The 42,745-nt window shown below is 69.7% G+C and carries 42 protein-coding genes, 2 tRNA genes and 2 pseudogenes (1 of these 46 running past the window's edge); 16 read left to right on the forward strand and 30 right to left on the reverse strand.

Going from position 1 to position 42,745, the window contains the following annotated elements; translation table 11 throughout:
- A protein-coding gene (locus tag A5673_RS03960; protein WP_068227301.1) for an SDR family NAD(P)-dependent oxidoreductase crosses the window boundary here: on the reverse strand, window positions 1-140 show its start. 763 nt of this gene lie to the left of the window's left edge; only the first 140 of its 903 coding nucleotides appear in the window; the start codon lies at window positions 138-140; the stop codon falls past the left edge of the window.
- Window positions 141-201: 61 nt separating this feature from the next.
- Here A5673_RS03960 and A5673_RS03965 point away from each other — a divergent pair, with 61 nt between their 5' ends.
- From A5673_RS03965 to A5673_RS03980, 4 genes are read left to right on the forward strand one after another with little or no spacing between them, the layout of a single operon-like run.
- The gene (locus A5673_RS03965; RefSeq protein ID WP_068227382.1) at window positions 202-645 is read left to right on the forward strand and encodes a nuclear transport factor 2 family protein; all 444 of its coding nucleotides are present in this window, start codon (window positions 202-204) and stop codon (window positions 643-645) included.
- A gap of 39 nt (window positions 646-684) precedes the next feature.
- Window positions 685-1,848, forward strand: coding sequence for a sulfotransferase (locus A5673_RS03970; RefSeq protein WP_068227384.1), 1,164 nt, complete (start codon window positions 685-687; stop codon window positions 1,846-1,848).
- Window positions 1,841-3,085 carry a hypothetical protein gene (locus A5673_RS03975; protein WP_068227303.1) on the forward strand — a complete coding sequence of 415 codons (1,245 nt, stop codon included), beginning with the start codon at window positions 1,841-1,843 and terminating at the stop codon, window positions 3,083-3,085. Before A5673_RS03970 ends, A5673_RS03975 begins: the two co-directional genes overlap by 8 nt.
- A gap of 1 nt (window position 3,086) precedes the next feature.
- The gene (locus A5673_RS03980; protein WP_068227306.1) at window positions 3,087-3,914 is read left to right on the forward strand and encodes an oxidoreductase; all 828 of its coding nucleotides are present in this window, start codon (window positions 3,087-3,089) and stop codon (window positions 3,912-3,914) included.
- On the opposite strand, the gene A5673_RS03985 is transcribed toward A5673_RS03980, so the two are convergent.
- The 4 genes from A5673_RS03985 to A5673_RS04000 are packed head-to-tail and all read right to left on the reverse strand — an operon-like array spanning window position 3,911 to window position 6,761.
- A complete protein-coding gene (locus A5673_RS03985; protein ID WP_068227387.1) occupies window positions 3,911-4,813 on the reverse strand; it encodes an NADP-dependent oxidoreductase in 903 nt (300 codons plus the stop codon). The genes A5673_RS03980 and A5673_RS03985 overlap by 4 nt on opposite strands.
- A 5-nt stretch (window positions 4,814-4,818) precedes the next feature.
- Window positions 4,819-5,502, reverse strand: coding sequence for a uracil-DNA glycosylase (locus tag A5673_RS03990; protein WP_068227308.1), 684 nt, complete (start codon window positions 5,500-5,502; stop codon window positions 4,819-4,821).
- A complete protein-coding gene (locus tag A5673_RS03995) occupies window positions 5,499-5,789 on the reverse strand; it encodes a DUF1330 domain-containing protein (RefSeq protein ID WP_068227310.1) in 291 nt (96 codons plus the stop codon). The genes A5673_RS03990 and A5673_RS03995 overlap by 4 nt, the downstream gene beginning before the upstream one ends.
- Window positions 5,790-5,798: 9 nt before the next feature.
- A complete protein-coding gene (locus tag A5673_RS04000; RefSeq protein ID WP_068227312.1) occupies window positions 5,799-6,761 on the reverse strand; it encodes a thiamine-phosphate kinase in 963 nt (320 codons plus the stop codon).
- Window positions 6,762-6,854: 93 nt separating this feature from the next.
- Here A5673_RS04000 and A5673_RS04005 point away from each other — a divergent pair, with 93 nt between their 5' ends.
- Window positions 6,855-7,415 (forward strand): DUF3515 domain-containing protein, encoded by a 561-nt coding sequence (locus tag A5673_RS04005; protein WP_068227314.1) that lies wholly within the window; start codon window positions 6,855-6,857, stop codon window positions 7,413-7,415.
- On the opposite strand, the gene A5673_RS04010 is transcribed toward A5673_RS04005, so the two are convergent.
- Both A5673_RS04010 and A5673_RS04015 read right to left on the reverse strand, forming a co-directional pair.
- Entirely contained in the window at window positions 7,412-8,521 is a 1,110-nt protein-coding gene (locus A5673_RS04010) for a D-alanine--D-alanine ligase family protein (protein ID WP_068227317.1), read from the reverse strand. The genes A5673_RS04005 and A5673_RS04010 overlap by 4 nt on opposite strands.
- Before the next feature lie 65 nt (window positions 8,522-8,586).
- Window positions 8,587-9,597, reverse strand: a complete 1,011-nt coding sequence (locus tag A5673_RS04015; RefSeq protein WP_068227319.1) for an NAD(P)H-dependent glycerol-3-phosphate dehydrogenase — start codon at window positions 9,595-9,597, stop codon at window positions 8,587-8,589.
- A gap of 90 nt (window positions 9,598-9,687) precedes the next feature.
- On the opposite strand from A5673_RS04015, the gene cofC reads away from it, so the two are divergent.
- The 3 genes from cofC to A5673_RS04030 all read left to right on the forward strand — a co-directional run bounded on the left by cofC (window position 9,688) and on the right by A5673_RS04030 (window position 13,630).
- Entirely contained in the window at window positions 9,688-10,350 is a 663-nt protein-coding gene (cofC, locus tag A5673_RS04020; protein ID WP_068227321.1) for a 2-phospho-L-lactate guanylyltransferase, read from the forward strand.
- A 70-nt stretch (window positions 10,351-10,420) separates the two neighbouring features.
- Window positions 10,421-12,616 (forward strand): RNA degradosome polyphosphate kinase, encoded by a 2,196-nt coding sequence (locus A5673_RS04025; RefSeq protein WP_156747826.1) that lies wholly within the window; start codon window positions 10,421-10,423, stop codon window positions 12,614-12,616.
- 72 nt (window positions 12,617-12,688) lie between these two features.
- On the forward strand, window positions 12,689-13,630 hold the full coding sequence (locus A5673_RS04030; protein ID WP_068227324.1) for an NUDIX hydrolase: 942 nt from the start codon (window positions 12,689-12,691) through the stop codon (window positions 13,628-13,630).
- Window positions 13,631-13,693: 63 nt separating this feature from the next.
- Here A5673_RS04030 and A5673_RS04035 read toward each other — a convergent pair whose 3' ends face one another.
- The 3 genes from A5673_RS04035 to leuC all read right to left on the reverse strand — a co-directional run bounded on the left by A5673_RS04035 (window position 13,694) and on the right by leuC (window position 16,580).
- A complete protein-coding gene (locus A5673_RS04035; RefSeq protein WP_068227326.1) occupies window positions 13,694-14,314 on the reverse strand; it encodes an HU family DNA-binding protein in 621 nt (206 codons plus the stop codon).
- 215 nt (window positions 14,315-14,529) lie between these two features.
- Window positions 14,530-15,126, reverse strand: coding sequence for a 3-isopropylmalate dehydratase small subunit (gene leuD, locus A5673_RS04040; protein ID WP_068227328.1), 597 nt, complete (start codon window positions 15,124-15,126; stop codon window positions 14,530-14,532).
- Window positions 15,127-15,146: 20 nt separating this feature from the next.
- Complete coding sequence (leuC, locus tag A5673_RS04045; RefSeq protein ID WP_068227331.1) at window positions 15,147-16,580, reverse strand: 3-isopropylmalate dehydratase large subunit; 1,434 nt, start codon at window positions 16,578-16,580, stop codon at window positions 15,147-15,149.
- A gap of 63 nt (window positions 16,581-16,643) precedes the next feature.
- Between leuC and A5673_RS04050 the strand changes: the two genes are divergently transcribed.
- The gene (locus tag A5673_RS04050) at window positions 16,644-17,345 is read left to right on the forward strand and encodes an IclR family transcriptional regulator (protein ID WP_068227333.1); all 702 of its coding nucleotides are present in this window, start codon (window positions 16,644-16,646) and stop codon (window positions 17,343-17,345) included.
- A gap of 192 nt (window positions 17,346-17,537) precedes the next feature.
- Window positions 17,538-18,059: a pyridoxamine 5'-phosphate oxidase family protein gene (locus A5673_RS04055; RefSeq protein WP_068227335.1), complete on the forward strand. Its 522-nt coding sequence runs from the start codon at window positions 17,538-17,540 to the stop codon at window positions 18,057-18,059.
- On the opposite strand, the gene A5673_RS04060 is transcribed toward A5673_RS04055, so the two are convergent.
- From A5673_RS04060 to A5673_RS04075, 4 genes are all read right to left on the reverse strand, one after another.
- Window positions 18,057-18,129: transfer RNA gene (locus A5673_RS04060), tRNA-Glu, on the reverse strand. The two genes, A5673_RS04055 and A5673_RS04060, sit on opposite strands and share 3 nt — an antisense overlap.
- Window positions 18,130-18,201: 72 nt before the next feature.
- Window positions 18,202-18,273 (reverse strand) — tRNA-Gln (locus A5673_RS04065).
- A gap of 104 nt (window positions 18,274-18,377) precedes the next feature.
- Entirely contained in the window at window positions 18,378-19,835 is a 1,458-nt protein-coding gene (gene gltX, locus A5673_RS04070; RefSeq protein WP_156747839.1) for a glutamate--tRNA ligase, read from the reverse strand.
- A complete protein-coding gene (locus A5673_RS04075) occupies window positions 19,829-20,629 on the reverse strand; it encodes a fumarylacetoacetate hydrolase family protein (protein ID WP_068227339.1) in 801 nt (266 codons plus the stop codon). The genes gltX and A5673_RS04075 overlap by 7 nt, the downstream gene beginning before the upstream one ends.
- A 194-nt stretch (window positions 20,630-20,823) precedes the next feature.
- Between A5673_RS04075 and A5673_RS28105 the strand changes: the two are divergent.
- Window positions 20,824-21,837, forward strand: a pseudogene (locus A5673_RS28105) (MFS transporter); the annotation flags it as partial.
- A 133-nt stretch (window positions 21,838-21,970) separates the two neighbouring features.
- Here A5673_RS28105 and A5673_RS04080 read toward each other — a convergent pair.
- Together A5673_RS04080 and serA are read right to left on the reverse strand one after the other, a co-directional pair.
- Complete coding sequence (locus A5673_RS04080) at window positions 21,971-22,981, reverse strand: 3-isopropylmalate dehydrogenase (RefSeq protein WP_068227341.1); 1,011 nt, start codon at window positions 22,979-22,981, stop codon at window positions 21,971-21,973.
- Complete coding sequence (gene serA, locus A5673_RS04085; protein WP_068227343.1) at window positions 22,978-24,564, reverse strand: phosphoglycerate dehydrogenase; 1,587 nt, start codon at window positions 24,562-24,564, stop codon at window positions 22,978-22,980. The genes A5673_RS04080 and serA overlap by 4 nt, the downstream gene beginning before the upstream one ends.
- Window positions 24,565-24,605: 41 nt before the next feature.
- On the opposite strand from serA, the pseudogene A5673_RS04090 reads away from it, so the two are divergent.
- Together A5673_RS04090 and wrbA are read left to right on the forward strand one after the other, a co-directional pair.
- A pseudogene (locus A5673_RS04090) lies at window positions 24,606-24,776 on the forward strand (FAD-dependent oxidoreductase); the annotation flags it as partial.
- A 38-nt stretch (window positions 24,777-24,814) separates the two neighbouring features.
- Window positions 24,815-25,417, forward strand: coding sequence for an NAD(P)H:quinone oxidoreductase (gene wrbA, locus A5673_RS04095; RefSeq protein WP_068227347.1), 603 nt, complete (start codon window positions 24,815-24,817; stop codon window positions 25,415-25,417).
- 71 nt (window positions 25,418-25,488) lie between these two features.
- On the opposite strand, the gene ilvC is transcribed toward wrbA, so the two are convergent.
- The 3 genes from ilvC to A5673_RS04110 are packed head-to-tail and all read right to left on the reverse strand — an operon-like array spanning window position 25,489 to window position 28,889.
- Window positions 25,489-26,490, reverse strand: a complete 1,002-nt coding sequence (ilvC, locus tag A5673_RS04100) for a ketol-acid reductoisomerase (protein WP_082958530.1) — start codon at window positions 26,488-26,490, stop codon at window positions 25,489-25,491.
- Between the two features lie 33 nt (window positions 26,491-26,523).
- On the reverse strand, window positions 26,524-27,030 hold the full coding sequence (gene ilvN / locus A5673_RS04105; protein ID WP_066970124.1) for an acetolactate synthase small subunit: 507 nt from the start codon (window positions 27,028-27,030) through the stop codon (window positions 26,524-26,526).
- Entirely contained in the window at window positions 27,030-28,889 is a 1,860-nt protein-coding gene (locus A5673_RS04110; protein WP_068227351.1) for an acetolactate synthase large subunit, read from the reverse strand. The genes ilvN and A5673_RS04110 overlap by 1 nt, the downstream gene beginning before the upstream one ends.
- Before the next feature lie 320 nt (window positions 28,890-29,209).
- Between A5673_RS04110 and A5673_RS04115 the strand changes: the two genes are divergently transcribed.
- Complete coding sequence (locus A5673_RS04115; RefSeq protein ID WP_068227390.1) at window positions 29,210-29,548, forward strand: PH domain-containing protein; 339 nt, start codon at window positions 29,210-29,212, stop codon at window positions 29,546-29,548.
- Between the two features lies 1 nt (window position 29,549).
- Here the strand turns inward: A5673_RS04115 and A5673_RS04120 are convergent, their stop codons facing one another.
- On the reverse strand, window positions 29,550-30,407 hold the full coding sequence (locus tag A5673_RS04120) for a DoxX family protein (protein ID WP_068227353.1): 858 nt from the start codon (window positions 30,405-30,407) through the stop codon (window positions 29,550-29,552).
- A 221-nt stretch (window positions 30,408-30,628) separates the two neighbouring features.
- Here A5673_RS04120 and A5673_RS04125 point away from each other — a divergent pair, with 221 nt between their 5' ends.
- Window positions 30,629-31,750 carry a sorbosone dehydrogenase family protein gene (locus A5673_RS04125; protein WP_068227355.1) on the forward strand — a complete coding sequence of 374 codons (1,122 nt, stop codon included), beginning with the start codon at window positions 30,629-30,631 and terminating at the stop codon, window positions 31,748-31,750.
- Here A5673_RS04125 and A5673_RS04130 read toward each other — a convergent pair.
- The 6 genes from A5673_RS04130 to gatC all read right to left on the reverse strand — a co-directional run bounded on the left by A5673_RS04130 (window position 31,747) and on the right by gatC (window position 38,078).
- A complete protein-coding gene (locus A5673_RS04130; protein ID WP_068227392.1) occupies window positions 31,747-32,310 on the reverse strand; it encodes a flavin reductase family protein in 564 nt (187 codons plus the stop codon). The genes A5673_RS04125 and A5673_RS04130 overlap by 4 nt on opposite strands.
- A gap of 61 nt (window positions 32,311-32,371) precedes the next feature.
- Window positions 32,372-33,883, reverse strand: coding sequence for an Asp-tRNA(Asn)/Glu-tRNA(Gln) amidotransferase subunit GatB (gene gatB, locus A5673_RS04135; protein WP_068227357.1), 1,512 nt, complete (start codon window positions 33,881-33,883; stop codon window positions 32,372-32,374).
- Window positions 33,884-33,918: 35 nt separating this feature from the next.
- Window positions 33,919-35,070, reverse strand: a complete 1,152-nt coding sequence (locus tag A5673_RS04140) for a MinD/ParA family protein (RefSeq protein ID WP_156747830.1) — start codon at window positions 35,068-35,070, stop codon at window positions 33,919-33,921.
- A 144-nt stretch (window positions 35,071-35,214) separates the two neighbouring features.
- Window positions 35,215-36,246, reverse strand: coding sequence for an ATP-dependent 6-phosphofructokinase (locus A5673_RS04145; RefSeq protein WP_068227360.1), 1,032 nt, complete (start codon window positions 36,244-36,246; stop codon window positions 35,215-35,217).
- Window positions 36,247-36,294: 48 nt separating this feature from the next.
- On the reverse strand, window positions 36,295-37,782 hold the full coding sequence (gatA, locus tag A5673_RS04150; RefSeq protein WP_068227363.1) for an Asp-tRNA(Asn)/Glu-tRNA(Gln) amidotransferase subunit GatA: 1,488 nt from the start codon (window positions 37,780-37,782) through the stop codon (window positions 36,295-36,297).
- A complete protein-coding gene (gatC, locus tag A5673_RS04155; RefSeq protein ID WP_068227364.1) occupies window positions 37,779-38,078 on the reverse strand; it encodes an Asp-tRNA(Asn)/Glu-tRNA(Gln) amidotransferase subunit GatC in 300 nt (99 codons plus the stop codon). Before gatC ends, gatA begins: the two co-directional genes overlap by 4 nt.
- Window positions 38,079-38,224: 146 nt before the next feature.
- On the opposite strand from gatC, the gene A5673_RS04160 reads away from it, so the two are divergent.
- A complete protein-coding gene (locus tag A5673_RS04160; protein WP_156747831.1) occupies window positions 38,225-38,881 on the forward strand; it encodes an amino acid-binding protein in 657 nt (218 codons plus the stop codon).
- A gap of 4 nt (window positions 38,882-38,885) precedes the next feature.
- On the opposite strand, the gene ligA is transcribed toward A5673_RS04160, so the two are convergent.
- The 4 genes from ligA to A5673_RS04180 all read right to left on the reverse strand — a co-directional run.
- Window positions 38,886-40,970 carry an NAD-dependent DNA ligase LigA gene (ligA, locus tag A5673_RS04165; RefSeq protein WP_068227368.1) on the reverse strand — a complete coding sequence of 695 codons (2,085 nt, stop codon included), beginning with the start codon at window positions 40,968-40,970 and terminating at the stop codon, window positions 38,886-38,888.
- Window positions 40,971-41,005: 35 nt separating this feature from the next.
- Window positions 41,006-41,320, reverse strand: a complete 315-nt coding sequence (locus tag A5673_RS04170; protein ID WP_068227370.1) for a helix-turn-helix transcriptional regulator — start codon at window positions 41,318-41,320, stop codon at window positions 41,006-41,008.
- Window positions 41,317-41,802: an SRPBCC family protein gene (locus tag A5673_RS04175; RefSeq protein ID WP_068227372.1), complete on the reverse strand. Its 486-nt coding sequence runs from the start codon at window positions 41,800-41,802 to the stop codon at window positions 41,317-41,319. Before A5673_RS04175 ends, A5673_RS04170 begins: the two co-directional genes overlap by 4 nt.
- A 69-nt stretch (window positions 41,803-41,871) precedes the next feature.
- On the reverse strand, window positions 41,872-42,745 hold an 874-nt coding region (locus A5673_RS04180; protein ID WP_068227374.1), incomplete at its 5' end, for a methionine synthase.

Genomic DNA, 42,745 nt, shown 5'->3' on the forward strand with positions numbered 1-42,745 from the left:
CGCACGGCCAGAACCACATGGGCGCCGGCGCGGGCGAGGGCGCGCGAGGTGCCCAACCCGACGCCGTTGGTGGCGCCGGTCACGATGATTCGTTTGCCGCTCAACTCGCCCAGCCGACTCGGCGTCCACGGTGACGTCACGGCGACCAAGAATAGTGGGAGGTTCTATGTAAATGGGGGCAGGTCTGCCAACATGGTCGGCGTGGGCGACAGCGCGACGGAAATCAACAACCTGATTTACACCTACGCTGAGCTCCTGGACCGCGGTGATCTGGACAGCGTGGCCCGGCTCTTCGAGTACGGCCGCATCTGCGGGGTGGAGAACGGCCCACCGGAGACGGTGTTCGCGGGGTCCGCCAGAGTGCGCGAGATGTACGACATGGCAACGCGCCTCTACGAGGACGGCACCCCCAAGACCAAGCACAACACCACCAACGTGCAGCTGCACATCGACGACGCCGCGGGAACCGCACGCAGCACGTCGTACTACTGCGTCACCCAGGCCACCCCCGATCTGCCGCTCCAGGTGATCGTGACCGGGCACTACAAGGACACCTTCCAACGGATCGACGGCGTCTGGCACTTCGAGAGCCGGACCATGTTCGTCGACCAGGTCGGCGACGTCAGCCAGCACCTGAAGTTCTGACCGGTGGGGCACCTCGACCCATTCGACCCCGCCGCCGTCATGGCCGACGCCCAACGCAAGGAATCGCTGGACGACTGGGGCCCCGGCGAGTTCGAACGCCCGCTGCGCGTGCTGCTGGCCGACTACGACCGCGCCGACCTCAACTCCATCGGAATCCACCTCCTGCGGTCGGGCATCGTGCACAGCCTGCGGATGCGGTTGCGGGCAGCCGAGTGGATCCGCCGCCACCCGGAGATCCTCGAGGAGCACATCACCGCGCCGGTCGTCGTCGTCGGGATGATGCGCAGCGGCACCACCCTGCTGCAGCGACTGCTGGCCGCCGACCCGCGCTTCGCCTGCGCCTACGGCTGGGAGGTGGTCGAGGTCGCGCCGCGACTGGACCACCCATTCGCCGGCGTCGATCCGCGCATCGCCGTCAGCGAGGCGCGGGAGGCCAAGTCCCGCGAACTCGCGCCCGAGCTGTTCGCCATCCATCCGATGTACGCGCGCGAGGCCGAGGAGGAGATCGTCTTTTTGGCCGACGCGTTCCTGTCGCACGTCCCCGAGTCCGGGGCCCACCTACCGCATTATCGGTCCTGGCTCGACGAGCAGGATTTCTCGCCGGCCTACGACCACCTGCACCGCATGCTGCAATTCCTGCAGTGGCAGAAACGGCAAGGATTCTTCGGCGGCGGTCCGCCGCCGCGACGGTGGGTGCTCAAATCACCGGCGCACCTGGGCTATCTGGACGTGCTGCGCGCGCGGTTTCCCGACGCGCACATCGTCCACATGCATCGCGACCCGCGCGCCACGATCGCGTCGGGAGCCAGCCTGAATGCCACCCTGCACGCGATGCACGCCGACGCCGTCGACAAGCCCCGGGTGGGCGCGCAGTGGCTGGAGCGGATGGGCTGGACCAATGACCGGGCGATGGCGCTGCGCGACACCTGGGCCGACCAGGCATCCCGGGTCACCGACATCGGCTTCGACGAGGCGGTGGCCGATCCGATCGGTCAGGTGGCCCGCGTCTACGACGCCGTCGGCCTGCCGCTCACCGCGCGGGCCGAAGAGGCGATGCGGCGCTGGCTCACCGACCGTCCCCGCGAGCTGCCGCGCCCGCCGTACGCCCTGGCGGACTTCGGCCTGCGCCCCGAGCAGGTCGACGAACGCTTCACGTTGTACGACAAACGTTTTGAGCAATACATAGGAGAACCGCATGGCTGACGATCCCATCGCGACGACATCCCAACACGAACAGGAGCTGGCCTCCCTCGAGCTGATCGAGCACCCGGTCGTCAAGGCCGCCTACAAAACGGTGGCCGAGACGTGGCTGGGCCGCGCCAAGGCTTCCGACGCGATGCGCGAGCGGTTCGACGACGCGTACGCCGAAGTGATGTTCTCCGCCGCGGTGTGGTCGTCCAACCAGGACAAGCTGCGGCCCAAGGTCAGCTGCATCACCCGGCTGGCGCATCCGGTGGGGGGCCGCCGCATCCCCGGATCACGCTGGGGCATCGACAATCCCGACAGCGTCTACCGGGTGATCCCGATCTCCGGCGACGAACGCTACGAGATCCACGGCCGGGTCGGCCGGCATCGCATGACCGAGAACTACTTCACGCTGTGGGACGCGCACATGGGCACCGTCGACGTGCTCAACGGCCGCACCATGGCGGTCGATCCCGACGGCAGCTTCACCATCACCGTCGACTCCGAGCCCGCGGGCGGGCGAAAAAACCACGTGCGGACCACCCCCGAGGCCCACGAGTTCTACATCCGGGACGTCTTGCTGGACTGGGCCCGCGATGACCCCAATTATTTTGAGGTGCAACGACTCGGCGGCCCATCGCGAGCGCCCGCACGCACGCGCGACGAGCAAGCCGAGGCGACCGCGGCGATGATGGCGTACTTCGCCGACTTCACCGGCAAGCTCAGCCACGGCGTGTACAAGATGCCGGCCAACCACTTCAACCTGGCGTGGTCGGCCGACAAGGCCGGCGCGATGCGCAACCAGGTCTACGTGATGGGCCGCTTCGACCTCGCCCCGGACGAGGCGTTCGTCGTCGACCTCAACGACGGCGGCGCCGAATACTTCACGGTGCCGTTGAGCAACATCTGGGGCACCACGCTGGACATCGTCGATGCCACCGGCAGCCTCAACAAGGCGCAGTCGGTTGCCAACCAGGACGGCACGTACACCTACGTGATCTCGCCGGTCGACCCGGGCGTGGCGAATTGGATCGACTCCGACGGGCTGGCCGAGGCCATCCTGACGTTGCGCATGGCGGAGTTCGGTGGGAACGGTCCGCGCGAGGATCTCGGCGCGACCGGGCGCGTGGTCAAGCTGGACCGGCTCGACACCGAGGTGCCCCACCTGCCGCGGGTGAGCGCGCAGGAGCGGGCGGCGCAACTCGCCGACCGGCGCGCGGCGTATCTGCGGCGCCTGCCGGAAGGAACGGCCTGAGATGGCGCGCTGGCTCGTCACCGGGTGCTCGACCGGCTTCGGCCGCGAAATCGCACGCGCCGCACTGGAAGCCGGCCACAGCGTGGTGGTCACCGCGCGCCGGGCCGAGGCGGTGCGGGATCTGGCCGACGAGTTCGGCGATCGCGCCGTGGCCGTCGCGCTCGACGTGACCGACGCCGCCCAGATCGCGGCCGCGGTGTCGGCGGCCGACGACGCGTTCGGCGGCATCGACGTCCTGGTCAACAACGCCGGCCACGGCTACCTGTCGGCGGTGGAAGAGGGCGAGGACGTCGAGGTGCGAAAGCTGTTCGACGTCAACTACTTCGGTGCCGTCGACATGATCAAGGCCGTGCTGCCCGCCATGCGTGCCCGCGGGTCGGGACACATCATCAACATGTCGTCGATGACCGGGCTGGTGGCCAACCCGCCCAACGCCTACTACTCGTCAACCAAGTTCGCGCTGGAGGCGATCACCGAGGCGCTGGCCACCGAGGTGCGGCCGCTCGGCATCAAGGTGACCGCCATCGAGCCGGGCGCCTTCCGCACCGACTGGGCGACGCGGTCGATGAAGGAGTCGGGCACCCCGATCGCCGACTACTCGGATGTGGCGGCGCGCAAGGACTTGATCAAGCAATTCGCCGATCATCTGCCGGGTGACCCCCGCAAGGTCGCCGAGGCCGTGCTCATGGTCACCAAGCTCGACGACCCGCCGCTGCGCCTGCTGCTGGGCCGCGACGTTCTCAAGGCGATGCGCGACAAGATCGCCGCGACGTCGGCGTCGATCGAACAATGGAAGGCCGTCACCAAAGACGTCAACTTCCCCGCTTAGTCCCGGACGACGATGACCGTCTTGCCCGCGCGCCGGCCCGGTTGCCGCCCGCTCTCGAATGCCTCCCGGCCCTCCTGAAGGGGGAAGGTCCCGGCGATCTCCACGTGCAGCCGGCCGGAATCGACGAGCGCGGCCAGTTCGGTGAGCTGGTCGCGATTCGGCACGACGATGAAAAACGTTGCGGTCGCGCGGGGCTCCGACAGGGTGACCACGCGTCCACCGCGGCGCACCAATGCCAAGGACCGGTCCAAGGTCGCACCGCCAACAGTGTCGATGATGACGTCGTAGGGTCCGGTTTCCTCGAAAGCTTCGGTGCGCACGTCGATCACCCGCTCGGCGCCGAACCCGCGCAACAGCTCGCCGGCGTCGCTGCGCACGGTCGCGGTGACGCGCGCGCCCAGCGTGGCCGCCAGCTGGACCGTCAGGGCCCCGACTCCACCGGCCCCGCCGTGCACCAGCACCTCCTCCCCGGGCCGCACGGCGGCATGGTCGACCAGGGCCTGCCACGCGGTGAGCCCGGCCAACGGCAGCGCGGCGGCGGCGACGTGGGAGGCGGTCGACGGCTTGGCGGCCAGATCGGCTGCCGGCGCCGCCACGAATTCGGCCGCCGCGCCATCACGGTCGAAGTCGATCAGCCCGTAGACCTCGTCGCCGGGTGCCAAGCCCGTGACGCCCGGCCCGATCTCAGCGACCACGCCGGACACCTCGTGCGACGGGATCACCGGGATCCGGCTCGCGCCGTCGCGCGTCCAGGTCTCGTCCCACGTCAACTCGTCGAACGTGATGGCCGCCGCGTGCACCTCGATGAGGACCTCGCCGGCCCCGGGGGCCGGGACGGGCGCGCGCTCCACGACCAGCACCTCGGGGCCGCCCCGGCGATGCGCGCGCAGCGCCGTCATCTCGGTCACGGCAGCTTCCAATCGATCGGGTCGGCGCCCATCCCGGCGAGCAGCTCGTTGGCGCGGCTGAACGGGCGCGAGCCGAAGAACCCGCGGGACGCCGACAGCGGTGAGGGGTGTGGCGACTCGATCGCGACGCAGTCACCTTCGGCCAGCATCGGCTTGAGGGTGGACGCGTCGCGGCCCCACAGGATCGCCACCATCGGCTGCGAGCGTGCGACCAGCGCGCGGATGGCGCACTCGGTGACCGCTTCCCACCCCTTGCCCCGGTGCGACGCCGGGTTGCTCGGGCGCACCGTGAGCACCCTGTTCAACAGCATCACCCCGCGCTGCGCCCAGGGCGTCAGGTCGCCGCACGAGGGAGGCGGGTAGCCGAGATCCGAGCTGTACTCGCCGAAGATGTTTTCCAGGCTGCGCGGCAGCGGGCGCACGTCCGGGGCCACCGAGAAGCTCAGGCCCACGGCGTGCCCGGGCGTCGGGTAGGGATCTTGCCCGACGATCAAAACCCGTACCTCGTCGAACGGAAAGGTGAAGGCGCGCAACACGTTTGGTCCCGCCGGCAGGTACTGGCGCCCGGCCGCGATCTCGGCCCGCAGGAACTGGCCCAGCTGGGCGACCTGCTCGGTCACCGGCGCCAGCGCCGCCGCCCAGCCCGGCTCGACGAGCTCGCCCAGCGGGCGCGCGGTCACTGCAGCCCCCGCACCAGCAGCACCACCGTGTCGGCGCCCGCGCGCCGGTCCTTCGCGATCTCCTCGTATTCGGGCGATTGCACGAACTCCCGAAACGCCGCCTCGTCGGGAAAGGACATCAGCACCACCTTCTCGCGGTCCCACCGTCCCTCGACGACGTTCGGCGATTCGTCGGCGGCCAGCAGCGTTCCGGGGTGGCGACGGAAAACGTCCATGAACCTCGCCTGGTACCGGTCATAGGCTGCCCGGTCGGTGAATCTCAGCTGCGCGATCGCGTAGACGGTCACCGCGTCACACTAATACGACTGCCACCCGGCGTAACCGCTGTACTCCGCGCCGTCGACGAGCACGCGGGCCGGCCCGGCGAGCACCGTGCCGACGACCCGCCACCCCGCCGGCGCCCGACCGGCGAAACAGGCCGCCAGGGCGTGGTCCTCGCCGCCCCCCAGCACCCACGCCAGCGGGTCGGCGGCAACGGCGGTCGCGGCCGCCGTCAGCGCGTCGCGGTCCGCGGCCAGCGCCGCGGTGGACACATCGATGCCCACCCCCGACGCCTCGGCGACGTGCCGCAGGTCGGCGACGAGGCCGTCGGAGACGTCGATCATCGCCTGCGCCCCCGCCGCCGCGGCCGCCGCGCCCTGCCCGTAGGGCGGCTGCGGCACCAGGTGCCGGCGCCGCAGTTCGTCGAAACCACCAATCCCCTTGCCCCACAGCGCATATCCGGCCGCGGAGCGGCCCAATTCACCGGTGACGGCGAGCACCGAACCGGCCTTTGCCCCCGACCGCAGCACCGGCGCGCGACCGCCGAGGTCACCCAACACGGTCACCGACAACACCCACTGCGGGCCGCCGACCAGGTCCCCGCCGACGATGCCGGCGCCGATCCGCGCCGCCTCGTCCCACATCCCGTCGACCAGCGCGTCCACCCGCGCGGCCGGCGTGTCGCCGGGCGCCGCGAAGCCGGCCACGAAGGCGGTGGGCCGCCCGCCCATCGCCTCGATGTCGGCGGCGTTCTGGGCGATCGCCTTGCGGCCGACGTCGTGCGGTGTCGACCAGTCCAGCCGAAAGTGCCGGTCCTGCACCAGCACATCGGTCGAAATCAGGGTGCGGCCGTCGCCGGCGGCCACCAGCGCCGCGTCGTCGCCGGGCCCCAGCAGCACCGCGCCGGGTTGCCGGCGGCCCCGCACCAACCGATCGATGACGGCGAATTCGCCGATCCGTTGCAGCGTCGGGGACTCTCCCGATGTGTCGTCGCGCACGCCACCTCCTCCGGCTCCTCGCGGCCGGTAAGTTGGATTCCTGCCCGCGCGAGCGGACCGCGCCAGTCTACGAGATCAGGAGGTGCGGGGGCGGTGGAGACCGAGCCCGATACCGACACGGGGCCCCCGCGCGCCCTACTGGCCGCCGCGGTCGCGCTGGCGGTCGTCGCGATCGGCGTGATCCTGGCCATCGCGGCGACCCGCCAGGCGCCGCCGCCACCAGTTGGCGTCCCCGCCGCCCCGGCGCCGCACGCGTCCGACGGCGCGTGCCGCTCACTGGCCGGCGCGCTGCCGCAGCGGCTCGGGGACTATCAGCGCGCCACGCTGGTGCAGCCGGCCCCCGAGGGCGCGGCGGCCTGGCGCGCCGGGTCCGGCGGCGAGCCGGTGGTGTTGCGCTGCGGGCTGGACCGACCGGCCGAGTTCGTGGTGGGGTCTCCGATCCAGATCGTCGACCGGGTGCAGTGGTTCGAGGTTCCGGCCGGTCGGCAATCCGCCGGCGACGCCGGCAGGTCCACCTGGTACGCGGTCGACCGGCCCGTGTATGTGGCCCTCACGCTGCCGTCGGGATCGGGGCCGACGCCCATCCAGCAGCTCTCCGACGTGATCGACCACACCATGGGAGCCGTGCCGATCAACCCCGCGCCCGCTGGTTAACGCAAGCCGACGCCGCGGGCCAACGCCGTCTGCACCATGGTCGCCAGCAGCGTGGGGTAGTCGACGCCGCTGGCCGCCCACATCCTCGGGTACATCGAGATGGTGGTGAATCCCGGCATCGTGTTGATCTCGTTGATGATCGGGCCGTCCTCGGTCAGGAAGAAGTCCACCCGGGCCAGGCCCTGGCAATCGATGGCCTTGAACGCCCGAATCGCCAACTGGCGCACCTCATCTGCCACGTCGTCGTCGACCTTCGCGGGCACGTCGAGTTCGGCCGCGTCGTCGAGGTACTTCGTCGCGAAGTCGTAGAAGGAATCCTCGCGCCCCCGCACGCCGACGACCCGGATCTCGCCCAGCGTGCTGGCTTCGACTGTGCCGTCCGGCATTTCAAGGACCCCGCACTCCAACTCGCGACCGGTGATCGCCGCCTCGACGATCACCTTCGGATCGTGCCGCCGCGCATCGGCCACCGCCGCGGCCAGCTCGTCCCAGGTCGAGACCCGGCTGACCCCGATCGAGGAACCGCCCCGCGCAGGTTTGACGAACACGGGCAGACCGAGCCGCTCGCGCTCCTCGAGGTCCAGGGCCGACCGCGGCGCGCGCAGCACCGCGTGGGGACCGACCGGAAGTCCTTCGGCGACAAGGAGCTTCTTGGTGAACTCCTTGTCCATGCCCGCGGCGCTGGCCAGCACGCCGGCGCCGACGTACGGCACCCCGGCGAGTTCGAGCAGCCCCTGGATGGTGCCGTCCTCGCCGTAGGGGCCGTGCAGCACCGGGAACACCACGTCGACCGACGCCAGCACGTCGCTCGCGCCGGGCCGCAGCGACACCAGCTGACCGCCGCGCCGCGGGTCGGCCGGCAGGGCCAGCTCGGTGCCAGATTCGGCGGTCACCTCGGGCAGCCGCCGGTCGCTGATCGCCAACGCGTCCGGGTCCCCGTCGGTGAGCACCCACGAGCCCTCCGGGGTGATGCCGACCGCGACCACCTCGAAACGCTGCGGATCGAGATTGCGCAGGATGCTGCCCGCCGACACGCAGGAGATGGCGTGCTCGCTGCTGCGCCCGCCGAAGACGACGGCGACGCGCACGCGCTCGCTGGCACTCACAACCTTCAGAGGCTACCGGGTGAGCGGCCCCGGGGTCGGGCGGCGGGCCGCTACCTGGGGTTTCGTCATTCGGGTTTGGTGCTGCGACCGAGCAGCAGCGCCATCGCCTCGTCCACCGACAACCCCTTGTGGCACACCCGGTGCACGGCGTCGGTGAGCGGCATCTCGACGTCATAACTGGAGGCCAGCGCGAGCACCGCCTGACACGACGTCACCCCCTCGACGACGTGCCCGTGTCCCGCCTGGGTGGCCGACTCCATGGTCCCGCCGCGGCCCAGGCGTTCGCCGAAGGATCGGTTGCGCGAATGCGGCGAGGTGCAGGTGGCGACGAGGTCACCCACGCCCGCCAGCCCGGCCAGCGTCGCGCCCTTGGCGCCGAGGGCGATCCCCAGCCGCATGATCTCCGCCAATCCGCGGGTGATGATCGCCGCCGCGGTGTTCTCGCCGAGCCCGACGCCGGCCGCCATCCCGCACGCGAGCGCGATGACGTTCTTGCACGCCCCGCCGATCTCGGTGCCGACCACATCGCTGTTGGTATAGGGACGGAAGTACCCGCTGTTGAGCATGCGCTGCACCGCGACCGCCCGCCCGGAGTCGCTGCACGCGACGACCGTCGCGGTGGGCTGGCATTCGGCGATCTCGCTGGCGAGGTTGGGCCCCGAGATCACCGCGACCTGCGCCGGGTCCACGCCGGTCACCGAAATGATCACCTGGCTCATGCGCATCAGCGTGCCCAGCTCGATGCCCTTGGCGAGGCTGACCAGGGTCGCGCCGTCGGCCACCAGGGGCGCCCACTGCTCGAGGTTGCCGCGCATCGTCTGTGCCGGAACCCCGAGCAGCACCGTCGTCGCGCCGGCCAGGGCGTCACCGGCGGCCGCGGTGGCACGGATGCCCGGGGGCAACGGGGTGCCGGGCAGGTAGTCGGCGTTGTAGCGGGTGGCATTGATCTCGTCGGCGACGGCGGACCGCCGGGCCCACAGCACGACCTGTTCGCCGGCGTCGGCCAGCACCTTGGCCAGCGCCGTGCCCCAGGCCCCGGCGCCCATCACCGCAATGGCGCCCTCTGAACCGGCCATCTGCCATCCCCGTCTGTCGGCGTCGTCCTGTCGGTGTCGTCACGCTACCGTGGCGCCCGGCCGCCGCGGTCGCGCTGGCAGGATGGCCCCATGAGCGGCACACGGTCCGACGGTGCGGGGGATGGCGCCGGTGACGTGGCCTTGATCATCGCCGTCAAGCGGTTGGCCGCCGCCAAGACCCGGCTGGCACCGGTGTTCTCGGCACGGACCCGCGAGCGGGTGGTGCTGGCGATGCTGATCGACACGCTGAGTGCCGCGTCCGGTGTCGCCGCGCTGGGCTCGATCACCGTCATCACGCCCGACGACGCCGCGGCGGCCGCCGCCGCCGAGCTGGGCGCCGGCGTGCTCGCCGATCCGACGCCCGATCACAATAGCGACCCGCTCAACAGCGCGATCGCGACCGCGGAACGCGCGGTCTCCGAATCTTTCGCCAATATCGTTGTGCTGCAAGGCGATTTGCCGGCGTTGCAGACCCAGGAGCTGGCCGAGGCGGTCGCCGCCGCGCGGCAGCACCGGCGCAGTTTCGTGGCCGACCGGCTGGCGACGGGAACCGCCGCGCTGTGCGCGTTCGGGGCCCCCCTGGATCCGCAGTTCGGGCCGGATTCGTGCGCGCGGCATCGCCGTTCGGGCGCGATCGAGCTGACGGGCGCGTGGCCGGGACTGCGCTGCGACGTCGACACGCCCGCCGACCTGACGGCCGCCCGCCGCCTCGGGGTCGGGTCGGCGACCGCCCGGGCCGTCGCGCAGCACTGATCTGTCCGGGCGGTGAACTGCGCGCCAACGGCCGATGGATGTCCGTCGGGCGCTAGCAGCACCAGCGGGAATGAGCAATGATCGCAGGGTGACCGAAACCGAAGCCGAGGCGCGCCTCGAGGAATCCGCGTGGCAAGCCGACGACTCGACCGTCGGCGCACCGCCCGCCGCGACCCAGGCCGCGATCGATGACGCGCTGCCGGAGGACCGTTACCTCAATCGGGAGCTGAGCTGGCTGGACTTCAACGCGCGTGTGCTCGCGTTGGCGGACGACAACTCCCTGCCGCTACTGGAGCGGGCGAAGTTCTTGGCAATCTTTGCTTCCAATCTCGACGAGTTCTACATGGTTCGGGTGGCCGGCCTCAAGCGCCGCGACGAGATGGGGCTGTCCGTCCGCTCGGCCGATGGCCTGACGCCGCGCGAGCAGCTGGCCCTCATCGGCGAGCACACGCAACGGATCGCGACCCGGCACGCGCGCGTGTTCCTCGATTCGGTGGAGCCGGCGCTGGCCGCCGAAGGCATCCACATCGTCACGTGGGCCGATCTGGATCCGGCGGAGCGCGACCAACTGTCGACGTACTTCAACGAGCAGGTCTTCCCGGTGCTGACCCCGTTGGCCGTCGACCCCGCCCACCCCTTCCCCTTCGTCAGTGGGTTGAGTTTGAACCTGGCGGTCATGGTGCGCCAGCCCGAGGACGGCGGCCAGCACTTCGCCCGCGTCAAGGTGCCCAACAACGTCGATCGCTTCGTCGAACTCGAGACCCGCGGCGACGCGGACGGCGGCGCCGAAGGGCCCGCAATAATCCGCTACCTGCCAATGGAAGAGCTGATCGCCGCCTTCTTGCCGGTGCTCTTCCCGGGCATGGAGATCGTGCAGCATCACGCGTTCCGCATCACCCGCAACGCCGACTACGAGGTCGAAGAGGACCGCGACGAGGACCTGCTGCAAGCGCTGGAGCGGGAGCTGGCGCGCCGCCGGTTCGGTTCGCCGGTCCGGCTCGAGATCGCCGACGACATGACCGAGAGCATGCTCGAGTTGTTGCTGCGCGAGCTCGACGTGAATCCCGGTGACGTCATCGAGGTGCCCGGGCTGCTCGACCTGTCGTCGTTGTGGCAGGTGTACGGGCTGGACCGGCCCGCGCTCAAAGATCCGGCGTTCGTTCCCGCCACCAGCCCCGCCTTCGCCGACCGCGAGACGCCGCGGAGCATTTTTGCGACGCTGCGCGAAGGCGATGTGCTGCTTCATCATCCGTACGAGTCGTTTTCCACCAGCGTGCAGCGATTCATCGAGCAGGCGGCCGCCGATCCCAACGTGCTGGCCATCAAGCAGACGCTGTACCGCACCTCCGGTGACTCGCCGATCGTTCGTGCGCTCATCAACGCCGCCGAGGCCGGCAAGCAGGTGGTGGCGATGGTGGAGATCAAGGCGCGCTTTGACGAGCAGGCCAACATCCGCTGGGCGCGCGAGCTGGAGCAGGCGGGCGTGCACGTGGTCTACGGATACGTCGGACTCAAGACGCACTGCAAGACATGCCTGGTGGTGCGCCGCGAGGGCTCGACGATCCGGCGGTACTGCCACATCGGGACCGGCAACTACAACGGCAAGACGGCGCGGCTCTACGAGGATGTCGGTCTGCTCACGGCCTCCCCGGAAATCGGGGCCGACCTGACGGACCTGTTCAATTCGCTCACCGGGTATTCGCGCAAGGTGTCCTACCGCAACCTGCTGGTGGCCCCGCACAGCATCCGCACCGGCATCATCGAGCGCGTCGAGCGCGAGATCGCCGCCCACCGCGAAAGCGGCGGCGGACGGATCCGGATGAAGATGAACGCTCTGGTCGACGAGCAGGTCATCGACGCGCTGTATCGCGCCTCCCGCGCCGGCGTGCGGGTGGAGATCGTGGTGCGCGGCATCTGCGCGCTGCGCCCGGGCGCGGAAGGGTTTTCGGAGAACATCTCGGTCCGGTCGATCCTCGGCCGGTTCCTGGAGCACTCGCGGATCATGCATTTCGGCCGCATCAACGAGTTCTGGATCGGCAGCGCCGACATGATGCACCGCAACCTCGACCGACGCGTCGAGGCGCTGGTTCAGGTCAAGGATCCCAGGCTCACCGCATACCTGGACGACTTGTTCGAGTCCGCGCTGAATCCGTCCACCCGGTGCTGGGAGCTCGGCGCCGACGGGCAGTGGATCGCCTCGCCGCGCGACGGTCACACCGTGCGCGACCATCAGGAATCGCTCATGGAGCTGCACCGGAGCGCCTGAAGACATGTGGTAGCTTTCCTGGTCGCACGCACGGCCGTGCGCACCTCGCCGAATTGACCTGCAGGAGTTGAGTTGCCAACCCAGAACTCGTCCGCCAATCGGCGCTCGGGGAGTCGGGTCGTCTACGCCGCGGGCGCTGTGCTGTGGCGACCCGCGGATTCCGGCAACCCGGGCCTCGACGTCGCGCTCATCCATCGCCCCCGATACGACGACTGGTCGCTGCCCAAGGGCAAGGTGGATCCCGGCGAGACGGCGCCCGTGGCGGCCGTGCGCGAGGTGCTCGAGGAGACCGGTCACGGCGCCATCCTCGGCCGGCGGCTTGACGTGGTGAGCTACCCGATCGAGCAGGGCGTCAAGAAGGTCCACTACTGGGCGGCACGCAGCACCGGCGGCGAATTCACGCCGGGCAGCGAGGTCGACCAACTGATCTGGTTGCCGATCGCCGAAGCCAAGGACAGACTCACCTACCCGCACGACCGAAAGATGCTGCGCCACTTCGCGAAACAGCCCGCCGAAACGCAAACGGTGCTGGTGGTCCGGCACGGCACCGCCGGCAGAAAGTCGCGCTTTTCCGGCGACGACACCAAACGACCGCTGGATAAGCGGGGACGCGCCCAGGCCGAAGCCCTGGTGCCGCAACTGCTCGCCTTCGGCGCCTCCGACGTGTACGCGGCCGACCGGCTCCGTTGTCACCAGACGGTCGCACCGCTCGCCGAAGAGCTCGGTGTGAGCGTGCACAACGAGCCCGCCCTCACCGAGGAGTCCTACGCCAAGAACCCCAAGCGCGCCCGGCACCGGATGCTGGACATCGCCAGACAGGGCGGCACCCCGGTGATTTGCACGCAGGGCAAGGTGATTCCGGACCTGATCGCCTGGTGGTGCGAACGCGACGGAGTCCGTGCCGATAAATCCCGCAACCACAAGGGCAGTACGTGGGTGCTGTCGCTAGCCGGCGGCCGGCTGGTATCGGCCGACCACATCGGCGGCGCACTGGCCGCTAACGTGCGCGCCTGACACGCGAATACCCTCCGGGTGGCGTTGCTGCCACCCCGAAGGGTATCCGCGTATCGGAACTTCTTACCGGCGGCCGCGCCGCGCGGTGGCCTTCTTGGCCGGAGCCTTGCGCGCGGGAGCCTTGCTCGCGGCCTTCTTGGCCGGCGCCCTCTTGGCTGCGGCCTTCTTGGCGGGAGCCTTCTTCACCGCGGCCTTCTTGGCCGGAGCCTTCTTCACCGCGGCCTTCTTGGCCGGAGCCTTCTTCACCGCGGCCTTCTTGGCCGGAGCCTTCTTGGCGGCCGCCTTCTTGGCCGGAGCCTTCTTGGCGGCAGCCTTCTTGGCCGGAGCCTTCTTAGCGGCGGCCTTCTTGACCGCGCCGCCTGCCACAACACCACGCTTCACTGCTGGTCCTTCCGACGGGAGGCGCTGCGCGCCAGACACAACCGCTTTGAATTGAGCACCGGGCCGGAACGCGGGAACCGATGTCGGCTTTACCTTTACCGTCTCGCCGGTACGCGGGTTGCGGGCCACGCGCGCCGCGCGCCGCCGCTGCTCGAACACACCGAAACCGGTAATGGTGACGCTGTCGCCCTTGTGCACCGCACGCACAATGGTGTCGACAACATTCTCGACGGCAGCGGTCGCCTGCCGACGGTCCGAGCCCAATTTCTGTGTGAGCACATCTATGAGCTCTGCTTTGTTCATCCAAACCCTCCGAAGCTAGTGGTCCTCGTTTTGGGAACCGACTAGTGGACACGGTAAACCCTCACCCAGCAAATTTCCAAGAGCCACGCGCAATTTCGCAGACCGAACGACGGAACTTTTCGCAATCCGGTTGCCGCCCTTGACCGGTGGCGGGACACCGAAATCGGCGGGGTTTACTTAGCCGACCGAGAAGAAAATCGGTCCCGATCGACCGTTCAGGAGGCGGGCGAAGTGTGCGGTTTCCACTGTGGGCGCGCCGCCTCGAAGGCCTCGATGTTGTCGAGTTTCCGCAGCGTAAGGGCTATATCATCGAGACCCTCGAGCAGTCGGTAGGCCGTATGGTCGTCAATCTTGAACGGCAGCACCGTCGTTCCGGCGGTGATATTTCGATCTTGAAGATTGGCAGTGATTTCCAAGCCCGGGTTGCCCTCGATGAGCTTCCAAAGGAGTTCCACGCCGTCGGCAGAAACTTCGGCGGCGAGCAGGCCCGCCTTGCCGGCGTTGCCCCGAAAAATGTCACCGAATCGAGACGAGATGACGACCCGGAACCCGTAGTCCATGAGCGCCCACACCGCATGCTCGCGCGATGATCCGGTGCCGAAATCGGGTCCCGCGACCAGAACCGAGCCGCGGTCAAAGGGGCTGAGATTGAGCACGAATGAGGGATCGGAACGCCACGTGGCGAACAATCCATCCTCGAAACCGGTTCGGGTAACGCGTTTCAAAAACGCGGCTGGAATGATCTGATCGGTGTCGACATTGGACCGCCGCAGCGGCACGCCGATACCCGTGTGGGTGCGAAAGGCTTCCATTTCCGTCCTCGATTCGAAAGTCAGTTGGCGTGCAAGTCGGCCGGCGCGGACAGCCTGCCCCGCACCGCTGTTGCGGCGGCGACGGCCGGCGACACCAGATGCGTGCGCCCGCCTTTGCCCTGCCGCCCTTCGAAGTTGCGGTTGGACGTCGCGGCGCACCGCTCCCCCGGCGACAGCTGATCGGGGTTCATGCCCAGGCACATCGAGCATCCCGCCTGGCGCCATTCGGCGCCGGCGGCGGTGAAGATCTCGCCCAGCCCTTCCGCCTCCGCCTGCGCGCGCACCCGCATGGAGCCCGGCACGACCAGCATGCGCACCCCCGGGGCGACCGTGCGCCCGCGCAACACGTCGGCCACCGCGCGCAGGTCTTCGATACGACCATTGGTACAAGAGCCGACGAACACGGCGTCGACGCCGATGTCGCGCATCGGCGTCCCGGGCCGAAGGTCCATGTACGCCAAGGCTTTCTCGGCGGCCTGTCGCTCGCCGTCGTCACCGATCAACTCGGGGTCGGGCACGGCCGCGGCCAGGGGCACCCCCTGGCCGGGATTCGTCCCCCACGTCACGAACGGGCTCAGCGAGGCCGCGTCGAGATAGACCTCGGTGTCGAAGACGGCGCCGGGGTCGGTGCGCAGCCGCCGCCAGTACTCGAGGGCGGCATCCCATTGCGCGCCGGTGGGCGCGTGCGGGCGCCCGCGCAGGAATTCGTAGGTCGTCTCGTCCGGCGCCACCATGCCCGCCCGGGCCCCGGCCTCGATGCTCATGTTGCAGACCGTCATCCGGCCTTCCATGGACAGCGATTCGATGGCGCTGCCCCGGTATTCGATGACGTGACCCTGCCCACCGCCGGTGCCGATCTTCGCGATCAGCGCGAGGATGATGTCCTTGGCGGTCACGCCGGCGGGCAGCGTGCCGTCGACATTGACCGCCATCGTCTTGAAGGGACGCAACGGCAGGGTCTGGGTGGCCAGCACGTGCTCGACCTCCGAGGTGCCAATCCCCATGGCCAGCGCGCCGAATGCGCCGTGCGTGGACGTGTGACTATCGCCACAGACGATCGTCATGCCCGGCTGCGTGAGGCCCAACTGCGGACCGACGACATGCACGATGCCCTGCTCGATGTCGCCCATCGGGTAGAGCTCGACGCCGAATTCGGCGCAGTTGCGGCGCAACGTCTCGACCTGTGTGCGCGAGACGGGGTCGGCGATCGGCTTGTCGATGTCGACCGTGGGCACGTTGTGGTCCTCGGTGGCCAGCGTCAGGTCGGGGCGTCGCACTCCCCGGCCGGCCAGACGGAGCCCGTCGAAGGCCTGCGGGCTGGTGACCTCGTGCACCAGATGCAGATCGATGTAGATCAGGTCGGGGGCATCTGCCTGTTCGGCTTCGCCGCCTGGAACCACAACGTGGTCGTCCCAGACCTTTTCGGCCAGGGTGCGCGGTTTGTCGGATCCCATCTCGAATTCGCCTTCGTTCGGTCTTTCGCGGTATCTCAGAATATGAGACGCTAGTATCTCCTTATGAGACAGCATAGCGGCATCGGCGTCCTGGACAAAGCGGTGGTCGTGCTGCACACGATCGCGGAATCCCCCTGTGGGTTGGCCGAACTGTGCGAGCGGACCGGGCTGCCGCGGGCCACCGCCTACCGGCTGGCCGCCGCCCTTGAGGTCCATCGGCTACTCGCGCGCGACGACGCGGGGCGCTGGGGGTTGGGCCCGGCGGTCACCGAACTGGCGGCCCGGGTCAACGACCCGCTGCTGGCCGCGAGCGCGGCCGTGCTGCCCGCGTTGCGCGAGAGGACCGGCGAGAGCATCCAGTTGTATCGCCGCGAGGGCACCTCGCGGGTCTGCGTGGCCGCCCTGGAACCGGCTGCGGGTCTTCGCGATACGGTTCCGGTCGGTGCGCGGTTACCGATGACGGCGGGTTCCGGGGCCAAGGTCCTGCTCGCCTATGCCGACGCCGCCACGCAGAAAGCCGTATTGCCGGCGGCGAAATTCACCGACCGGACGCTGGCCGACGTGCGCCGGCGCGGCTGGGCGCAAAGCGTGGCCGAGCGCGAGCCCGGTGTGGCGAGCGTGTCGGCGCCGGTGCGCGACAACCGCGGTGTGGTCGTCGCGGCGATCTCCGTGTCGGGACCCGTCGACCGGATCGGCCGGCGCCCCGGGGCCCGCTGGGCCGCCGATCTGCTGTCGGCCGCGGACGCGCTCACCCGCCGGCTCTAGCGGCGCGCGCGAGTGTGCGTCCCGGGCGCCCACATCGCACAATCCCCGCCCTCAGCGCACACTCAAAGCCTCCAGTGCACACGCACCGGTTCACACGTGCACTGGCGGCGCCGAGCGTGTATCCAGGGCACCGAGTGTGCGTTCAGGGCGCCCTGCACGCACACCGAAAAGCAACCTGACACACTGACCGCCATGGGAACCAATCAGCGCGCGAGCATCGTCATGTCCGAAGACGAGATCGCCGACTTCGTCGTGAAGAGCCGCACCGGCACGCTGGCCACCGTCGGCCCCGACGGCCAGCCGCACCTGACCGCGATGTGGTACGCCGTCGTCGACGGCGAGGTCTGGCTCGAGACCAAGGCGAAGTCGCAGAAGGCGATCAACCTGACCCGCGACCCGCGGGTGAGCTTTTTGATCGAGGACGGCGACACCTACGACACGCTGCGCGGGGTGTCCTTCGAGGGCGTCGCGGAGATCGTCGACGATCCCGACGTCGCGCACCGGGTCGGGGTCAGCGTCTTCGAGCGCTACACGGGCCCCTACACCGACGAGATGAAGCCCTTCGTCGAGCAGATGATGAACAAGCGCGTGTGCGTGCGCATCGTCGCCCGCCGCGCGCGCTCGTGGGATCACCGCAAGCTCGGCTTGCCGCCGATGCCGGTGGGCGGATCGACGGCGCCGGCCGCACTGCGGACCGGCCAAGAGATTTTGTAGCCCCGATGGGATTCGAACCCACGCTACCGCCGTGAGAGGGCGGCGTCCTAGGCCGCTAGACGACGGGGCCAGAACCGATCCGAGCTGCCAGCATAGCTCACCCCAGAAGGGCGACCTAATCGCTGTTCGTGCTGCAGTCTTGCTGGGGTACCAGGACTCGAACCTAGAATGGCTGAACCAGAATCAGCTGTGTTGCCAATTACACCATACCCCATTTGCGGCCTAAAACCGCTGGTCACAACGGTTCTGCAGTCTAGCGCACCCCGGGTGGCCAGCCGTAGACGGCCGTTGTGAACCGCAGTGCAGACTACCAAAAACTCAGGCCGCGTCGTCGCGCGCCGCCCGCAAGCGCGCCACGCTACGGTCGCGGCCCAGCAGTTCCAATGATTCGAACAACGGCGGGCTGATCGTCGTTCCCGTCGCGGCGACCCGGATCGGGCCGAACGCCTTGCGCGGTTTGAGCCCCAGGTTGTCGATGAGCGCGGTCTTGAGGGCCTGCTCGATCTGTGCCGTGTTCCAGTCCGTCACGCCGTCCAGCGCCCGCAGCGCCGCGTCCAACACCGCGATGCCGTCGGGTCCGAGCTCCTTGGCGGCGGCCTTGGGATCGATCGCGTAGTCGTCGTCGTTGAGGAACTTCAGCAGGTCCCACGCATCGCCGAGGACGACGATGCGGGTCTGCACCAGTTCGGCGGCCGTGGCGAATCCGGCGTCGTCGAGCGGGACCCGGTGGCCGTGGGTGTCCAGGTACTCGCGGAGGCGACCGGTGAAGTCGGCCACATCGAGCATCCGGATGTGCTCGGCGTTCAGTGCGTCGGCCTTCTTCTGGTCGAATCGGGCCGGGTTGGAATTGACGTCGACGACGTCGAAAGCGGCCACCATTTCGTCGAGGCTGAACAGGTCGCGATCGTCGGCGATCGCCCAGCCCAGCAGCGCAAGGTAATTCAGCAAGCCCTCCGGGATGAAGCCCCGGTCGCGGTGCGCGAACAGGTTGGACTGCGGGTCGCGCTTGGAGAGCTTCTTGGTGCCCTCCCCCAATACCGTTGGCAGGTGTGCGAATTGCGGGGTGCGTTCGGCGACCCCGATCCGGATCATCGCCCGATACAGGGCGAGCTGGCGCGGGGTCGACGGCAGCAGGTCCTCGCCGCGCAGCACGTGGGTGATCTTCATCAGCGCGTCGTCGACCGGGTTCACCAACGTGTACAACGGATCTCCCGTCGCGCGGGTCAGGGCGAAATCGGGCACGCTGCCCGCCGCGAACGTGGTCGGCCCGCGCACCAGGTCGTCCCAGCCGAGGTCGTCGTCGGGCATCCGCAACCGCACCACCGGCTGGCGTCCCTCGGCCAGAAACGCCGCGCGCTGGGAGTCGGTGAGCTGCCGGTCGAAGTTGTCGTACCCCAGCTTGGGATTGCGGCCGGCGGCGATGTGGCGGGCCTCGACCTCCTCCGGCGTCGAGAACGCGTAGTAGGCCTCCCCGGCCTCGAGCAGCCTGGCCACCACGTCTCGGTAGATCTCGGTGCGCTGCGACTGGCGGTACGGGCCGTGCGGACCGCCGACCTCGGGCCCCTCGTCCCAGTCGAGGCCGAGCCAGCGCAGCGCGTCGAGCAGCGCCAGGTAGCTTTCCTCGGTGTCGCGCTGGGCGTCGGTGTCCTCGATGCGAAACACGAAGGTGCCGCCGGTGTGTCGGGCGTAGGCCCAATTGAACAGCGCGGTGCGGACCATCCCGACGTGCGGGGTGCCGGTCGGCGACGGGCAGAACCGGACTCGGACTGTCACGATTTTCCTTTGCGGACAACGGGATTGACGAGGCTGCCGATGCCCTCGATCGTGACGGAGACCGTGTCGCCGTCCTCGATGGGACCGACGCCCGCGGGCGTTCCGGTGAGGATGAGGTCGCCCGGCAGCAGGGTCATCACCGCCGAGATCCACTCCACGATGGCCCCGACGTCGTGGATCATCAGCGAGGTGCGGCTGTGTTGCTTCACCTCGCGGTTGACCTCGGTGCGCAGCTCGAGGTCCGCCGGATCGACGTCGGTGACGATCCACGGCCCGACCGGGCAGAAGGTGTCATGGCCCTTGGCGCGGGTCCATTGGCCGTCGGCCTGTTGTTGGTCGCGCGCCGACACGTCGTTGGCGATGGTGTAGCCGAGGATGTTGTCGGCCGCCTGGGCGGCGGGCACGTCCTTGCACGGCCGGCCGATGACGGCGGCCAGCTCGCCCTCGAAGTGCACGGGTGAGGCGTTGGCGGGCAACCGGATCGGTACGTTGGGCCCGATGATCGCGGTGTTGGGCTTGAGGAAGATGATCGGGTCCGCCGCCGCCGGGCCCGTCGCGAAGCCGCTCATTTCCGCGATGTGATCGGCGTAGTTCTTGCCGACGCAGACGACCTTGCCGGCCAGGATCGGGGCCAGCAGCCGCACGTCGGCCAGCGGCCAGGACCGGCCGGTGAAGTTCGGCGTGCCGAACGGGTGCTCGGCGATCTCCCGCGCGATCATCCCGGCGGGATCGTCCAGCTCGCCCTCGATGCTGACGAAGGCGACACCGTCCGGGCTGGCGATTCGACCAAGGCGCATTCGTTGCAGCCTAGTGGCGGTCGCGAGCGCGGCGCTGGGGGCACCACCCGCTTGCGGGGGACCGGGCGCTGCGGGCCGCCACCATCGGAAATAGCGGGCCACCCGGGTTCCGGCCCCGGGCGCCGACCCTGTGCAAGCATGGATTGATGCCGAAGGGCGACGCCACGCTCGGCGCGGGAGCGCGCTGGAGGGTGATGGTCGTCTCGCTGTTCGTGACGGCCAGTTCCTTCCTCTTCATCAACGGCATCGCGTTTTTGATCCCGTCGCTGGAGGACCGGCGCCGGATCGCACTGACGGAAGCGAGCCTGTTGTCGTCGATGCCCAGCTGGGGCATGGTCGTCACCCTGGTGCTGTGGGGCTACGTCACCGACCGCGTGGGCGAGCGGATCGTGCTGACCGCGGGTTCGGCGCTGACCTCGGCCGCGGCCTACGCCGCGGCATCGGTCCATTCGATGGTCTGGGTCGGCGTCTACCTGTTCCTGGGTGGCATGGCCGCCGCGAGCTGCAACACCGCCGGCGGGCGACTCGTGGCCGGGTGGTTCCCGCCGCAGCAACGCGGCCTGGCCATGGGCATCCGCCAGACCGCTCAACCGCTGGGAATCGCGGTGGGCGCGCTGGTGATGCCGGAGCTGGCCGAGCGCGGCCCGCACGCGGGGCTGATGTTTCCCGCCTTCGTGTGCGGCGCCGCGGCCGCGGTCAGCGCGGTCGGCGTCGTGAACCCGCCGCGAAAATCCCGCAGGGCGGCCACGGAATCCGAACTGGGCAGCCCGTATCGCGGGTCCTCGGTGCTGTGGCGCATTCACGCGGTCGCGGGCCTGCTCATGATGCCGCAGACGGTGACGGTCACCTTCATGCTGGTCTGGTTGATCAACCACCACCACTGGTCGGTCGCCGCGGCCGGCGGCCTGGTGACGCTTGCGCAGCTGCTCGGCGCGGTGGGCCGCATCGCGGTCGGCCGCTGGTCCGATCGCATCGGCTCACGCATGCAACCCGTCGCCGTCATCGCCACGGCGGCCGCGTTGACCCTTTTCCTGCTCGCGCTCTCGGACCTGGTGGACTCGCGATTCGACATCGCGCTTATGGTCGCGATCGCGGTGATCGCGGTGCTCGACAACGGGCTCGAGGCAACGGCCATCACCGAATTCGCCGGTCCGTTCTGGAGCGGGCGCGCGCTGGGCATCCAGAACACCACCCAGCGGGTGGTGGCCGCCGTCGGTCCCCCGCTGTTCGGCGTGCTGATCAGCGCGGCGAGGTACCCGCCGGCGTGGGCGCTGTGCGGGCTGTTCCCGCTGGCCGCGGTGCCGTTGGTGCCGATCCGGTTGCTGCCACCCGGATTGGAGACTAGAGCCCGGCGGCGATCCGTTCGCCGACTTCGCTGGTGGCGCGCCGTTCGTTCCCGCGAGTCGCCAGATACTTCTCGACGGCACGGTCCACCCGGGCGGCGGCCTCCTCCTCGCCGAGGTGGTCGAGCAGCAGCGCCACCGACATGATGGCCGCGGTCGGATCCGCGATGCCCTGACCGGCGATGTCGGGTGCGCTCCCGTGCACCGGCTCGAACATCGACGGGTTGGTCCGGGTGGCGTCGATGTTTCCGCTGGCGGCCAAGCCGATTCCGCCACACACCGCCGCGGACAGGTCGGTGATGATGTCGCCGAACAGGTTGTCGGTGACGATCACGTCGAAGCGGCCGGGGTCGGTGACCATGAAGATGGTGGCGGCGTCGACGTGTTGGTACGCGACCTCGACGTCGGGATATTCCTCGCCGACCTCGGCCACGATCCGCGTCCACAGCTTGCCCGCGAACGTGAGCACGTTGTTCTTGTGCACCAGCGTCAGGTGCTTGCGGCGCAACATCGCCCGCTCGAACGCGTACTGCACCACCCGACGCACGCCGAACGCGGTGTTCAGGCTGACCTCGGTGGCCACCTCGTGGGGTGTTCCGGCGCGAATCGCGCCGCCGTTGCCCGTGTAGGGCCCCTCGGTGCCCTCGCGGACCACGACGAAATCGATATCGGGATTGCCCGCGAGCGGACTGCTCACGCCCTTGTACAGCCGCCCCGGTCGCAGGTTCACGTGGTGGTCCAGCTCAAAGCGCAGGCGCAGCAACAGCCCTCGCTCCAGCACGCCGCTGGGCACCGACGGATCGCCGACCGCGCCGAGCAGGATGGCGTCATGCTCACGCAACTCGGCGAGCACGGAGTCCGGCAGCAACTCGCCCGTGGCGTGGAACCGGCGGGCGCCGAGGTCGTAGGAGGTCTTGTCCACGCCCGGCACCACCGCGTCGAGGACCTTGACGGCCTCGGCCACCACCTCCGGCCCGATCCCGTCGCCGCCGATCACCGCGAGTTTCACGACAGGTCAACCACTTCGAGTTTCTTGGCGCTCACCGCGGCCGCGATCGCCGACCGCACGTCCTCCGGCACGTCCTGGTCGACGCGCAACAGGATCGTCGCGAACGGACCCTCGGCGTCCTCGGACAGTTGGGCCGCGTGGATGTTCACCCCGGCGCCGCCGAGCAGGGTGCCGATCTTGCCCAACGCCCCCGGCTGGTCGACGTAGTGGACGATCAGGTTGGTCCCTTCGGCGCGCAGATCGAAGTGGCGGCCGTTGATCTGCACGATCTTCTGCACTTGCTGCGTCCCGGCCAGCGTGCCGGCGACGTTGACGGCCGTACCGTCGTGGGCCACGCCCCGCACGTCGACCATGCTGCGGTAGTTGGGGCTTTCGGAGGCCGTCGAGATCTCGGCGGACACCCCGCGTTCGGCGGCCAGCGCCGGCGCGTTGACGAACGTCACCGGCCCCTCGACGACGGCCGAGAACAGCCCCCGCAGCGCCGAAAGCTTCAGCACCTCAACGTCTTCGGCGGCGAGCTCGCCGCGCACCTGCACCGACAACGACACCGGCGGCGCATCGGACAGCGTGGCGACCAGCACGCCGAGCTTGCGTGCCAGGTCCAGCCAGGGCGCCACTTCCTCGTTGACCACGCCGCCGCCGACGTTGACGGCGTCGGGAACGAACTCGCCGGCCAGGGCCAGCCGCACGCTTTCGGCCACGTCGGTGCCGGCCCGGTCCTGCGCCTCGGCGGTGGACGCCCCCAGATGCGGGGTGACCACCACCTGTGGCAGCTCGAAAAGCGGGCTGTCGGTGCAGGGTTCGGTGGAGAACACGTCGAGGCCGGCGGCGCGCACCTGCCCGCTGTTCACGGCCTCGGCCAGCGCGGCCTCGTCCACCAGGCCGCCGCGCGCCGCGTTGACGATGATGACGCCCGGCTTGGTCTTCGCCAGTGCCTCCTTGTCGATCAGCCCCGCGGTCTCCGGCGTCTTCGGCAGATGCACCGAGATGAAGTCGGCGCGGCCCAGCAGATCGTCCAGCGACAGCAGCTCGATGCCGAGTTGCGCGGCCCGGGCCGCCGGCACGTACGGGTCGTAGGCGACCACGTGGGTGCCGAAGGCCGCGATCCGTTGCGCGAACAACTGCCCGATCCGGCCCAACCCCACGACGCCGACCGTCTTGCCGAAAATCTCGGTGCCCGAGAACTTCGACCGCTTCCAGGTGTGCTCGCGCAGCGTGGCATCGGCCGCCGGGATTTCACGCGCGGCGGACAGCAGCAGCGCCATCGCGTGTTCGGCGGCGCTGTGAATGTTCGACGTGGGGGCGTTGACCACCAGCACCCCGCGCGCCGTCGCGGCGTCGACGTCGACGTTGTCCAGGCCGACGCCGGCGCGGGCCACGATCTTCAGCTTGGGAGCCGCCGCGAGCACCTCGGCGTCGACGGTGGTGGCCGACCGCACCAGCAGCGCGTCGGCCTCGGGCACGGCCGCCAGCAGCTTCGGCCGGTCGGGCCCGTCGACCCAGCGCACCTCGACCTGGTCCCCCAGGGCGGCGACGGTTGATTCGGCGAGTTTGTCGGCAATGAGTACAACAGGCAGATTCACGCGGCCAGCCTATCGGCTGTCATTGACGGGTGGCCGCCACCTTGGACGTGACCGTAGTCGGCAGCGGGCCCAACGGCCTCACCGCGGCCGTGATCTGCGCCCGTGCGGGTCTGAAAGTGCAGGTCATCGAGGCGCAGCCGACGTTCGGCGGCGGCACCCGCAGCGCGGCTGACATCGGATTGCCAGGAGTTTCACACGACGTGCGCTCCGCATCGGCGGCGCCTGACCGCGGCATGCCTAGGCTTTCCCCATGACCAAGCTCGCGATCATCTACTACTCGGCCACGGGCCACGGCACCGCGATGGCCCGGCGCGTCGCGGCGGTGGCCGAGTCGGCGGGCGCCGAGGTGCGCCTGCGGCACGTCGCCGAAACCCAGGACCCGCAATCGTTCGCGCACAACCCGGCGTGGACCGCGAATTACGAAGCGACCAAGGACCTCCCCGCGGCCGCCAGCGACGACATCGTGTGGGCCGACGCGGTGATCTTCGGCTCGCCGACCCGCTTCGGTTCTCCCGCCGCGCAATTGCGCGCCTTCCTCGACTCGCTGGGCGGACTGTGGGCCCAAGGCAAGCTCGCCGACAAGGTCTATGCGGGATTCACGTCGTCCAACACGCTGCACGGCGGGCAGGAGACGACCCTGCTCGCGCTCTACATCACCCTGATGCATTTCGGCGGCATCATCGTGCCGCCGGGATACACCGATCCGGTCAAGTTCGTCGACGGCAACCCGTACGGCGTGAGCCTGGTGTCCACCCACGACAACATCGATGAGTTCGACGAGTCCACGCAAAACGCGCTCGATCACCTGGCGCGCCGGGTGGTCGCCACCGCCGACCGGCTGGCGGCGCCCTAGATCGCCGAGCGTGAAACTGTTGCGAGAATCGGGCGGAAAATTCGCAACAGGTTCACGCTCGACGAAGCGAGCTACGCCGTTTCGGTGATGGGGCGGTCCACCCAGCTCATCAGGTCGCGCAGCTTCTTGCCGGTGACCTCGATGGGGTGCTCGGCGTTCTCCTTGCGCAGCTGCTCGAGTTGCTTGTTGCCGCCCTCGACGTTGGCGACCAGCTTCTTGACGAAGTCGCCGTTCTGGATGTCGCGCAGGATGTCCCGCATCCGGTCCTTGGTGCCCTCGTCGATGACGCGCGGACCCGACAGGTAGCCGCCGAACTCCGCGGTGTCGGACACGGAGTAGTTCATCCGGGCGATGCCGCCCTCGTACATCAGGTCGACGATCAGCTTGAGCTCGTGCAGCACCTCGAAGTACGCCATCTCCGGCGGGTAGCCCGCCTCGACCATGATGTCGAAACCGGCCTTCACCAATTCCTCTGTGCCGCCGCACAACACGGCCTGCTCACCGAACAGGTCGGTTTCGGTCTCGTCCTTGAAGGTGGTCTTGATGACGCCGGCGCGGGTGCCGCCGATGGCCTTGGCGTACGACAGCGCCAGCGCCTCGCCCTGCCCGGTCGGGTCCTGGTCGACGGCGATCAGGCAGGGCACGCCCTTGCCGTCGACGAACTGGCGGCGCACCAGGTGGCCGGGGCCCTTGGGGGCGACCATCGCGATGGTGACGTCGGCGGGCGGCTTGATCAGCCCGAAGTGGATGTTGAGCCCGTGGCCGAAAAACAAAGCGTCGCCGGCCTTCAGGTTGGGCTCGATGTCGCTGGCGAAGATGTCGGCCTGAGCGGTGTCGGGGGCCAGCAGCATGATGACGTCGGCCCACTTGGCGACCTCTGCCGGGGTGTCGACCTCCAGGCCCTGCTCTTGCACCTTCGGCCGCGACTTCGAACCCTCCTTGAGGCCGACGCGCACCTGCACGCCGGAGTCGCGCAGGCTCAGCGAGTGCGCGTGCCCCTGGCTGCCGTACCCGATCACACCGACCTTGCGGCCCTGGATGATCGTCAGGTCCGCGTCGTCGTCGTAGAACATCTCTAATGCCACGGTTGGATATCTCCTTATTCGTTACTTGCCGGTGCCCATGCCGCGTGGACCGCGGGACAGCGACACCATTCCGGATTGGGCGATCTCGCGGATGCCGAACGGCTCCAGCACGCGCAGGAATGCCTCGATCTTGCCCCGGTCGCCGGTGGCCTCGATGGTCAGCGATTCCGGTGACACGTCGATCACCTTGGCGCGGAACAGGTTCACCGCTTCGATCACCTGACTGCGGGTGCCGGCGTCGGCGCGCACCTTGATCAGAGACAACTCGCGGGACACGGAGTTGTCGTCGTCCTGCTCGATGATCTTGATCACGTTGATCAGCTTGTTGAGCTGCTTGGTGATCTGCTCGAGCGGGGTCTCCTCGGCGGAGACCACGATCGTCATGCGCGACATGTCCTTCTGCTCGGTCGCGCCGACGGCCAGCGACTCGATGTTGAAGCCGCGCCGGGAGAACAGCGCCGCCACGCGCGCGAGCACGCCGGGTTTGTCCTCGACCAACACCGACAGCGTGTGGGTTTTCGTGTTCATCAGGCGTGCCCTTCGGTTTCGTCGTCGAACAGCGGGCGAATGCCGCGGGCCGCCTGGATCTCGTCGTTGCTGGTGCCGGCGGCGACCATCGGCCACACCTGCGCGTCGGCGCCGACGATGAAGTCGATCACCACCGGACGGTCGTTGATCGCGCGCGCCTGGTTGATCACGTCGACGACGTCTTCGGCACGCTCGCAACGCAATCCGACGCAGCCCAGCGCCTCTGCCAGCTTCACGAAGTCGGGGATGCGGTGCGAATGCGTCGCGAGGTCGGTCTGCGAGTAGCGCTCCTGATAGAACAGCGTCTGCCACTGGCGCACCATGCCCAGGTTGCCGTTGTTGATCAGCGCCACCTTGATCGGCGCGCCCTCGATCGCGCAGGTGGCCAGCTCCTGGTTGGTCATCTGGAAGCAGCCGTCCCCGTCGATCGCCCACACCTCGGCGTCGGGTCGGGCGATCTTGGCGCCCATGGCCGCCGGAATGGCGAACCCCATGGTGCCCAGCCCGCCGGAATTCAGCCAGGTGCGCGGCTTCTCGTAGGAGATGAACTGGGCGGCCCACATCTGGTGCTGGCCGACACCGGCGACGTACACGGCGTCCGGGCCGGCGATCTCGCCCAGCTTCTCGATGACGTACTCGGGGCTCAGGCTGCCGTCGCTCTGCGGCCCGTAGCTCAGCGGGTAGGTGGCCTGGACGCCCTTCAGGTAGGCCCACCAGTCGGCCATCTCGATGCTGCCCGGGATGTCGTGGTGGCGCAGCATCGCGATCAGGTCGGTGATGACGGCCTTGACGTCGCCGACGATCGGCACGTCCGCGTGCCGGTTCTTGCCGATCTCGGCCGGGTCGATGTCGGCGTGGATGACCTTGGCCTCCGGGGCGAACGAGTCGAGCTTTCCGGTCACCCGGTCATCGAACCGGGTGCCCAGCGCGATCAGCAGGTCGCTGCGCTGCAGCGCGGCCACCGCGGCGACCGTGCCGTGCATGCCGGGCATGCCCATGTGCTGCCGGTGGCTGTCCGGGAAGGCGCCGCGCGCCATCAGCGTCGTGACCACCGGGATGCCCGTCAGCTCGGCCAGCTCGAGCAGCTGCTCGGTGGCCTCGCCGCGAATGACCCCGCCGCCGACGTACAGCACCGGTTTGTGTGCGGCCGCGATCAGCTTGGCGGCCTCGCGGATCTGCCGGTTGTGCGGCTTGGTGTTCGGCTTGTAGCCGGGCAGGTCCATCCGGGGCGGCCAGCTGAACGTGCACTGGCCCTGCAGCACGTCCTTGGGGATGTCGACGAGCACCGCGCCGGGGCGGCCCGAGGCGGCGATGTGGAACGCCTCGGCGATCACCCGCGGAATCTCGTCGCCGGAGCGGACCAGGAAGTTGTGCTTGGTGATCGGCATCGTGATGCCCGAGATGTCGGCCTCCTGGAAGGCGTCGGTGCCGATCAGCCCGCGCCCGACCTGTCCGGTGATGGCGACGACGGGGATCGAGTCCATCTGGGCATCGGCCAACGGCGTCACCAGGTTGGTGGCGCCGGGACCCGACGTCGCCATGCAGACCCCGACCTTGCCGGTGGCGTGCGCGTACCCGCTGGCCGCGTGGCCGGCGCCCTGCTCATGGCGAACCAGCACGTGGCGCAGCCTTTTCGAGTCGAACAGCGGGTCGTACACGGGCAGCACGGCGCCGCCGGGGATCCCGAAGATCACCTCGACGTCGAGTTCCTCCAGCGACCGGATCACCGATTGGGCGCCCGTAAGTTGCTCCGGTCCAATGCGTTTCGGTTGCGCCGCCGGCGTCTTTGCGGCGGGTTTCACCGCGTCGGTGGCGACGCTGGCCGCGTCAGGCGTCGCCGGCTTGGTGGGTGCGCTCACTGTCGTCCTCGCCCTCTTGTCCCGTCTGGTCACGCTTCGTCGTTTCGTTGCCGCGCAAGAAAAAACCCCCGTCAGCTCGGCCGCTGAACGAGGGTTGCGCGTTGGTGCTGGATAGCTTCAAATGCCGAAGAGCCGGTCAGCCACCAACGCGCTGACTAAGTACTACGAGCATTCCGGGCTTTCCGGCGGTATCCATAGCGTCCGACGGTAGCCTTCGCACAGCTCAGGAGTCAAATCCGGCCCCCGTGTGCGGCCCGGGCCCCCGGTGCGAGGATGCTCGGGTGGCTACCGATTCCCCCGTGGTGATCAAGGTGTCGCCGATGGCCCACTTCGCCGTCGGGTTCTTCGCCCTCGGCCTGCTGATACCGGTGCTGGCCTGGCCGGTGTGCGCGCCGCTGCTGATCATCCCGGTGGTGTTGTCCGCGTTGATCATCCGGCTGCGCACGGTCGCCGACGAGCAGGGCGTGACGGTCCGGACGCTGCTGGGCAGCCGGACGGTGCGCTGGGAGGAGATCGAGGGGCTGCGCTTTTCCCGCGGTTCCTGGGCGCGCGCCCGCCTCAAAAGCGGCGCGGAGCTGCGCTTGCCCGCCGTCACCTTCGCGACGCTGCCGCAGCTGACCGAGGCCAGCGCGGGGCGGGTGCCCAACCCCTACCGATGAGTCAGGCGATCGGGTTGACCCCATTGAGCAGCACCCATACCGCCACGCCGGCGGCGATGCCCGCCAGCAGGGCGACGAACGACCCGATGAAGGGCCGGTGCGCCCAGCCCCGGTTCGCGTCGAGGCCGTAGCGGCCCGGTCCGCACAGGACGACCGCGGCGGCCAGGACGATCAGGGTGATCTGGTATTCGTGGCCCTGCGGCAGGAAGTACGAGTAGGCGTGGGAACGGGAGCCGCCGGAAACGGTGGCCAGCAGTTCGTTGATCAAAAACGCCAGCGCGCCCGCCGCGGCGATCGGGGTGAACAGCCCCAAGATCAGCAGCACAGCGGCCACGATCTCACCGCCCGCGCTCACGTAGGCGAGGATGTCGGCGTGGTGGTAGCCGACGTCGGACAGCGAATTCCTGAGCCCGGTCAATCCCCCGCCGCCCCACCAGCCGAACAGCTTCTGCAGCCCGTGGGCGCCGAGCACCACGCCCAGCCCGACCCGCAACAACAGCAGACCCAGGTGTTGGGTGCCGCGCCTGCCGACGTCGCGGTGGCGGTCGTCGTCCTTGTCCGCGTCGATCTGGGCCGGCTCGGCGGCGGAGATCGCTCCCGGCTGCGCCGCCGCCTGCGGCTGCACGTACGGCAGGGGTTCCTGCTGGTCGAGCAGGTGGTATCCGCCGGTGCCCGGCCCGGCGTGCTGGTTGGGGTCCTGGTAGGGGATGACCGTGGTGGTGCCGAAATCGCCCGGGTACCCGACCGGCGTCAGGTCATCCTCGGGGTCGACCAGGCGCGCCGAGGCGGGGCGCCCGGGGACTGGCTCCGGGCTTTCGCCCGGCCGCTGCCAAGGTGCGTCATTCGATTGACTGGTCACGGGTGTCAGGGTAAGGGCAAAAAGTCCTGAATCGGGGATTTGAGCGGCGCTTTCGCGCACTTAGTCCGCCGAATCGGCCCGAATCGGTCGAAAATCGCCTTTCCGCGCGCCGGCACCGGACGAAAAGGGTGAAATCGGCGCTCGACCGGCGGCGCTTGCGCAGCCGGACACGGGGGCGGGCGTGTGGCGGCGCCGCCCGCGCAGTCCGTAGCCTGTCGATCATGGGGATACGGCGCTCGGTTCGGGGCGCGCTCGCGGCGGTTTCCGCGCTGGTGCTGGTCGCGAGCGGCTGCGCGCGGTTCAACGACGCCCAGTCCCAGCCCTTCACCACCAACCCCGAACTCAAGCCCCAGCCGAGCTCGACGCCTCCCCCGCCGCCGCCGCTGCCGCCGACGCCCTTCCCCAAGGCCTGCCCGGCGCCGGGGGTCATGCAGGGCTGCCTGGAAAGCACCAGCGGCCTGATCATGGGGCCGGACAGCAAAACCGCGTTGGTCGCCGAACGCACCACCGGCGCCGTCAAGGAAATTTCCGTCAGCGCCGAGCCGAAGGTGAAGACCGTCATCCCGGTCGACCCGTCCGGTGACGGCGGCCTGATGGACATCGTGCTGTCGCCGACGTATCAGCAGGACCGGCTGATGTACGCCTACATCAGCACGCCCACCGACAATCGGGTGATCCGCGTGGCTGACGGGGACATCCCCAAGGACATCCTGACCGGGATCCCCAAGGGCGCCACCGGAAACACCGGGGCCCTGATCTTCACCAGCCCCACCACGCTGGTCGTGATGACCGGCGACGCCGGCAACCCGGCGATGGCCGCCGACCCCAGGTCGCTCGCCGGCAAGGTGCTGCGCATCGAGCAGCCGACCACCCTCGGCCAGGCGCCGCCGACGACCGCGCTGTCCGGCGTCGGCTCCGGCGGCGGCATGTGCATCGACCCCGTCGACGGCTCGCTGTACGTCGCCGACCGCACCCCCACCGCGGATCGCCTGCAGCGCATCACCAAGACCTCGGAGGTCTCCACCGTGTGGACGTGGCCGGACAAGCCCGGCGTGGCCGGCTGCGCCGCGATGGACGGGACCGTCCTGGTCAACCTGATCAACACCAAGCTGACGGTCGCGGTGCGGCTCGACCAAAAGACGGGCGCGGTTACCGGCGAACCCGACGTCGTCCGCAAGGACACCCACGCCCACGCCTGGGCGCTGCGGATGTCGCCGGACGGAAACGTCTGGGGCGCAACGGTCAACAAGACCGCCGGGGACGCCGAGAAACTCGACGACGTGGTGTTCCCGCTGTTCCCGCAGGGCGGTGGCTTCCCGCGGAACAACGACGACAAGACCTAGACGGGCCCGTCGAGGGTGAACCTGATGCCGTATTTGCGCGGCTCGGCGGCCGGCTTGTGCAGCACGAACCGCTCCGGCGCGGCGTGGCCGGGGTCGAGGTCGTCGAGATCGGACAGGTACAGCACGTCTTCGTAGGACTCGGGGGCCCATCCCACGACCGGTTCCACGACGTAGCCCAGGTGATCGCCGATGTCGAGCCAATACGCGGTCTTCCCGACGAACCAGCCGATCGCCTCGTCGAGAATCGGCATCCCGTGGGGGCCGGCGCGCCAGGAGCAGTGTCCGAATCTCTCCGCCTCGTCATCCGTTTCGCCGTCGAACAGCTCGGCCAGGGCGACTTGGTGCTGCGCCAACACGTGCACCGCGAGGTGCTCGGATCGGCGCACCGCGTCGCTGGTGCCGCTGCTGCGGGGGATCGCGACCAGGAAACTCGGGGGCGCCACGCTGGTCTGGCTGGCGAAACTGATCAGGCAGCCCGCCGGCTGGTCGTCGGCCCGGGAGGTCACGACGAACACCGGGCCGTCCAGCATCGCCATCAAGTCGTCGAACACACCGACCATCATCGGTCCGGGCGAGGGTTTTCCCAACTGTTTGCGCGCGATCGGGCGGCCGCGCCGGCGCTCAGCCCTGACCGCAGGCGGCCAACACCAGTTCTCGCACCCGCGCCGCGTCGGCCTGTCCGCGGGTGGCCTTCATCACCGCGCCGACGATCGCGCCGGCCGCGGCCACCTTGCCGCCGCGGATCTTTTCCGCGACATCGGGATTGGCGGCCAGGGCCTCATCGACGGCGGCCTGCGTGACCGAGTCGTCGCGCACCAGGGCCAGACCCCGCGCGGTCATCACCTGCTCGGGTTCGCCCTCCCCGGCCAGCACGCCCTCCACCACCTGGCGGGCCAGCTTGTTCGACAGCTTGCCCTCGTCGACCAGCGCGATCACCGCGGCGACCTGGGCCGGCGTGATGGCCAGCCCGTCCAACTCGACGTTCGCCTCATTGGCCTTCTGCACCAGGAAGTTTCCCCACCAGGCGCGGGCCTGCTCGCTCGACGCGCCGTGTTTGACGGTCTCGATGACCAGATCGACGGCGCCGGCGTTGACCAGATCCCGCATCACCTCGTCGGAGACACCCCACTCCTGCTGAATCCGCTTGCGGCTCAACCAGGGCAGCTCCGGGATGGTCTGCCGCAATTGCTCGACCAGCTCGCGGCTGGGTGCGACGGGCTCCAGGTCCGGCTCGGGGAAATAGCGGTAGTCCTCGGCGGTCTCCTTGGTGCGGCCCGGGCTGGTGTAGCCGGATTCGTGGAAGTGCCTGGTTTCCTGGGTGATTCGGCCGCCGGAGGACAGGACGGCGCCCTGGCGCTGCATCTCGTAGCGCACGGCGACCTCGACGCTTTTCAGCGAGTTGACGTTCTTGGTCTCGGTACGGGTGCCGAACTCGGTGGTTCCCGTCGGCATCAGCGACACGTTGGCGTCACAACGCATGGAGCCCTGGTCCATCCGGACGTCGGATACGCCCAAGGCGCGCAACAGGTCTCGCAGCGCGGTGACGTAGGCCCGGGCGATCTGCGGGGCCCGGGCGCCGGCGCCGACGATCGGCTTGGTGACGATCTCGATCAGCGGCACGCCGGCCCGGTTGTAGTCGATCAGCGACGTCGTCGCGCCGTGAATCCGCCCGGTTTCGCTGCCCAGATGGGTGAGCTTGCCGGTGTCCTCTTCCATGTGCGCCCGCTCGATCTCCACCCGCCAGGTGCTGCCGTCTTCCAGCGGCGCCTCCAGATAGCCGTTGATCGCGATCGGCTCGTCGTACTGCGAGATCTGGTAGTTCTTCGGCATGTCCGGGTAGAAGTAGTTCTTCCGCGCGAAGCGGCACCAGGGCACGATCTCGCAATTCAGCGCCAGCCCGATCCGGATCGCCGACTGGACCGCCGCCTGGTTGAGCACCGGCAGCGAGCCCGGCAGCCCGAGGCATACCGGGCAGACCTGGGTGTTGGGTTCGGCGCCGAACGTGGTGGCGCAGCCGCAGAACATCTTGGTCACGGTGGACAGCTCGACATGCACCTCGAGGCCGAGGACCGGGTCGAAGCGCGCGATGACCTCGTCGTAGTCCATCAGGTCGGCCGCGGCGGCAATACTCATGCCGTCGATCGTAACGACGATCGACGGCTCGCCGCTCAGCGCCCGTGCGGCGTGCGCCGGGCCCCCAGCCGCAGGTTTCGCTGCGCGCCGTGGTCGCCAAACATGTCGGCGATCGCGGCCGCCATCTCCAGGTAGCTGCGCCTGCTGTCCTTGCTCAGCCGATCCAGGCCGATCTCCTTGCCGTCGTGCACGTGCCGATCGAACGGCAGCACGACGGTGGCCGCGACGCGGGCGGACAACTGCTCGAGCTCCTTGGCGGCCACCACGCCGACCCTGCCGGCCTCGACGTGGTTGATCGCCAGCACCGTCGAGGCCATCAATCGCTCATAGCCGTTGTTGCGCAACAGGTCCAGCGTCGTCTTGGTCTTTCGTATCGCGTCGATGGACGTGCTGGTGACCACCACCAGGGCCCGCGCCTCCGGCAGGACGGCGTCCATCACGGCCGAGTTGACCGCCTTGACGCAGTCCACCAACGCCACCGAATAGTGTTTGCGCAGAATCGAGAATGCCTTGACGACGTCGTGGCGCTCCAGCCGCCAGTCGGTGCGCGCATAGTCGGGCAGCCCCAGCACCTCGAGCCCGAAGCTGTTCTTGTACGTGTGGGCCCGCACGTCCGAATATTGCGTGGCGGCGTCGTCTCGGAGCAGGTCGGCCAGGCTCAGCGGGTTCCGGCGCCCGTGGCGCTCCGCCAAGTCGCCGGCATCGATGTCCATGGCGATCACCCGGTCGTCGCGCACGGCGGCGAAGGTCGAGCCCAGCGCCTCGACCACCACGGTCTTGCCGACACCGCCTTTGAGGTTGAGCACGGCGATGGGAAACGCCCCGCCGACGGGCCTGCGGATGCGGTCCCGCAGCTCCTGTTCGTACGCCGAGTCCTTGCCCGGGCCGAGATTGATTCCGGTGAGCCGGCGGATCAGTGCCCGCCAGTCGAACGGAGCCGAATCCTCGGTGTGCTGCTCGTCGAGGCTGTCGAGCGCGGTCCCGCCGACCGTCAGCTCCGGGCGGCGGCGTTGTGCGCGCCGCGCCGGAGCGGGCGTGGTGGGCGGGGGCTGCGGCACCGTGGGGGACGCCGGATCGGCGTCCACGCGCCAGCCCGGCGGCGGCCGCCCGCGGCCCGGCGGGCCCGGGGGCCCCGCCGATGCTGGCGGCTGTTGAATGACTCCGCGAAGTGAACCGCGGTTGCTCATACGTCCCGGTATAACCGCTTCGAGCTGGGGGAAAACCACGAATATCGCGCCGACCCACCGTGAGCTGCCCGATTTGCCGGCAAATTCAGCCGGCCGTCAACTGGAAGCCGCCGGGCGTTTGCAATCGGGTCGCCACCCGGCCGATCAACCGAAGAAGGCCGCCGCGTCGTCGTAGCGGCTGTCGGGCACCAGCTTGAGCTGGCGCGTCGCGTCCGCCAGCGACACCCGGCCGATGTCCTGGCCGCGCAGCGAGACCATCTGGCCGTACTCGCCGGCATGGGCGGCGTCGGCCGCGTTGACGCCGAACCGGGTCGCCAGCACCCGGTCATACGCCGTCGGGGTGCCGCCCCGCTGGACGTGCCCCAGCACGGTCACCCGGACCTCCTTGTTGATCCGCGTCTCGACCTCGGCGCCCAGCTGCGCGGCGACACCGGTGAAGCGCTCATGGCCGAACTCGTCAATTCCGCCTTCCCGCAAGCTGATTGAGCCGGCGACCGGCTTGGCGCCCTCGGCGACGACGCAGATGAAATGCGAATCCCCGCGCTGGAAGCGGCGTTTGACGAGCCGGCAGACCTCCTCGACGTCGAAGGGCTGCTCGGGGATCAACGTCATGTGCGCGCCGGACGCCAGCCCGGCGTTCAACGCGATCCATCCCGCATGCCTGCCCATCACCTCCACCAGCATCACCCGCTGGTGGGATTCGGCCGTGCTGTGCAACCGATCGATCGCGTCGGTGGCCACGGTCAACGCGGTGTCGTGGCCGAAAGTCACATCGGTGCAATCGATGTCGTTGTCGATGGTCTTGGGCACGCCGACGACCGGAACGTTTTCCTCCGACAGCCAGTGCGCGGCGGTCAGCGTGCCCTCGCCGCCGATCGGGATCAGCACGTCGATGCCGTTGTCGTCCAGGGTTTGCTTGATCTGGTTCAGACCGGCGCGCAGCTTGTCGGGATGCACCCGGGCGGTGCCCAGCATCGTCCCGCCCTTGGCCAGCAGGCGGTCGTTGCGGTCGTCGTTCTGCAGCTGGATGCGCCGGTTCTCCAGCAACCCGCGCCAGCCGTCCTGGAACCCGACCACCGACGAGCCGTACCTGGAGTCGCAGGTGCGCACCACCGCCCGGATAACGGCGTTGAGCCCGGGGCAGTCGCCGCCCCCGGTGAGAATTCCGATCCGCATCTTTTTATCTTGCCTGGGCGGCCCGGCGATGGCGCGACTAACGCGCGACTAAGCCGTCGGGGGCGCGGGCAGCGGGCCGCGGGCCGCCTCGTACGCGACGCCCACCCGGTACAGGCGGTCGTCGGCCAGCGCGGGGGCCATGATCTGCAGGCCGACCGGCAGGTCGTCGTCCGGCGACAGCCCCGACGGCACCGACATGCCGCAGTGGCCGGCCAGGTTGAGCGGCAGCGTGCACAGGTCGAACAGGTACATGGCCAGGGGGTCGTCGACCTTCTCACCCAGCGGGAACGCGGTGGTCGGCGTCGCGGGCGACACCAGCACGTCGACGGATTCGTAGGCCCGGTCGAGGTCGCGGGCGATCAGCGTGCGGACCTTCTGCGCCTGGTTGTAGTAGGCGTCGTAGTAGCCGGCCGACAGCGCGTAGGTGCCGATCATGATGCGCCGCTTGACCTCCGGCCCGAAGCCGGCGGCGCGGGTCAGCGCCATGACCTCCTCGGCGCTGTGGCTGCCGTCGTCACCGACCCGCAGCCCGTAGCGCATCGCGTCGAAGCGGGCCAGGTTGCTGGACACCTCCGAGGGCAGGATCAGGTAGTAGGCGGCCAGCGCGTGATCGAAGTTGGGGCAGTCGACCTCGCTGACGTCGGCGCCCAACGCGGTCAGCTGCTCGACCGCGGCCTCGAACGACGCGAGGACCCCCGGCTGGTAGCCCTCGCCGCGCAGCTGCTTGACGACGCCGATGTGCACCCCCTTGAGGTCACCGTCCGCGCCGGCCCTGGCGGCGGCCACCACGTCGGGCACCTGGGCGTCGACGGAGGTCGAGTCGCGGCCGTCGTGCCCGGCGATCACCTGGTGCAGCAACGCGGTGTCCAGCACCGTGCGCGCGCACGGCCCGCCCTGATCCAGCGACGACGCGCAGGCGACCAGCCCGTAGCGGGACACCGTGCCGTAGGTGGGCTTGACCCCGACCGTCGCGGTCAGCGCGGCCGGCTGGCGGATAGAGCCGCCGGTGTCGGTGCCGATGGCCAGCGGCGCCTGGAACGCGGCCAGCGCCGCCGCGCTGCCGCCGCCCGAGCCGCCGGGCACCCGGTCGAGGTTCCACGGATTGCGGGTGGGGCCGTAGGCGGAGTTCTCCGTCGAGGAGCCCATCGCGAACTCGTCCATGTTCGTCTTGCCCAGGATCGGGATACCGGCGGCACGCACCCGCGCGGTGACGGTGGCGTCGTAGGGCGAACGCCAGCCTTCGAGGATCTTGGAGCCGCAGGTGGTGGGCATGTCGACGGTGGTGAACACGTCCTTGAGCGCCAGCGGGACCCCGGCCAGCGCCGAGGGCAGCCGCTCGCCGGCGGCCACCGCCTTATCGACGGCCGCCGCGGCGGCCAGCGCCTCGTCGGCCGCGACGTGCAGAAACGCGTGGTAGCGGTCGTCGGTCGCGGCGATGCGGTCCAGGCACGCCCGGGTGATCTCCGTCGAGGAGAGCTCCTTCGCGGCGATGCGGGCGGCCAGCGTCGCGGCGTCGGAGCGCACGATCTCGCTCACTCGGCGTCCCCCAGGATCTGCGGCACGGCGAAGCGGCCGTCGACGGCTTCGGGCGCCGCGGCCAGCGCCTCGGCCTGCGTCAGGCACGGCGTCGTCTCGTCGGGGCGGGTGACGTTGACGTCCTTGAGGGGGTTGTCGGTCGGTTCGACGCCCGTGACGTCGACGGCCTGGATCTGGCTGACGTGGGTCAGGATGGCGTCGAGCTGGCCGGCGAAGCTGTCCAGCTCGCCGTCGGTCAGCGCCAGCCGGGCCAGCCGGGCGAGGTGCGCCACGTCGTCGCGGGAGATCTGAGACACGACAGGACAGCCTATCCAGATGGTCGCGACCCGCTGCGCCCGGCGTCGCCGCGCTTGCGATCGCTGCTACCGGGGCCGCCGCGACGGCCGGGCACGCAGGGTTCGCCGAAATGTCGCGGATACATAGCTGTGCGACAGTGTTGGCCGTGCCGTCGTATCTCTTGCGCATCGAGCTGGCCGACCGCCCGGGCAGCCTGGGGTCGCTGGCGGTGGCGCTCGGCTCGGCGGGCGCCGACATCCTGTCGCTCGACGTGGTGGAGCGCAGCTCGGGGTACGCGATCGACGACCTGGTCATCGAGCTGCCGCCGGGGGCGATGCCCGACCGGCTGATCACCGCGGCCGAGTCGCTGCCCAACGTCCGGGTGGACAGCGTCCGGCCGCACACCGGCCTGCTGGAGGCCCACCGCGAGCTGGAGCTGCTCGACCATGTCGCCGCCGCGGGCGACAACGCCGCCCGGCTGCAGGTCCTCGCGAACGAGGCGCCCAGGGTGCTGCGGGTCAGCTGGTGCACCGTGCTGCGCGGCTCGGGTGGCGAGCTCGAGCGCCTCGCCGGCAGCCCGGGCGCTCCCGAAACCAAGGCGGATTCGGCGCCCTGGCTGCCGATCGAGCGCGCGTCGGCGCTCGACGGGAGCGCCGAGTGGGTGCCGCAGGCGTGGCGCGACATGAACATGACGATGGTCGCGGCTCCGCTGGGCGATCCGCACACCGCGGTGGTGCTGGGCCGCCCCGGCCCGGAATTCCGGCCGTCGGAGGTGGCCCGGCTGGGCTACCTGGCCGGGATCGTCGCGACCATGCTGCGCTGACGCGTCACTCGGCGGACGGCTCCGGGGCGGGGCCCTCGGCCAACAACGTTCGGAAGCCGTCCTCGTCGAGGACCGGCACGCCGAGCTCCACCGCCTTGTCGTATTTGGATCCCGGCGCGTCGCCGGCGACGACGTAGTCGGTCTTCTTCGACACCGAACCCGCGGCCTTGCCGCCGCGCGACACGATCGCCTCCTTGGCGTCGTCGCGGGAGAACGCCGCCAGCGAACCGGTGACCACGATGGTGAGGCCCTCCAGGGTGCGCGGCACGCTCGCGTCGCGTTCGTCGGCCATCCGCACCCCGGCCGCCCGCCACTTGTCGACGATCGCGCGGTGCCAGTCGACGGTAAACCATTCGGTGACGGCCGCGGCGATCGTCGGGCCGACGCCCTCGACCGCGGCCAACTGCTCGGTGGACGCGTCCTCGATCGCCTGCAGGTCGCCGAATTCGGTAGCCAGCGCGCGGGCGGCCGTCGGCCCGACGTGCCGGATCGACAACGCCACCAGCACCCGCCACAGCGGCTTCGCCTTGGCCGCACCGAGATTGGCGAGTAGTCGCGCGCCGTTGGCCGACAGCCCGCCGGCCTTCGTCCGGAACAGCTCGGTGCGCAGCAGGTCCTCTTCGGTGAGGGTGAACAGGTCGCCCTCGTCGGCGATCACCCCCGCCTGCAGCAGCGCGACGGCGGCCTCGTAACCCAGCCCCTCGATGTCCAGCGCGCCGCGCCCGGCGACGTGAAACACCCGCTCCCGCAGCTGCGCCGGGCACGACCGGGCGTTGGGGCAGCGGATGTCCGCGTCCCCCTCCTTGGCCGGGGCCAATTCGGTGCCGCACTCGGGACAGTGTGTGGGCATGACGAATTCGCGTTCGGAGCCGTCGCGCAGGTCGACGATCGGGCCCAGCACCTCGGGGATCACGTCGCCGGCCTTGCGGATCACCACGGTGTCGCCGATCAACACGCCCTTGCGTTTGACCTCCGCGGCGTTGTGCAGGGTGGCCAGCCCCACCGTGGACCCGGCGACCTTGACCGGCGTCATGAACGCGAACGGCGTGACGCGCCCGGTCCGCCCGACGTTGACGCGGATGTCGAGGAGCTCGGTCTGCACCTCCTGGGGCGGGTACTTGTAGGCGATTGCCCAGCGCGGCGCCCGCGACGTGGAGCCCAGCCTGCGCTGCAGGGACACGTCGTCGACTTTGACCACCACGCCGTCGATTTCGTGATCGACGTCGTGGCGGTGCTCGCCCCAGTAGGTGATGCGTTCGAGCGCGCCGGCGTTGTTTTCCACTTGGGTGGTGTGCGCGGAGACGGGCAGGCCCCACGCGCCCAGCGCCAGGTAGGCGTCGTGCAGGGTGGCGGGCCGGAAGCCCTCGGTGTGTCCCACCCCGTGGCAGATCATCCGCAGCTTGCGGCGCGCGGTGACCGCGGGGTCCTTCTGCCGCAGCGATCCGGCGGCGCTGTTGCGCGGGTTGGCGAACGGCGTCTTGCCGTCCTCGACCAGCGCGGCGTTGAGCGCCTCGAAGTCGGCGAGGCGGAAGAACACCTCGCCGCGCACCTCGAGGACCTTTGGCACGGGGTAGCCCTTAGCGGCGGTCAGCCGCTCGGGCACGTCGTCGATGGTGCGGGCGTTGAGCGTGACGTCCTCGCCGGTGCGGCCGTCGCCCCGGGTCGCCGCCCGCACCAGCCGGCCGTCGCGATACACCAGCGACAGCGCGACCCCGTCGATCTTGAGCTCGCACAGGTAGGGCACCTCCTCGCCGACCTCGGCGCGCACGCGCGTGGCCCACAGCTCGAATTCCTCGGCGCTGAACACGTTGTCCAGGGACAGCATTCGCTCGAGGTGCTCGGCCTCGGTGAAGTCGGTGGCGAAGCCGGCCCCGCCGACGAGCTGCGTGGGCGAATCGGGCGTGCGCAGCTCGGGATGCTGCTCCTCGAGCGCCTCGAGCCGGCGCAGCAGCTGGTCGAACTCCGCGTCGGAGATGATCGGCGCGTCGCGCACGTAGTAGCGGAACTGGTGTTCGCGCACCTCGTCGGCCAGTTCCCGCCATTGCCGCCGGACCTCGGGCGCAACGGGGTCGGCTTCAGCTGAAGTCACCTTCGCAGGCTATCGAAGGGCACCGACGGGCCGGCTCACTCCTCGACGTACGCCCGCAGCCGGTCGACCGCGGCGTCCCAGCGGCGCGACAACGCGGTGAGGTAGTCGCTCGCCTGCGCCAGCGGCTCGGTCCGCACGGTCCAGACGCGCTCCCGGCCCCGACGGCTGCTGGCGACCAGTCCGGCCGACTCGAGCAGTTGCAGGTGCTTGCTGGCCGCCTGCCGCGTGACCGGAATGACCTCGCTGACTTGCGAAGTCGAGCTCGGCCCGACCTCGCAGAGCCGCACGATGATGCGCAACCGATTGGGATCCCCGAGCGCGTCGAAGATCGGCGCGGCGACCGCGCTCATACCCGGGCGTCCTCCAGGTAGCGGCGCACCAGATCGGTCTGGATGGCCCAACCCTCGGAGTTGGACTCGAACGCCGACGAGCGACGCGCCGCGGGGATGGCGTCGAAGCCGGATTCGGTGATGGTGAGCAGTACGCCGTCGGGCGTCTCGGCCAACGTGAACTCGACCAGCGTGGTGGGCTCGTCATCGACGTCGGGGTCGCCCGCGCACGGGTGCCAGCGGTAGGCGAACCGCCGCTGCGGTTCGATCGCGACGATGTGCCATGTGCTCCTCACCCCGGCGTGTGGCTCCTGACGCTTGGCGACCTCGTCGTCGACCGTGGTCGGGGTAATCGTCGCGCCGACGGGTTCGCCCGCCACGAAGGGCCCGTCGAAGCGGACGCCGAACCAGCGCCCGAACTCCTCGGCCTCGGTGATGGCCCGCCACACCCGATCCAGCGGCGCGCGCAATACGACTTGTTTCCGAATGCGATCAGTACTCATATGCAACCTCCTGGTTGCGGATGAGTACATCACGTCCCGGCGATAAAGCGCAACCTTTTGGTTGCATGACTAGATGGCGTCCGGGTCCTCCGCGAACGCCTCGGCGGCCTTGCGGGCCAGCCCGATCGCGGTGCGGGCCCACTCGGGCGTGGCCGCCGCCAGCCCGCACGCCGGGGTGACGCCGACGCGCTCGCGCAGCGCCGAACGCTCGAACGGCAGCCGATCGGTCACCGCGACCACCGCCGCGGCCACCTCTTCGGCCGACGGCCGACGCTGCGGGGCGCTGGTCTTGACGACGCCGAGCATGACCGCGCGGCCCGCTTCGACGAACGCGGCCATGCCGTCCAGATCCGCCGCGCGCAGCGTGCCCGCGTCGATGGACAGCGCATGAATACCGCTGCGCCGCAACAGATCCCACGGCAGTCCGGCGGCGCAGCTGTGCAGCAGGACCTCGGCGCCGACACCCGCGACGCAGGTGCCCAGCAGCGCCTCGGCGACCGCTTCGTCGAGCGCGGCGACCGGACTGAGCGCCGTCACCCCGGTCAGCCGACCGCCCAGGGCCGGGGCCAGCGACGGCTCGTCGAACTGCACCACCACCGGCGTGTCGAGACGGCGGGTCAGCGCCGCCCGGTGCGCCGCGACGCCCTCGGCCAGCGACGCCGCCAAGTCGCGCACGGCGCCCGTATCGGTGATGGCCCGATGGCCGTTGGCCAGCTCGAGCCCGGCGGCCAGCGTGACGGGCCCGGGGGCCTGCACCTTGACGACGCGCCCGGCGCCGCGCAGCCCGGCCACCTCCCAGGCCTCCTCGAGCGCGTCCATGTCCTCGTCGAGCAGGCTGACCGCGCGCCGCGTCACCGCGCCGGGCCGGGCGGCGATGCGGTAGCCGCGCGGCACGGTGTCGATGGCCACGTCGATCAGCAGCGCGCCCGCCCGGCCGCCGAGG

It is taken from the genome of Mycobacterium sp. E3198 (assembly GCF_001667015.1).
Classification (GTDB): Bacteria; Actinomycetota; Actinomycetes; order Mycobacteriales; family Mycobacteriaceae; genus Mycobacterium.

Coding starts and splice junctions, on each gene's coding strand:
- A5673_RS03970 (WP_068227384.1), top strand. CDS start 685: ATGGCCGACGCCCAACGCAAGGAATCGCTGGACGACTGGGGCCCCGGC.
- A5673_RS03975 (WP_068227303.1), top strand. CDS start 1,841: ATGGCTGACGATCCCATCGCGACGACATCCCAACACGAACAGGAGCTG.
- A5673_RS03980 (WP_068227306.1), top strand. CDS start 3,087: ATGGCGCGCTGGCTCGTCACCGGGTGCTCGACCGGCTTCGGCCGCGAA.
- A5673_RS03985 (WP_068227387.1), bottom strand. CDS start 4,813: ATGACGGCGCTGCGCGCGCATCGCCGGGGCGGCCCCGAGGTGCTGGTC.
- A5673_RS04015 (WP_068227319.1), bottom strand. CDS start 9,597: ATGGCCGGTTCAGAGGGCGCCATTGCGGTGATGGGCGCCGGGGCCTGG.
- cofC (WP_068227321.1), top strand. CDS start 9,688: ATGAGCGGCACACGGTCCGACGGTGCGGGGGATGGCGCCGGTGACGTG.
- A5673_RS04025 (WP_156747826.1), top strand. CDS start 10,421: ATGAGCAATGATCGCAGGGTGACCGAAACCGAAGCCGAGGCGCGCCTC.
- A5673_RS04035 (WP_068227326.1), bottom strand. CDS start 14,314: ATGAACAAAGCAGAGCTCATAGATGTGCTCACACAGAAATTGGGCTCG.
- leuD (WP_068227328.1), bottom strand. CDS start 15,126: ATGGAAGCCTTTCGCACCCACACGGGTATCGGCGTGCCGCTGCGGCGG.
- leuC (WP_068227331.1), bottom strand. CDS start 16,580: ATGGGATCCGACAAACCGCGCACCCTGGCCGAAAAGGTCTGGGACGAC.
- A5673_RS04050 (WP_068227333.1), top strand. CDS start 16,644: ATGAGACAGCATAGCGGCATCGGCGTCCTGGACAAAGCGGTGGTCGTG.
- A5673_RS04055 (WP_068227335.1), top strand. CDS start 17,538: ATGGGAACCAATCAGCGCGCGAGCATCGTCATGTCCGAAGACGAGATC.
- A5673_RS04075 (WP_068227339.1), bottom strand. CDS start 20,629: ATGCGCCTTGGTCGAATCGCCAGCCCGGACGGTGTCGCCTTCGTCAGC.
- wrbA (WP_068227347.1), top strand. CDS start 24,815: ATGACCAAGCTCGCGATCATCTACTACTCGGCCACGGGCCACGGCACC.
- ilvC (WP_082958530.1), bottom strand. CDS start 26,490: ATGTTCTACGACGACGACGCGGACCTGACGATCATCCAGGGCCGCAAG.
- ilvN (WP_066970124.1), bottom strand. CDS start 27,030: ATGAACACGAAAACCCACACGCTGTCGGTGTTGGTCGAGGACAAACCC.
- A5673_RS04115 (WP_068227390.1), top strand. CDS start 29,210: ATGGCCCACTTCGCCGTCGGGTTCTTCGCCCTCGGCCTGCTGATACCG.
- A5673_RS04125 (WP_068227355.1), top strand. CDS start 30,629: ATGGGGATACGGCGCTCGGTTCGGGGCGCGCTCGCGGCGGTTTCCGCG.
- A5673_RS04130 (WP_068227392.1), bottom strand. CDS start 32,310: ATGGTCGGTGTGTTCGACGACTTGATGGCGATGCTGGACGGCCCGGTG.
- gatB (WP_068227357.1), bottom strand. CDS start 33,883: ATGAGTATTGCCGCCGCGGCCGACCTGATGGACTACGACGAGGTCATC.
- A5673_RS04140 (WP_156747830.1), bottom strand. CDS start 35,070: ATGAGCAACCGCGGTTCACTTCGCGGAGTCATTCAACAGCCGCCAGCA.
- A5673_RS04145 (WP_068227360.1), bottom strand. CDS start 36,246: ATGCGGATCGGAATTCTCACCGGGGGCGGCGACTGCCCCGGGCTCAAC.
- A5673_RS04170 (WP_068227370.1), bottom strand. CDS start 41,320: ATGAGCGCGGTCGCCGCGCCGATCTTCGACGCGCTCGGGGATCCCAAT.
- A5673_RS04175 (WP_068227372.1), bottom strand. CDS start 41,802: ATGAGTACTGATCGCATTCGGAAACAAGTCGTATTGCGCGCGCCGCTG.